Raw genomic sequence first — 57,671 nt, 5'->3', positions numbered from 1 at the left:
CGCCTGCACGTGCCGGTATTTGTCCTCGGGAAGAACGCCGGCCTTCACGCCATCGAGTGCAAGCGCCCTCGCAACCGCATTCGCAGTCACTTCGTTGTCGCCCGTCAGCATGACAATCGTCACACCCGACGCTTTTAGCTGACGCACCGCCTCGGGCGTTGTGTCCTTCATCGGGTCGGCAACGCCGATATAGCCTGCCAGTTCTCCATCTATCGCAACATACATGACTGTTTGCCCCGCATCCCGCAGCCTATTTGTCTCATGGTCCACCGACGCACAGTCGACGTTCAGGTCGCTCATCATCCGCGCATTGCCCAATGACACGGCATGTCCTTCGATTTTCCCAATCACGCCTTTGCCGGGTATCGAATCGAACTCATCCACCGCTGATGATGTCGCGCCCGATTCCTTCGCATAGGCGGTAATCGCCTGCGCGAGTGGATGCTCGCTTGCGCCCTCCAGACTCGATGCATAGCCAAGTACCGCCGACTCCTGTCCGGGCCGAAGTGCGACCACCTTCTGGACACGCGGCTTGCCCTCCGTCAGCGTACCGGTCTTGTCCACCACGGCCGTGTCGACTTCTTCCATCAGTTCGAGAGCTTCCGCATCCTTGATGAGCACGCCTTCACGGGCGCCGCGACCGACACCCACGATGATGGACACCGGGGTCGCGAGCCCAAGTGCGCACGGACAGGCAATGATAAGAACGCTGATGGCTACGACCAGCGCGTTCGCGAGGGCCGGGGCAGGACCCGCAACGGCCCAGATCAGGAACGATACGACCGCAATGCCAATGACCGCGAGTACGAACCAGCCGGAGACCTGGTCAGCCAGTTTCTGGATGGGCGCGCGTGAGCGACCGGCCTCGGCGACCATTTTCACAATACGCGCGAGGAGCGTGTCGGAGCCCACCTTCTCGGCACGCATCACGAACGTCCCCGTCTGGTTAACCGTGGCACCGGTCACCTTGCTTCCAGCCAGCTTTTCCGCGGGAATCGATTCTCCTGTAATCATTGATTCGTCGACGCTGGAGCGTCCATCGATAACGACACCGTCGACCGGTACCTTCGAACCAGGTTTTACTCGCAGCGAGTCGCCCACGACGACGGCCTCGAGGGGAACAGTCTCCTCGAGGCCATCCTGCCGGACGCGGACGGCCGAGTTTGGGGCAAGCCTGAGCAGGTCTCGTATCGCGCTCGACGTACGCGAGCGCGCGCGAAGCTCGAGCACCTGACCGAGGAGCACCAGCGTCACGATGACAGCCGCCGCCTCGAAATACAGTGGCAATTCATGCCCACTTCCGAACGCTTCTGGCAATGCGTCAGGAAAGAACAGCGCGAATGCGCTGAATGCGTACGCAGCAGCCACGCCCAGCCCGATAAGGCTAAACATGTTCAGCTGCCACGTCATGAACGACTTCCAGCCGCGAACCAGAAACGGCCAGCCACCCCACAGCACGACGGGCGTAGCCAGTACTGCCTGAACGCACTGGGACCATGAGGCCTTCATCCAGTGTGGCCATCCCGGGAACAGGCCGTCGAGCACCGCGCCAATGTCGAACGGCAGAATCATCCGGCCCATCGTCATCAGCAGCAGCGGAATCGACAATACGAGTCCAATCCAGAAGCGTCGGGTCATCGATTCCAGTTCGACGTTGCGTTCTTCTGTCGCGGCGGGCGTAAGAGGTTCAAGCGCCATCCCGCAAATCGGGCATGCGCCCGGCGCCGACGCCCGTATCTGAGGATGCATCGGGCACGTGTAAATGATGCCCGGGCCGCTCGGGGGAGCTACGTTCGAAGATGGCTGCGCGTATCGGTCAGGCATTGCCTGAAACGCGGTCAGACATTTGCTGCTGCAAAAATAGTACGGCTGTCCCCGATAGACGAGGTGATGCGCTGAGTCGCTGGTCACCCGCATACCGCAAACCGGGTCTACCGCGTCGGATACATGGTTCGTCAGGAGATAACCGTCTTTGCCCTGATGCACGTGTGACCCCGACATCGTCGCGTCCCCTCGCTCTCACTGAATGTGTACTGTATCGCCTCTTGAGAGCCGCGGTACAAACCGTGGTGTGTGTGTTGCGTAGTCTCGCCATGCCTGTCCGAACCGGGCGTCCGATTCCCGCTCTTCATGGATGGCAAGCCGCACGTACATGAAGACCAGCAGAGGAAACATCACGAGCGTGACAAGGGTCGGCCATTGCAGAAGGAAGCCGAACATGACGAGCACGAACCCGACATACTGCGGATGACGTATCTTCGCGTAAGGACCCGTGGTCGCGAGTCTGCGGTTGCGTTGCGCTTCATAAAGCACATGCCATGCTGTCGCCAGCAGATAGAATCCGCCGAATATGATTACGAGACTGAGAATGTGCGGCAGGGCAAGATGCGGGTTCCCTTGCCGACCTGTCAGCATCCACCAGATGTGACCCGAGTCGTGCGAGAACAGGTTGGTCTGGGGAAACCTTGTCTGTAGCCAGCCGGACATCAGATAGATGGTCAGCGGAAATCCGTACATCTCGGCAAACAGCGCAACGATGAATGCGGAAAATCCGCCAAGGGTGCGCCAGTCTCGCTTTGTCGTCGGCTTGAAGAAGCTGAAAGCGAAGATGATGAAGACCAGTGAATTGACGGCGACCAGGCTCCAGAGGCCATAGCCGTTACCGATGCTGCTCATGATTGCCTTCCGAATCAGCCGTGTCTTCGTTTGCTGTCGAACCGGTATGCCCGTGTCCATGGCCGTGGTGCATGAAAACGTGCATCAGAGGGCATGCGAGCAGCAACAGATAAGGCAGCGCGCCGAGGAAATGCGCTCGATGTTCGGAGAAAAGCAGGAACAGCGCGATGGCTGCAAATACGAGCGCCACCATCGCGGAGCGCGACTTCCAGAACGGGCGTGAGTCGTGTGGGGTGTCCATCATTGTCATCTCCATCGACGGTGGCGTCACATGCCGGTTCTCCACAGATTTGCGGTCTGCATTCCCATCGCTACGAGCATTGTTTATGGCCTGCTTCGAGGGATTACATCGGAGTCTGTGAGCACGCTGGCAACTGCGGATGAATCCGATGACCACTGTACGACCAGCGAACGAAACACTGTTTGATGTGGGTCAATGCCGTTGCCCCGTCCTCCGGTGGAGGCAGCAATTGAAGATTTTCCGCACACTGTTTCCGCTCGTTTGTCTGGTCCTGGCGTTTATCGCCATTAACGCACGCGCCGACGCATCGATACCGCCTTTGACGGCACGGGTCGTCGATGCAGGCATCCTGATCTATCTGCTCCTTGCTGATCGCGACGTGGAAATTATCGCCGACCGGGGCATCCACGCGAAGGTCGACATGGAAGAATGGGAACCCGTTTGCCGAGCCATGGAAGCCGACTTCAGAGAGACTATCAAAATGGCGCAGTCCGGGGTATTGAACAGGTCACGCAGCTACTAAAGGCCCGCTTCCCGGCAAGTCGCCCGCCGCGCGAGGAACTGCCCAGTTCACCGATCGTCATGTAGCACCCTGGAGTATGTGTCCTACGGTGTGACGTTTCAATTAATCGCAAGTACGCGAGTTCTTCATGTGCGAGGTGGCTGGGCGCGCCTTCGAGACTCCGCGCCGGCTCTGACGTTGACCCTTTGCGGCTCTTCAGCGTATGATTACTTCATAATCGAACTTCGATATCGAGATGCCATAACGTCATGGACGATCGGGATCTTTATGCAGGTCTGATTCGCCTTCATGTGCTTCACCATGCTTCTGAAGAAGCTGTGTATGGCCTCGCGATGATTGAAGAGCTCGCGCGGCACGGTTACAGGATGAGTCCCGGTACCCTCTACCCTGTTCTGCATGGCCTGGAGAAAAAGGGGTACCTGAAGTCGACGATGGAGCGTTCCGGACGGAGCGGCCGCCGGGTCTACCGCATCACCGCTTCAGGACGACGGGCGTTGACGGCAGCAAAGCTCAAGGTTCGCGAACTTTTCGGGGAATTGTTCGAAAAAGGATAGGCTGCACGCGACAAGCGCTGAAACAGGGATCTTATGGAATCAGGTATTACCTCCTCGCGTCATGCTCGAGCGGCTGCCGCGCCTGAAGTTCTCGCTGTATTTCTCAAGCTCGGGTTGACCTGCTTTGGCGGCCCTATCGCGCACATTGGCTATTTCCGCCGCGAGTTCGTCGAGCGACGTCGCTGGCTTGATGAGGAGACGTTCTCCGATCTGGTCGGCCTGTGTCAATTCCTCCCCGGCCCGGCCAGTAGCCAGGTCGGATTTTCAGTGGGTCTTATTAGGGCAGGTTGGTTAGGCGGACTCGCTGCCTGGTGTGGGTTCACACTTCCATCGGTCCTGCTCCTGCTCGCTTTTGCTGCAATTTCTCCAAGCCTGGGCGGGCCAGTCGGTCAAGGGCTCATCCACGGGCTCAAGCTCGTCGCAGTCGCCGTCGTTGCGCAAGCAGTGTGGGACATGGCGCGGCGCCTGTGCCCGGATCATCGACGTGCCGCGATTGCACTTATTGCGATTGCCGTGCTGAGTGTACTGACAACCCTATACGCGCAACTTATCGTAATCGTCCTTGGCGCCGTCCTTGGTCTTCGGTTGTGCAAGACGGACCGGCCAATCGCGACGACTGGCGCCACCCACGCTGGTGAATTTCGCGTTACACGCGCTGCAGGTGCTGTCGCGCTGGTACTGTTTTGTGCCCTGCTGTTTGCGCTGCCCGCGGTCTCCGGAATTGGCAGCCGCGCGATCAGTGTTTTTGACGCCTTTTACCGCTCCGGTGCACTGGTATTCGGCGGCGGTCACGTGGTGCTGCCGCTTTTGCAGCAGGAAACGGTGGCGACAGGCTGGGTGTCATCGAATAACTTTCTGGCGGGCTATGGTGCCGCACAGGCAGTCCCAGGCCCGCTGTTCACATTTGCGGCTTTTCTCGGCTGGTCGATGCACGCGGAGCCGAATCGCTGGTCCGGAGCACTCATTGCAACCGCAGGAATCTTTCTGCCGGGTCTGTTACTCGTCATTGCCGCCTTGCCTTACTGGCAAGCGCTGCGAGCGCGAGCATCGACGCTTGCAATGCTCTCCGGCGTCAATGCCGCTGTAGTCGGATTGCTCGCCACCGCGCTTTACTCCCCCGTGTGGACCGGGGGAGTCCGCTCCACGCCCGACTTTGCAATTGCGACAATTGCATTTTTCCTGCTGACGCGGTGGAAGGTTCCACCGCTCGCCATCGTCACGATCTGCGCACTTGCGGGTGTCGCTGAAGCTCTCGTGCGTTGAGCTGCACCGTCACATGTCAGACATCGCAGGCCCATCCGGTCTGGTCGGGCCGCGTCCGTCCACCACCTCGACAATCCCCATCATCCCCTTGTCCTCGTGATTGACCGAATGGCAGTGATACACGAAACGGCCGACGATCACCGGGTCGGTAAACGGTATTACCACCTTGAGTGAACCCGGCCCAAGATCGGTCGCGGGCGGAGTTGAATATGTATCGTGCAAACTGTCCCTGCTCTGCGCGACGCCATTGACCTCCGTTACGAGAAAGGCAGTCTGGTGGATATGAAAGCTGTGGAACTGCTCGTCCGTGTTGACGATGGTCCACTCTTCAGTGTCACCCAGCCGGACAGTCTGGTCGACGCGATTCTCGTCCATTGTGCGACCATCAATCATGAACATCTTCCGGTCCGGCGTGCGCGAATAGTCGAGCGTCCGGCGGCGCGCGATCGCCGCACCGCGCACATCGTCAATCCACCTGGGCCCACGAACCTGCTGCCCGAGCAGGTGATCTTCGATGGATGAATCCTGCACCGGAGGGCCTGAAGACATGACCGTCATGAACTGCTGAGCGGGCTCGGGCGGCACCCATGCTTCGTTCTGGAACGAGATGGTGCGCATCGCGTACTCGCCCGCTGGTGGGCCGACGAAGATGATGTCGTATCGCTGTCACGGGCCCATGAAAAACTCGGTGATTCGCCGTGGTCTTGACAGAACGTGTCCGTCGGTGGCGACGACGTAAAAGGGCAGACCGTCAAGGGCAAACTTCATGAACAGCGTCGCACCAATGTGCGCGATGCGCCAGTATTGAAGCTCTCCGGCCCGGATCGAAACGACCGGATTGATCTGGCCATTGATCGAAACGACCTCGCGTCCTTCATGCTCGACATGCTTGATGAAAAGGAGACGCTCTGGCATCCCTTTCAGGACCGGGAAGCGCTCGTCCATCCCCTCCACAACAAGTCCGCCAGACATGCCGCCGAGTATCTGGGGTGTCACCACACCGTGCGCATGCGGGTGATACCAGAACATTCCCGGCCCCTGCCGGTCATTCGCGGGGATATTCACCTGATAGTCAAAGCTGCCGCCCGGTGGCACGTGAACGAAGACGTTGTCACTATTGCCCCGCGGCGACACGCTCATTCCATGAAAATGGAGGTTGCTTGGTTCGTCCGGAAGGCGATTATTGAATCTGATCTTCAACGTGTCGCCCAACCTTACGCGAAGTACGGGTGGGATGTATTCGCCGTTGTACATTCGCCCCGGAAATGAGAACGAGCCAAGTCGCAGTTCACCTTTCGCAGCGGTAAGGGTCGTCTCGAGCGTGCCGTTTTTACTACGTATTTGTGGCGGCTCGATCAGCGGGTCGCCAGGCCGCGTTTGCGCCTCGACGGACGAGCTGAATATCGCGCTACCTGCTACCACTTCGGCGGCGGCGATCTGTAAGACGCCGGGAAGCAATGCAGCTTTGCCCGTTCGCCCGAGGAGTGCAAGAAAGTTCCGGCGCTGCCGGTTCAGTAAATTCCTGTCCACAGATTTCCTCAACAATTGAAACCCAAGAGGGCCATGTCTGCGTCCCGCAGGTCGGTGACAACAGCGTGAGGGCTTTGTCGTTTGTTATAGGTTTAGGTTCGGTCCGGAGCAACGAAAGTGCGTAATTTGCGGCTTCAATGCGTGCCGGTTTCCGAAAAAACACTTGCGGTCTATGCCAATTCGGCATCGCTGGCGCCGCGCACCATGCTCAAGATGATCAGCGCGACCGCGGGCGGGTTGATGATTGGGAACAGCGTCGTGACAATAAGCAGCGCCGACTTGAAGAATTCGTTGAACATCGACATGGCGCAATCCCGTTCCGTTAGCTTTGGAGCGACGTCCAGCGAATCGCGCCGCCCATGTCCAAGCATTCGAAGTCGCTCATCCCGCAATCCCTGACGATAAAGATCGCGGCAATGTCGGACGCCTCGATGGCGACAAGGCGACGCGGCTGCGCGAAGGTCGTGCCGACGCTTTGCAGCAGCACGCGGCCCTTGCCCAAAGGACCGGCGACGATCGCTTTCATCCTCAACAGGCTGTCGCCGAGCGCGCCGGAGATGTTTTCCATCCAGTCGAGCGTCTGCTCCCAGGCCGGCGTGTCGCGAGAGCGCGCGCAGAAGATGCGCACACGCGGATGCAGCAGCGCACGACGCGATTCACGCTGAAACGACGGAGCCGTCCACTCATGCAACGGATCGGCTTGCGTATCGCCGAACGCTTCACGCGCGCGATCGCGGACTGAATCGGCATCGACGACTTGCGCCAGCGGATTGAATCCCGCGATGCTTTCGCGCGCGAGTCGCCGTTGTTCCGCGCTGGCGAGATCGAGCTTCGTCATCGCGATTGTGTGCGCTGCGCCGAGTTGCGCGGCAACGTTGTCGAACTCGTCCACGTCGAGCGGCGGCCGATCCGCTCGAACGCGCTCTCCGTTATCGACCCGCAACTACCCTGACCCAAACCCGCCGCACGCACCTCGCACGAGGCATTCACGCCCGCCCTATCGCTTCTCGTCGCGCACGAAATACCAGTGGTACAACATCCGCTGCCCGACGCGCCTGAACGGCGCAAACATATGCGGCGGCAATGGCGACGTGAAGATCGGCAAGGTCTGCTGCGCGCCCTTGCCCGCAATCCGCTCGGCAAGACGCCGCCCGGCCTGCGACGAATACGACACGCCGTTGCCGCCATAACCGAGCGCGTAATACACCGCCTGCCGCGGATCAGGCTGAAACACGCGCGGCATCATATCGTGGCTCACATCGACCCAGCCCCACCACGAATAGTCGATGCCGATGCCCTGCAGCGCCGGAAACTTGCGCTGCAGTCCGTGCACGAGCAGTTCGAAGTGCCGAGGATGCGGCGCGTCGCGACCCGTGATTGCGCTGCGGCTGCCGATCTGCACGCGGTTATCGGGCAGCTTGCGATAATAAAAGCGCAGCGTGCGCGTATCGGTCAGCACCTGGGTCGTGCGGAAATTGCATGCGTCCAGTTCCGATGCCGTGAGCGGCCGCGTGACCATCGAGTTCGACAGGATCGGCATCACCTTGCCGTGCAATGAAGGATGCAGACCCGGCGCCGTATAAGCGCCCGTCGCGATGCCGACCGCACGCGCGCGCACAATGCCGCCCGGCGTGCGTAAATGATGCACATTGCCCACCGTTTCCCAACCGGTCACAGGGCTCGCCGTATGCACCTTCGCGCCCGCCTCGCGCGCGAGCCGCAAGTAACCGTACGCAAGCTTGAGCGGATGAATGCCGATGCCCTCGGGCTCGTGCAGCGCGCCGGCCGCCTCCGCATCGTTCACATAGTCGCGGCGAAACGCCTCGGCGCCTAGCAACTCGGACGGGTAGCCAAACACGTTCTTCCAGACCTTCGCCTCGGCCGCGAGCTTTTCCATCATGCGCGGCCGGTGTGCGATCAGAAAATGGCCGCCCGGCTGCGGATCGCAATCGATCGATGCGACGAGCGACTTGAAGGTGTCGAAGCCCTCGCGAATCTCGTCGTGCAATTTCAGCGCGACGTCCTTGCCCCAGCGCTCGATCCATTGCGAACGCGACAGCCGCCCCGACGCATTCTGCCCTTGCCCGCCGTTGCGGCTGCTGCAACCCCAGCTGACGCGGTTGGCCTCGAGCACGACGGCGCGTATACCATGCTCGCGCGCAAGGAACAACGCCGTGCACAGGCCCGTATAACCGCCGCCGATAATCGCCACGTCGACATCCATATCGCGCGTCACCGGCCCGTCGTCGGGCGGCGCCGCACCGGCCGTCGCCGCCCAGTAGGTCGGCGCGTACTGCTTGCCTTGCCCCGGCCCGGGCGAGACGAGCGGATCGTAGGTCGGATCGTATTGCGCATAACCGTCACTGCCGCCGCCGTTGCCGTCGCCGCTGCCGCCGCCGCGAACCACGGGCGAGCCCCGCTCGCCGAGATGGATCACACCATGTTTCATGCGCGTTCTCCTCGTATGCGTCAGGCCGGCTGTTGCGGACGGTCTTTGCGGAAGGCCCGTTTCACCGCGATCAGTCCATCGCGAAACTCGAACAGGTCGCAGCCTTCGGCCTCGATGCCAAAACCTTGCGCATGCGTGCCGCTGAATATCCATTCGGAAACGCCGCGATGGCCCGCCACCCAATGCCTGCCGTGTCCCCAATGCGCATCCGGAAATGTTCTGAAGACCGCTTCGAAGGCGGCACGGACGGCGTCCTTGCCGACATGACGCGTGCCGTGCACCTCGTTTCCGCCCGCTGCGTCGAAGACGCAGTCGTCGGTCATGAAGTCCATCAGCGCAGCGGCGTCGTGGCGGTTGAAGGCGTCGGAAAAAGCGGCGAGCGTGTCGGCCGTGACGGCCGGCGCTCGATCGAGCGTGTCGGGCATACCGTGTCTCCAGTGGAATGGCTGCACCGCCGCACCGCGTCGCGAGGTGCGTGCGATGGCACTGTCGACACGTTAGGTAAGGCGCGCGCGCGGCGGTAGTTCCAGTTGGACGGATTCGCCTGGGCCAGCAACGAAAATCTGTTCAGTGCTCCTGCGATGCGCAGGTCTCGCGCATGACTTCCGCGAGCACCTGGACGCCCGCATCGATCTTCTCGGGCTTGATCGCCGAAAAGCCCATCCGGAAGCACCGTTGCTGCTCGATCCCCGCCATAAAGAACACATTGCCCGGTTCGATCAGCACGCTGCGCGCTTGCGCATCGGCGGCAAGGCGCGCCGCATCGAGCCCGGGCGGGCCTTCGACCCAGCACGACGCACCGCCCGTGACCGGCACGTAGCGCGCGTCGGGCATATGCGCATCGAGCGCCGCCATCAGCAGCTGCGCGCGTTCGCGGTACGCATGCGCCAGTTTGCGCAGCAACGTATCGTGATGCCCGAGCGCAAGAAAATTGGCGAACGCACGCTGGATCAGCGCCGCCGGATGACGCACCATGAGCCGCCGCAACGCGCGCAGTTCGCGGATCAGATCGCGCGGGCCCACCACGTAGCCGAGGCGCAGCCCCGGCGCAAAGGTCTTCGACAGACTGCCGATGTAAATCACGCGATCCGCCGTATCGAGGCTCTTTAGCGCCGGATGCGGCGCACCGGTGAAGTTGTTCTCGCTTTCGTAATCGTCCTCGATCACGACGAAGTCGTGCAGCTGCGCGAGCTTCAGCAGCGCACGGCGCCGCTCGATCGGCATCGTCACCGAAGTCGGGCATTGGTGGCTCGGCGTCACGTACACGTAGTCGCATTGCGCGAGCACGTCGCGGTCTTCGTCGGTGCGCACGCCGCCGTCCACCGCGAGCGGCAGGAGCCGCGCATTGCGCGTCAGAAAAATATTGCGCGCGTCGGGATAACCGGGGTTTTCGAAGCCTACCGTCGTGCCCTCGTTCGCTAGCAGGTCCGCCACGAGGTACAGCGCCTGCTGCGCGCCGATCGTCACGACAATCTCGTCGGGCTTCGCAAACACGCCGCGGCGCGGCAATACGCGCGTGCAGATCTGCTGGATCAAGCCTTCGTCGTCGCGCTCGATCAGATCGGGCGCCCAGTTGCGAATTTCCATGACCGACAGCGCCTTGATACAGCACTCGCGCCAGTCGTTGGTCGGAAACAGCGTCTGGTCGAACTGCCCGTAAATGAACGGGTACGTGTAGTTCTGCCAGTTGCGCGGTTTCACGATGTTGCGTTGCATCGAAGGCGGCCGCGGCACGCGCCGGCTCCAGTCCGGACGCGCGCCGGCGTCGGCATGGTCGGCCGGCTGCGCGGTGGCCGCATCGTCATCGGCTTGCCGCCACCGCGCGAAGTCGTGTTGCCCCTCGAGCATCGATGGATTCACGAAATGGCCGCTGCGCTCGCGCGAGATCAGATAGCCTTCTTCGACGAGCTGCTGATACGCAAGCACCACCGTGTTGCGCGCGACGCCAAGCTGGTCGGCCAGTTCGCGGCTCGACGGCAGCGCATGCCCGGGCATCAGCTGGCCGTCGAGGATGGAAGCGACCAGCATCTGCCGGATCTGCGCCTGCAGACTCAGGTTCGGCTCGGGCGAACGCTCGAAGCGCTGGGTCCAAAGAACCGACGAGGCCCGGCTAGGCATGTTTTCTCCTGATGGCGCACCATGCGAGTGCACGAAAACCGTGGGAAACCCGTGGGAGAGCCCATGGACGAAACCTGCGGCAGGCTCAATGTGGACTCAACGATCGTCGCCGTCTGGCACTAACTCGAGCCGATCACTAATGACGATACTCGAAACAATCCGTTTCGAACGATTGGGGCAACCCCGGTCGATGCGGGCGAAATCCGCTATCGCGCGAACATACCCATCAGGATACCTGCCCATGAATGCCCTACTTGCCCGGCTTTCCCGCAGTGGTTTCGAACGACCGCATCGAGGCCGACGGAATCTGTTCCATTTCGTGCGCTGGCTCGCGGTCGCGATGCTCGCGGGACTCGCCGCTCACGCATCGTACGCCGAAGACAAGGAAGTGACGATCGCGTACCAGCAGATCGTGGACCCATGGGTCGTCGCGATTGCCAACGGCTCGATCGAAAAAGCGACCGGCTACAAGATCAACTGGCGGCAGTTCGAATCGGGCGCCAAGGTGGCGACGGCGATGGCCTCCGGGGACGTCAAGGTCGGCGTGATCGGCTCGAGCCCGCTCGCCGCGGCCGTGAGCCAGGGCGTCGACCTGCAGCTCTTCTGGATTCTCGACGGCATCAACGAAGCCGAGGCGCTCGTCGTGCGCAACGGCGCGAATATCACGAAGCCGGCGGATCTGAAAGGCAAGACGGTCGGCGTGCCGTTCGTCTCGACGACGCACTATCACATGATGTTTGCCCTGCAGCACTTCGGCATCAACCCGTCGAGCCTGAAAATCCTCAATATGCAGCCGAATCAGATCGTCGCCGCCTGGGAACGCGGCGACATCGATGCCGCTTATGTGTGGAATCCCGCCCTGGCGGAGCTGAAGAAAAGCGGCAAGGTGCTGATTACGTCGGGCGAGCTGTCGAAGCTCGGCAAACCCACGTTCGACGGGATTGCGGTCGATCGCAAATGGGGCGAGGATCATAAGGACTTCATGGCGAAATTCGTGAAGGCGATCGCCGATGCGGACGAGCAGTACCGCAAGAATCCGTCGGCCTGGAACGCGCAATCGCCGCAGGCCGCGGCGATCGCGAAGACCGTCGGCGGGTCGCCCGCCGACGTGCCGGAGGCGCTGTCGCTCTACGTGTACCCGACGCTCGCCGAACAGGCTTCGCAGCAGTGGCTCGGCGGCGGCAACGCAAGCCGCGCGGCATTCGCGTTGAAAGACACGTCGACTTTTCTGAAGGACCAGCATCAGATCGGCACCGTGCAGCCCGATTACGCGAAATTCGTGACTCCGGCGTATGTCGAGGCCGCGATGAAGCTCAAGTGAACGCGGCACATCGCGTACCGACCGCTGCCGCACATCAGGAGGCAATATGGAAAGCATGAGAGTCAGGAACGTGAGCGTGGTCTTCCCGGGCCGCACGGCCGGGCAGACCGTGCAGGCGCTCGATGACATCAACCTGACGATCAACTCGGGAGACTTCGTCGTCGCGCTCGGCGCATCGGGCTGCGGCAAGACGACACTGCTCTCGCTGATGGCGGGCTTCATCTCGCCGACGCAAGGCGAGCTGCTGCTCGGCGGCGAAAAGATCTGCGGACCGGGTGCCGATCGCGGCGTCGTGTTCCAGAAGCACGCGCTGCTGCCGTGGCTCAACGTGATCGACAACGCCGAGTTCGGCCTCAAGCTGCAAGGCGTGCCGAAAGCGACGCGCCATGAAATCGCCGTGCGCAACCTCGCGCTGGTCGGCTTGCAGGACTTTCACAAGCACATGATCTATCAGCTCTCGGGCGGCATGCAGCAGCGCGTGGGCATCGCGCGTGCGCTCACCTGCGACCCCGCGATGCTGCTGATGGACGAGCCGATGGCCGCGCTCGACGCGCTGACGCGCGAAACAATTCAGGAATTGCTGCTCGACGTCTGGCGACAGACGAACAAGATGTTCTTCTTCATCACGCATAGCGTGGAAGAAGCGCTCTTTCTCGCGAGTCGCCTCGTCGTGATGTCGCCGCGGCCCGGCCGCATCACGCACACGTACGACCTCGATTTCAATCGACGCTTTCTCGAAACGCGCGACGCGCGGTCGATCAAATCGAGTCCCGACTTCATCGCGATGCGCGAGCGCGTGCTCAGCATCATCTACGGCGATGAGAAAACGCATGAGGCCGAAAACGAGGTGACGCATGTTTAGTTCGAAGTTGGGACAGACGCTGACGCACGATCACGCCGCACCGGACAGCCGCGACAGCGCGGTCCCGCCGCCGCGCAAACCGGTACGCCGCTCGCGCGTGCTCGCCAGGAAGCCCGTCAAGCCGGGCGAGTCGTTCGGCGTGCCGGGCCAAGGCAGCAGCTTCGCGATCAGCCTCCTCACCGTGATCGCGTTCGTCGGCTTGTGGTTTATCGCAACCAATCTCCACTGGATCAAGCCGCTCTTCTTACCGTCGCCGCAAGCTGTCTACCAGAAGTTTCTTTATGTCGCGACCGAGGGTTTCGCGAACTCGACGCTTGCGCAACACACGGGCATCAGCCTGCTGCGCGTGTTCGGCGCGTTTCTGCTCGCATGCGTCACGGCCATTCCGGTCGGCATTCTGATGGGCGTGACGCGTCTTGCGCGCGGCGTGTTCGATCCGCCGATCGAGTTCTACCGGCCGCTGCCGCCGCTCGCGTATTTGCCGCTCATCATCATCTGGTTCGGCATCGGCGAATTTTCGAAGATCCTGCTGATCTACCTCGCCATCTTCGCGCCGCTCGCGATCGCGGCGCGCGCGGGCGTGCGCTCGGTATCGATCGAGCAGATTCATGCGGCGTACTCGATGGGCGCGTCGCGCACGCAGATCGTGTACCACGTGATCCTCAAGGCCGCGTTGCCCGAGATCTTCACGGGCATGCGCATCGGCATCGGCGTCGGCTGGACGACGCTGGTGGCCGCCGAAATGGTCGCCTCGACAAGCGGTCTCGGCTTTATGGTGCTCAACGCCGCGGAGTTTCTGTCGAGCGACGTGGTGATCATGGGCATCATCGTGATCGGCTTCTTTGCGCTCTGTTTCGATCTGCTGATGCGCTACGTCGAGAAGGTGCTCGTGCCATGGAAAGGAAAAGTCTGAAGGCGGCCTGAGCCGATGCACGCCTATCTGTTCAAGGACCGCAGCGCCCGTACGATCGCGATCGAGCTCGACGAGCGCACCGGCCGCGCCCTTGCCTGGCATCGCGATCAACTGGCCGGCTGGCTCGATTTCGAGTCCGTTGCCGGCGCGCACGGTGTCGAATTCCGCTCGCTGTGCAGCAACCTCGCGTGCGAAGGTCCGATCGTCTCGCGGTCGCGCTAGCCGGTCAGTTGGTCAGGTCGCCGTCTTCCGCCGCCGCTGCGCTCACAGGAACCGAAAACTCGAACACCGCGCCTTGCGGCACGTTCGCGCTAACGCCAAGCGTGCCGCCATGCGCTTCGATGATCGACCGGCAAATCGAAAGCCCCATGCCGAGCCCGCTCGCCTTGGTCGTATAGAACGGCGCAAACAGCCGGCCCGTATTCGCCGACGGCACGCCCGGCCCCGAATCGCTGACCGCGACCCTCACGGCGCGCGGCTCATCGTTGCACGTGCTGATCGTCAGTTCGCGCCGCCGGACGTCGACTGCGCTCATCGCCTCGATCGCGTTGACGATCAGGTTCATCATCACCTGCTGCAATTGCACGCGATCGGCGGTCACGAGCGGCAATCCCTCGGCAAGCCGCAGCACGACGCACACGCCGTCCTTCTCGGCCTCGCCGCGCGTCAGCGCGACGACTTCGCGAATCGTGTCGTTGATGCGCAGCGTTTCCCTGTAGGTCGGCGCGTTCCTGACGAGACCATGAATGCGGTTCATCACGTCGCTCGCGCGCATCGCATCCTGAATGATGCGCTCGAGCACCTCGCGCACTTCGCCGAGCTCGGGCGGCACGCGATCGAGCCAGCGCAGGCCGGCCGATGCGTTGGTGGCCGCCGACGCGATCGGCTGCTTGATTTCATGGCTGATCGACGCAGCAAGCTGCCCCATCGTCGTCACGCGATTCGCATGCTCGAGTTCGCGCTGCATTTCGCGTGCATTCTGCTCGGCTTGCCGCCGCTCGCTGAGGTCGAGCACGAACGCCACGCCGCGACTGCCGTCCTCTTCGAACATCGCGACGCCGATCAGCACCGGCACGCGGCTGCCGTCCTTGCGCAAGTACTCTTTTTCGATCGGCTGCAGCATGCCCGTTGCGCGCAACATGGGCACCCACAGGCGGCGGTCGCGCTCGAGCCAGTCGGGCGGCGTGAGATCCATCCAGCTCAGACGCCCCGAAACGAGATCGTCGCGGTCGTACCGGACGATACGCAGAAATGCATCGTTCGCTTCGAGAATGACGCCTTCGAGCGCGAAGATGACGATGCCCACGATATTCGCGTCGACCAGCCGGCGGATCTTGCCTTCACGTTCGGCCAGATCGGCGTACAGGCGTGCATTTTCGAGCGCGATCGCCGACTGCGACGCAAGCAGCTTGAGCACCGCGACGCGCGCGGGCGCGAAAACGCGCGGCGCGAGATGGTTCTCCAGATACAGCACGCCGATCAGCTTCGCTCGCGCAAGCAGCGGCAGACAAAGAATCGAGCGCGACTGCCGCTCGCGAATATAGGGGTCCGCCGAAAAGAAGTTCTCCGCGGACGCATCGTCGAGTATGACGCAATCGCGTGAATGCAGCGCGTAGTGAAGCACCGATTGCGGCAGGTCCGACGCATGCGCGACGCCATCGCCGATCTCGACCACCACCGCATGCTCGCCGACCGACGCCTCGGCGGCGATGCGCGCCTCGCTGCCATGCAACACCACGAGCAGCCCGCGCTCGGCGCCGGCCTGCTCGATCGCCGAACGCATCAGTACGTCGAGCATCTTTTCCAGCACGATCTCGCCCGACACCGCTTGCGACACCTTGATCACCGTGGCGAGATCCAGATAATCGACGGGCGCGCCGATCGTCGCCGCCGCCGCGACTCCATGCGCCGCTTCGCCGGCGAGTTCCGGGTACGACTCGTCGAGTTGCCGGACCTTGCCGTCGGCACCCCAGCGAAAGTAGCCGTATCGCGCATCGCGCAGATAGGCGCGGCCGATCCTGTCGAAGCCGCGTGCGAGATAAAAGCGCGCGGCCAACTCGTTGGCGAGCGCTTCGTTCTGCACAAAGCCATACTCGCGCGACGAGCGGATCGCACGTTCGTACAAGTGCATCGCGTCGCTTTCGCGGCCTTCTATCCGCGCGATTTCCGCCGCGATCAAGGCGGCGCGATTCTCGAGATTGGCCGGACATTTCTCGGCCCATCGCGCGATCAGACCATAGTGGCCGGCGATCGCTTCCATTTCGCCGCGACGCTCGCGCGCGCTCGAGAAATCGCATGAGGCGGCATGCGCGAGCGCCGCATAGAAGTGGTATTCGGCCTGCTCGAAAGAAGCAGGCGACGTCCATAGCAGCGGCGCCGCTTTCGACGCAGCCGCAACGGCTGCGGCATCGTCGCCGGCGAAAAAGCGCGCTTGCAGCTTGCGAATCCAGTAAATGCAACTCGGGTTCGCCAGCCCCGGAGTCGCTTCCAGATGCTGCTCGAACCGGGCTTCGTCGAACTGCGCGTCATCGAACGTTCCAAAGCGCGGCGTGAGGCCGCGCATCGTACGGATAAACAGCAGATGGCCCGTCATCACGTCGACGATCAGCCCGAACCGCGTCTTCGACGCATAATCGAAGCCCCGCTTGCCCTCTTCGTGCACCTGATCGAGCGGATCGCCCGACGCGATGAGGTCGGTCATCAACGAAAAGTGGATATAGGCCGCGAAGCTCAGGTCGCCCGCCTCCTCCGCTGCATTGAGCGCTTGCTGCAGCAGCTCGCGCCCGCTGCGAATATGGTTCGTCCACGGATTGATGCTGTAGGCAAAATTATTGAAGCAGCGCGCCTTGAAGCGGCTTAAACCGGGTCTCGTGGCAAGCTCGAGCGCGAGCTTGCCGAAACCGAACGCAACGTCGTGATCGCCGAACAATGTGCGCAGGAAAAACCCGAGCAACGAATACGCGTAGACCGAACCGTTGCTGTTGCCGTGCTGGAAGCTGAGGTTCGCGATACGGCACACCACGAGGCAGCACAGGTTCATATCGGTGAAGTACGCGGCCGGCACGATCTCGGTCAGCACCTCGACAATCGCCTTCGCCGCAGGGTCGGACATCGGCGGCAGCGCGGCCAGCCGATCGAACGGCTGCGCGTCGAGGCGCTTGCGCATCGCGTCGTATTCCGCGAGAACGTCTTGCCATGTCACCGCGGATGGCCACGGTGCACCGACGCTGCGCATATAGTCCGACGCCACCTGCACGCTCTCGTCGAACTGGTTGCGCATCGTGTAGAGAATCTCGCGCAGGCTCGCTACCGCGGCGAGATCGGTCAGATTGTTCGCGCGAGTCGCAAGCAGCGACAGGCTGGCTTCGGCCGCGGCGTCGCCCGTGATCAGTTCGCATTCGGCGCGCTGAAGGTCGAGCGCGAACACGAGTTCGTAGTGCGTCTCGCCGCTTTGCGCGGGCAACAGCGCGCGGCCCGCCGCGAAATAACTGAGCGCCGATACATAAGCCGACGACGCCTTCGCGCGCTTGCCCGCCATCAGATCGAGGCTGGCCACGCGCTCGCGCTCTTCGTCGGTCGTGATCAGCGGCGCACCCTGGTTCAGCTGATTGACGATTTCGAAGATCGCATCGTCGCGCCGCGCCGGCGGCGTATGCGCGGCGAGCATCCTGCCGATCTGCAGATGCGCCGCGGCACGCGAAGCTTCGGGAATCAGCAGATAGGCCGCTTCCTGCACGCGATCGTGCGCAAAGCGGTAAACGCCCGATAGCCGCTCGACGAGTTCAAGGCGCAGCGCATCGGACAGATCGGCATGCACACGTTCCTCCGTGCTGCCGAGCGCAACGGCAAGCAAGCGGATATCGGCGGCATTGCCGATACAGGCAAGCTGCTGCATCGCGGTGCGCGTGCGCAACGGCAAACGCACGAGCTTGCCGACCATCAGATCGACGACGTTATCGGTATAGCCCTTCGCATCGATCGAATCGAGATCCCAGCGCCAGCGCGACACATCGTGCGCAAAGCGGAGCAGGCCTTCGTCGGCGAGTTCCGCGATGAACTGCCGCGCAAAAAAAGGATTGCCGGCTGTCTTCGTATGCACGAGATGCGCGAGCGGATCGGCGCATTGCGGCTCACAGCGCAAAGCATCGGCGACCAGTTGCGACAGGTGTTCGCGCGCGAGCGGCGCGAGCTTCAGTTCGTCGATCTTCGCGCCTGCGTGTCGGATCGCGTCGAGTTTCCTGCGCAGAGGATGACCCGCGTCGACTTCGTTGTCGCGATACGCACCGATCAGCAGCAGATGGCGCAGGTCGGAGCGCGTGAGCAGATCGTCGAGCCAGTCGAGCGTGGCCGCATCGAGCCATTGCAGGTCGTCGAGGAACAGCGCGAGCGGGTGCTCGGGCCGCGCGAATACGCCGACGAAGCGCCTGAACGCGAGCTGAAAGCGGCGTTGCGCGTCTTGAGGCGCGATTTCCGGCACCGGCGGCTGCTCGCCGATAATGAGTTCGAGCTCGGGCACGACGTCGATCATCAATTGCGCGTTCGGCCCTAACGCGTCGCACAGCGCCTCGCGCCATTCGGCCAGCTCCGCGTCGGATTTCACGAGCAGCGGCCGCACGAGTCCCTGAAACGCCTGCGCGAGCGTCGAGTATGGAATGTCGCGCCGGTACTGGTCGAACTTGCCCGATGCGAACAGGCCGCGCGGCGGCACGAGCACTTTGTGCAGCTCGTTGACGACCGACGATTTGCCGATGCCGGAATATCCGGTAACCAGCACGAGTTCGGGCGCGCCGCCGTCGACGACGCGATGAAATGCGCCGAGCAGCACGTCGATTTCATGCGCGCGTCCATAGAGCTTTTCGGGAATCACGAGCCTGTCCGGCGTATCGAATTCGCCGGGCGCGAAAGGTTCGATCGAATGCCGCACTTCCCATTGCGCGAGACAGCGCCGCAAGTCGCGCTCGACGCCGCCCGCCGTCTGATAGCGCTCCTCGACGGTCTTCGCCAGCAGCTTCATGACGATGGACGAGAGCGCGCGCGGCATGCCCGCGATTCTTTCGTGCGGCGGCACCGGCTTGCGCGCGATATGGCAATGCACCCACTCGATCGGATCGTCCGCGGCAAACGGCAAGGAGCCCGTCAGCATCTGATAGAACACGACGCCGAGCGCATAGAGATCGCTGCGCGCATCGATCGAGCGGTTCATGCGGCCCGTCTGTTCCGGGGCCATATAGGCAAGCGTACCGGCGATCGTCTCGGGCGGCTCGGGCGCCTGGCGCTCGCGCGGCAGGCGCGACGCGATGCCGAAGCCCGTGAGCCGCGCTTCGCCATTCGCGCTAACGAGCACGTTGGACGGCTTCAGGTCCTTATGGACGAGACCCCGTTGATGAACCTTGCCGAGCGCCGCGACGATCGCGATCGCCAGACGCAGAAAGCGCTCCACCGGAAGCGGCGCCGCGAGCAGCCGCACGAGCGGCTCCCCGCCTGTGTCTTCGAGCAGCAGGAGCGTTCTGCCTCGTTCCCGAACGAGTTCGAGCGGACGCGCGGCCCACGCGCAATCGAGCTCGTCCCTGAGGCTATGTTCGTGCGCGAGCCGCTCGAGGCTCGCCGGCGTCGGGTGTTCGGCCGTGGGCCCGACCGCCAGCAACGCGACGCGCGCGCCGCTGTGCTGCCGGCACCACATCCGGCACAGAGCCAATTCGCCGTCGCCCCACAACAGCTGGGACTCGCCATCTTCGAGCATGCCGAACCGGAAGGACATCTGAACTGTTCGCTATCAGATCGGATTGCCTTTGTCGGCGCCGATGTGCGATGTAGCGCACGTATTGAGTCGGCGGGGACACGATCGCGATCGCGCGGACCGTGGTGAAAGCTAGTCTGCCACAGCTGCAAGCCCCATGACATGCTGGCTTTCCAGAGCACGAAAGCTGCTTTCTCAAGCGGTCGGGGCCGCGACCAAACGGCAATTGAACCGGCATTAAACTTCTGATCATTGCGCGCCATGCGTTCGCTGTTTCGTTTTTGGAAAGCCCGGTTCCCTTTTTGAGGATGATCGTCATGTATCAGGCCGTAGCATGCTGCTTTGCTTGACGAAAAACCCAACGCAGCGCGAAAGCCGATGACCTTCCCAGCTACCGAAGTCGACCGGACCTTGAGGCGAATGCTGGCTCGCGCGTTCGAGCGCGACCCGATCGCCGCCTATGTGCTGCCCGACGAAAGCACGCGCCTCGCGCGCCTCGAACGCGTGTACCGGATCTATCTGAACGTCTTCACGACGCTCGGCATGGTCGTGACGGCCGATACGCTCAATGCCGCGGCGCTATGGCTTCCGCCGAGGCGTTATCCGTTGTCGGCGCTGCAGAATCTGCGTCTGTTGCCTGCCATCGTGTGCACCTTCGGCCGGCAGTCCGCACGGGCGCTGACCGTGATGTCCGCGCTCGAAAGCGCGGCGCCGCCGCGCGGCAATTACTGGTACCTGGGCGTGCTCGGCGTCGACCCGCCGCGTCAAGGGCGCGGCATCGGCACGAAGCTGCTCGAGCGGGAACTTGCGGTCTGCGACGAAACAGGCGCGGGCGCATATCTCGAAGCGGCATCGGACGCGAATCTCGCGTTCTACGAGCGCCATGGCTTTGGCATCCGAACCGAACTGAGCCTGCGCGATGGTCCTCGTGTCTGGACCATGTGGCGCGACCCGCGCAAACATGCATCCGCCTGAGGCCGTCGTTCGTCATCGTGCGCGCGCATTCGACGAACGTTGCGCGCTCAGTTGCCCGCTCAGTTGCCCGCGCGGTTGCCCGCTCAGTTGCGCGCTTACGGCACGCGCACGCCGATCACAGCCGGCTTGTCGGCCCCTGCCGAAAGGCCGGCGTCGGCGGCGCCCGCACCGCCCGCGGGCGCTGACGCGACCGCTTCGTTGAAGAACGCGCGCTCGGCCGCCTTGTTCATCACAAGGATGCTGATACGTCGATTGATCGGCGCATCGGCGACGCCGCGTTCGAGCGGCAGCACGTCGGCGAGGCCGCGTACCTGCAACAAACGTTTTTCGTCGAGATGGCCGGCGCCGAGCGCGCGCCGCGCGGCGTTCGCGCGTTCGCTCGACAGCTCCCAGTTCGAATACCCGGCAGGGCCGCCCGAATACGGCACCGCATCGGTGTGGCCGGCGATCGACAGCCGGTTGTCGACCTCGTTGAGCGCGCTGCCGATCTGCAGCAGGATCTCGGCCGCGTAGTCTTCGAGCTTCGCGCTGCCGGTAGCGAACATCGGACGCTTGAGCGAATCGACCACTTCGATGCGCAAACCCTCGTTCGTGATCGACATGCGGATCTGATCCTTGAACGCTTTCAGTTCCGGCTTCTGTTCGATCAGCGCGGAAAGCCGCTGCTTCAGTTGCGACAGCCGGTTGGCCTCGGCCGCTTCGGCACTGATCGAGGCCGGCGCCGCGGTTTGCCGCATCGGCGTGCCGCTGCCGGCACGCGTGCTCGACAGATCGCGACCGCCGCCTTCGACCACGCTCGAGGCCGCGCTGCCGTTGCCCGATTTGCCGCCCAGCATGCTCGACAGCGGCGTGTTGAAGTAATCCTGAATGCCCTCGCGGTCGAACTTCGAGGTCGAGCCGAGCAGCCACATCAGCAGGAAGAAGGCCATCATCGCCGTGACGAAGTCCGCATACGCGATCTTCCACGCCCCGCCGTGATGCGCATCATGCGCGCCTCTCTTCGTGCGCCGCACGATGATCGATGTCGCCGCGCCCGCCGACGAGCGCTCCGGTTTCTGGTTTTGAGCCATTGCGGTTGCCTCCGTCCTGTTTGCACCGTATGACGGCAGCACCGGGCGCGGAATGAATAGTGCCCCTTAAAAATTCAATCAGGTCGCGCGCTGCCTGCTCTGATGAAAGCGCTTCGCGTCCTTCTGGTGCGCGATTAAAGGGACAGGAATGATGCGAAAAAAGTGAATCAAATACCCTTCAGTCGCGAAGTCACATTCCGTTAACAAAGTTAGTGATGCAGATATCACCGGATAGTCGGCCTGGAGAAAACAGATGTTCGTCGCAATTGGCTGGATCGTCGTAGTCGGCTCCGTGATCGGGAGCTTCGTCGGAGTGGGCGGGCATCTACCGGCGCTGATACAACCGTTCGAGCTGCTCTGTATATTCGGCGCGGCGATCGGCGCGTTCGTGGTCGGCAACCCGGCGACAACACTCGTGAAAACCCTGAAGAGCCTGCCGTCGTGCTTCAAGGGCGGCCGCTATACGAAGGCGCAGTATCTCGAACTGATCGCACTGCTCTACGAACTGCTGCAGAAAGCGCGCAAGGAAGGAATGATGGCGCTCGAGGCGGACGTCGACGCGCCCGGGCAAAGCCCGCTTTTCCAGAAGTATTCGCACGTGCTGGAAGACCATCACCTGCTCGTCTTTATCGTCGACTATCTGCGCATGATGTCGGGCGGCAATGTCAACGTGCTCGAAATGCAGGATCTGATGGACGAAGAGCTCGACACAAGTCGGAGGCCAAGCGGTCTTAGGAAGACAAAACATTCTACCAACTCCTTGGCTCACAGAACGACATGGCTACGATCCGACTTACACACGATGGGCTCGGTCGGCGCACCGCCGGCCGTGCTCGGTGAAATGATCGCGGCCGCGCTCGTCGGAACGTTTCTTGGCATCCTGCTCGCGTACGGCTTCATCGGTCCGCTTGCCGATCTGCTCCACGCGAAGGCGCGCGCGCAGGCCAAGCCGTTCCAGTGCGTCAAAGCAGTGCTGCTCGCGTCGCTGAACGGCTACGCGCCGCCGATTGCCGTGGAGTTCGGTAGAAAGGTGCTGTTCACGACGGACCGGCCGAGCTTCCAGGAACTCGACGACGCGGTGCGCGCAACGAAAATGCCGAAGTCGGCCTGAGCCGACGCTGCCCCGTTTTCAGCTGCTGCACCGGGGTGATGCTTTCCAGCGCTGACCTGCGGTAGAAACCGCATGCCGACATCTGCCATGAAGCTGTTCAGAAATTCGATCCGCGCGCGGCTCACGCTCCTCGTTTGCGCGCTATGCGGTCTTCTGATCTTTCTCGCCGTCGTTTCGGCGCTGATCCTGACGGTCGTCGACGGGATCACCGAGGAGATCGACAACAAATGGCTGGCGGCCACGCAAACGATCGACGAGCTCGGCGACAGCCTCGAGGAATTCAGAGTAGCCGAGGGATATCGCGCGCTCGCGCGTAGCGCCGATATGCGCCTGCGCGCCGAAGCGCTCGCGGCCGGGCACCGGCGTGCGATTCTCGCTCAGCTGTCGCATTACGCCGCACTGATGCGCAACGACGGCGAAACGAACATCGTGCCGCTGCGCCACGCGCTCGCGCGCTATTTCGCCGCGCACGATGCGTGGATCGCAGCCGATGTCGACGGCGACATCGACGCGCCCGCCGGCATGAACGGCGCGCTGCAGGCGCGCTATCAGGATGCCGAAGCGCTCTCGGATCGCCTGATCGAAGCGAACCGCGTGACGTCGCACGCGCGGGCGGCCTCGGTGGACCGGCTCGTCGACCATGCGATCGGCGTGCTCGTGATCACCGTTGTCGCGGCAATCCTGCTTGCGATCTGGCTCGTCGCGCGCGTGCATATCGACATCGCATTCCCGCTCGGCACGATCACCCGTTCGCTTTCGAGGCTCGCCGCGGGCGATCGAAACGTGCCCATGCCGGCACTCGAGCGCAACGACGAGATCGGCGAAATGGCCAACGCGTTCGATGTGTTCCGCGCCAATGCCCAAGCCCTCGAAGCGGCACACCGCGCACTGACGGCAGCCGAGACGCACGCCCGGCAGCTCGCGCGGCACGACCCGCTGACCGGGTTGCCGAACCGGCGTGTGCTCGCCGCGGAGTTGCAAAAGGCGGTCGACCATGTCGCGCATGCGCCGGAGGCTTATCTTGTACTCGTGATCGACCTCGACCGCTTCAAGCCGGTCAACGACCTGCAAGGCCACGCCGCCGGCGACTTCGTACTGTGCGAGATCGCGCGCCGGCTCGAGGACGTGGTCCGCAAAGGCGATACGATCGCGCGCCTCGGCGGCGACGAATTCGCGATCGTCGCGCAAACCGACCCACTTGCCTACGCGGACGCGGCGATGCAGCTCGCCAACCGCCTGCTGGCGGCGATCCGCAAGCCGGTGTTCATTGCGGACAGCCAACTGTATGTGGAAGTCGGCGCGAGCATCGGCATTGCCGCATTACCGAACGACGGCCGCGACCCGGAGACGCTGCTGCGTGCCGCCGATATCGCGATGTATCGCGCGAAGCGCGAGGGCAAGGGCACAAGCCGCTTCTTCGAAGAGAGCATGGATCGCGAACTTCGTGAACAGGCGCGGCTCGAGATCGACCTCAGGCGCGCGCTCTGCGACGGCCAGATCCACCCGCATTACCAGCCCCTCGTCGATATGCAGACGGGCGCGCTGTACGGCTTCGAGATTCTCGCTCGCTGGCATCATCCCGTGCGCGGCGATGTCGTGCCCGATGTGTTCGTGCCGATCGCCGAAAATCTCGGCCTGATTTCCGAGCTCACCGCAGCGATGTTGCGGCGCGCGTGCCGCGATGCAAGCGCGTGGCCGGACACCGCGATCAGGCTATCGCTGAACATCTCGCCGACGCAGCTGAACGACCGGTGCCTGCCCGCACAGCTGCTGCCCATTCTGGCCGAAGAACGATTTGTGCCGTCGCGGCTCGAGCTCGAAATTACCGAGACCGCGCTGGCCGGCGACATCGGGATCGCCAAAACGATACTGGCGGACTTCCAGCATGCCGGCATCAAGGTTTCGCTCGACGATTTCGGTACCGGCTACTCGAGCCTTTACCACCTGCGCGAACTGAAGTTCGACAAGGTAAAGATCGACAAATCGTTCGTGCTGTCGATGCAGCGCGATAACGAGAGCGAGAAGATCGTCGATGCGATTCTGAGCCTCGCGCACAGCCTCGGCATGCCGGCCGTTGCCGAAGGCATCGAGACGCGCGAGGCGTTGCACAGGTTGCGCGCCAAAGGCTGCGAATACGGGCAGGGATACCATTTCGGCAAGGCGATGAGCGCGCGCGACGTGGCCGCGCTGCTGTGCGAAGCGTAGTACCAACGGCCAGAGCGGCGTGATAGGCGATCGCTACGCGTTGCCAGGCCGCGCTATCGACCCGCCATGCGCCGCACCGTCTTCGCGATCCATCCGATCAGCCCATTGCGCACGACCACGGTCGCGATGCGCCGCGGCCCGAGCACGAGCGCGCCGGCAAGAATCGCCGCAACGAGTGTCACATGCGGCGCGCTGACCGCAAGCGCGCGCGCATTCGAGACGGTGAAAACGGGCTGGCGACGCGCCTCGGCAAGCTTCGCCGCATCGCGTGCGGCGAGCAGTTCGGCGCGCGATTCCGCCATGCGCGCGCGCAACGCGATTCGCGACGCATCGTCGTGGATCGTCGTCATTTGAGTGCCTCCTTGACGGTGTTCAGATCGCTGCGAATCTCTTCCTGCAACGAGTCGAGCGACCACACGGGCCGCTGCAGGCGAAACATGACGAGCGCGCAGATAGACAGCAAAAGCCATGAGCCGGCGACCGCCCACACGACATGAATGAAATAAGGCGTCGCCCAGAACGTGGCGATAATCGCAATGCAGACGAACGACAGCGTGAACAGCCCGGCCACCGCGAGCGCGACCAGCGCGATCACTTCGCGCATGAGCCGCGTACGCATTCGCGACGCCTCGATCGACAGCAGCTCGCTGTAATCGCCAAGACGCTCGACGCAAAAGCGGCTCACATTACCCCACTGCGTCACTCTGGAATGGATCGACATGGCCGTGCTCCATCACTGCGTGAACTGCTGCCGCACCGCGCGATCGCAGACGCCCGTGGGCGTGCGATCGACGCGGTGCGCCGCGCCGTTAGCGATCCGGGTCGCCGCGGTTCCATGACCACAGCACGCCAAGCGCGAAACCCGCTGCGGCTGCGATTGCCAGTGTCGCCATCGGCTTTTCGACCATCGAATCGCGCGCGACCTCCACCGCGTCCGCATACAGCTGCTGTGACTTTCCGCACAATGCTTTAGCCTTGCCCGACAGTTGCTCGCCCGCGTCGCCGATCACGTTGCCGACCGTCTCCTGCACGTTGCCGACCGCTTCGCGGACGGCGCCTTCAGCCTTCGTCGTTTCCATCAGTGCTCTCCTCGTCGTGGGTGGGCCGGTATTCGACCGCGCGAAAAAGCGCGCGGAAAACGGGGTTTGCTTCACCGGCATGCATGCCCGCGCAAGTTCTGCGCCACGGCGTAAACGCACGATTTCATCGGCGCAACACGCGTACTTTGTAAGGCTTACGTGTGCCGCATGCACAAGCAACCGGTGCGCGGCTTCGCGAACAGGCCAACAATCCGACGGAAGAATTCAGGGCACTCAAGCGCAGGCGAGTGCCCGCTCCGTGCACGGCCGCATGGCCACGCGACGGTCATGGGCGATAAGGAGCCGCCGGTGCGGCGCCGCCGGCCGGCGAACCGCCGCCGTCGTGCGGCGTTGCCGCGCCCTGCTGCGCGGCAATGCGAGCAAGGGCCGCCTGGATGTTGTCGGGGTAGTTCGTGTTGTCGCCCCAGCCGGGGCGATAGCCGGCCTGTTCGACCTGAATCAGTTCATGCAAGACCTCGGCGCGCGTCAGACCGTGGTCCGATTGCGCCGGCGCCGCCAATGGCCACGCGAGCAGTATGGCAATGGCGCCTGATAAAACAATCGACGATTTCATCGCACACCTCCGGCGGATCGATACCGTTTTCGACGTTCAGAAGATCGCGCAAATTCCGCGGTTGCGCAAACAGCGGGGGTTGGTCTTCCGGCCCGACGCTGGTGCGCCCGCCCGCTGCAGCGCCTTCAGTTGGACTTCGACTTGCGCCTGAGCGCCGGCTTCGCGCCTTTCGCGTGCCTGCTGCGCGGCTCGCTTTCCGCGCCCGGCTCCTCGGCGGCGCTTGCGCTGCCGCCGCCGATGAGGTCGCCGAGCGCCGACAGCGTTTGCGCATACGACAGAAACTGTCGGAGGTATTCAGGCGACAACTCGTTCATCAGCGACAGCGCACGATACATGAGGCGGTTCGAATTGAGCGGCCCGGCGTTACCGGGCACCTGCGCGAGCGACTGGCGCAACTGCCGGCCCGCACTGAGCTTCGACCACATCGTTTGAAAATACAGCAGCGAGTCGGAAAGCGCATCGGCGCGACCCGGGCGTCCGTTCAGGAAAGCGGTCAAAGCTGCAAGCGAGGTGTCGTGATGCGGGTTGGCGTGGCCCGATCGCGCTGTTGGTTCCGCTTGCGCCTTTCGTTTCGAATCTGGTTCTGATTGCGCCGCTTGCGCCGCTTGTTTCGATGCCTCGCGTTGCGCTTCGACGACTTCGCGCCGGCTCCCAACCTCCTCCGCGTACGCCGCGACCAGCGCCGCAAGCCGTGCGTCGAGCAATCGCCGCCATTCACCGTCTGCCGACGGCGACAGCTTCGCGATGCGCCGCGCAAGCGCATCGATCGCCGCAAAGCGCAGCGGATCGACGCGATCGTCGCCCGCTGCGCGCCATCCGTCGAGCATCGCCCGCGCATCGACACAGGCTGCGTCGTTCGACACAGTACGAGGCAGCGGCGCGGTGTCGCGAACGTCACTCATGGCACTCACCCATTTGCAGGTCACGCATCGGCATCATTGCGGCTTGCCGTTGCTCGCCGCCTGGCGCGGCACCGGCGCGATCTCGACGCGGCGGTTCTTCGCGCGGCCCTCGGCATCCGCATTCGAACCGACCGGCTGCTCGGAGCCGAACGCCGCCGCGAATACCGACTTCGCCGGCACGCCGTCGTCGATCAGTGCCCGCGTCACCGTCAATGCGCGCTGCGCCGACAGTTCCCAGTTGTCGGCGAAACGGCGGTTGCCCGCACGCACGTGCTGGTCGTCTGCAAAGCCGCTCACCATCAGGATCTCGTCGTTCAGATGCAGATACGCGGCGAGCGGCACCGCGAGCGACTTCAGCAACTCGCGCCCCTGCGGCTGCAACTGGTCCGAGTTCAGCGCGAACAGCAGATTGCCGCTGATGCCGATACGCCCGTTGACGAGCGTCACGCGTCCCGCCGCGAGCGGCGCCGAAAGCGCCTGTTCGAGCGCCTGACGCCGTTGCGCGTCGGCCTTGTGCTGCTGCACCTCCTTTTCGAGCCGGCTCGCCAGTTCGAACTGCACGCCGATCACGCTGACGAGAATCAGCACGAACGCGCCGACGAGCACCGACATCAGATCGCCGAACGCGGCCCAGATCGGCGCGCCCGGCTCGACGCCGACATCGATCTCCTCGCTCATGACGCGCGCGCTCCGGCCAGATGCTGCAGGTCTTCCATGATCTGCTTCTGCGACATCACGCTCAGATCGATCACTTCGCGCGCCTGCGCGACGTAGTACGCGAGCTGTTCGTCGCTACGCGCGCGCGACTGGTCGAGCGCACGCTCGATGCGCTCGAGATGCGTCATGAGCTTGCCGTTCGCTTCGCCGAACGACGCAACGGCCGTGCCGAACGCATCGCCCATGCTCGCCATTTCGATCGCGCTGGTCGCGACCTGCGCGGCGGCGATATCGAGCTTGTGCGCCTCGGTTTCCACCGTGCCCGAGAACTGCTCGCCGACACGCTCGAGCAGCGCCGCCGAGCTCGACACGAGCCCGTCGATGGCCGCGCGCTGTTCCGTCGACGCGTGATTGACGGCGTCGAGCAGCGTCTCGAGCGTTTGCAGCAGACGCGTGCGTTCCTCGAGCATCGCCGTGTCGCGGACCATGCTTTCCGACAGGCTTTTGCGCAACTCCCCGATCACATCGGCGGCGGCCTTCGGTGCTTCCGACGCCGCGCTCACGAGCCGCGCGATCTCGTCGAGCGTGCCGCGCGCTTGCGCCTGCGCGCGCTCGGCAATCTCGTGCGCGGTGGCGGCAAGCGTGTCGCAGATCTGCTTCTGGCGCGCCGCATGCTGCGTGCCGGCCTCGGCCCATTCGCGCGACAGCGCCGAGGCCGTCGTCTCGAGCGAGGCCGCCCACGCGGCAAGGCGTTTTTCGTCGGCGGCGGCGAACTGCGCCTGCAATGCGGCATGCGAGGCATCGACACGTTCGACGAGCGACGCCGCATGCGACTCGATTCGCTCTGCAGCGGCAACGGTTGCCGTCTCGAAGGTCGCGGTGGCCGCGTTCATGGCCGTTTCGTGACGCGTGGCGAGCGCATCGTGCATTCGCGCGTGTTCCGCGAGCGCGTCGTTCCATGTCTGCAAAGCCGCCGTCGTCGCCGCTTCATGACGTCTCGCCAGCGCGTCGTGCGTCTGCACGTGCTGCGCGAGCGCGTCGCTCCAGCTCTGCGAAACCGCCTTCATCGCGGCTTCGTGACGTACGGCGAGAGTGTCGTGCGTTTGCGCGTGCTGCGCGAGTGCGCCGCTCCAGCTCTGCGAAAGCCTTGCCGCCGACGCGGCGAGTTGCGAGGCGACATCGTCGAGCAGTTTCGCAGCGCGCGTATCGGCGTTCGCGGCGAAGCGTTCGAGCGTCGCGCTCATGCGCTCGGCAAGCGCCTCGTTCGAGGCGCGTTGCGCGTCGAGCGCGCCGGTCCATGTGCCGGCAACCTGTTCGGCGGTCGACGCAAAGCCGCGCGACAGGCCTTCCATCTGCTGCTGCGTGGCTTGCGCCGCACGTTCGTGCAGCGCCGTCGTGTCGCGCGCGAGGCTCGCGAGCGTCGTCTCGACGACGGGCTGGATCGCCGCGCCGACTGCGCGCGCATGCTCGCCGACACTCTGCCGCAGCGACTGCTCGACCGAATTAGCGAGCCGCGCGTACACCAGTTCGGTCTTCGCATGGAACTGCTGCTGGCTCGCCAGTTGCCGCTCGCTGGTCGTAGCGCTGTGCTGTTCGAGCGCGCCCATCAGCGTGTGCAGATCGTCGAGCAGCGCGGGCATCGCCTCGGCCTGGCGCTGCATGAGCCGGAACGTTTCCTCGCGTTGATGCGCGGGCGAAAAGACGTGCAGCACGGTCGCGGTCTTCGCGTCGAGTTGCTGCGCGACCTTGATGCGCTCGCGGCGGCATAGCGCCGACAGCAGGCCGAGCATGGCCGAAGTGGCCACGCCCGCGATCGACGTGCCGAACGCGAAACCGAGGCCGCGCACCGGTGCCGCCAGCGACGCGCGCACCGCTTGCAGATCGGTCGCGGAATCGAGCGCGGCGCCGGTGCCGCGCAAGGTCGCGGCCATGCCGAGCAACGTGCCGAGCATGCCGAGCAGCACGAGCAGGCCGACCAGATACGGCGTCAGCGCCGGGCCCGGCAGGCCCGCGCGCTCGCCTTCGACGCGCAGCCGCACCGCGCCGCGCAGGCTCGGATGCAGACGCTCGAGCCACGCGCCGAGATGCGGCGGCGTCGCATCGAGTTCAGCGACGGCTGCGATCAAGGTGTCCGTGGCCTGCTGATAGCGATATAGCTCGAGCGCGCCCGTGACGTAGCACGCGCCGATCAGCAGCGCGACGACGAGCGCGAGCGGATTCGTGGCCGCATAGCCGATGGCGACCCACAGCACGGCGGCAAGGCCGACCACGAAGACGGCGAGATGGATTCGGTATCTGAACATGGTGCTCCGAAGGTGTCCGTCGAAGGTGTCTGCGAAGGTATCTGCATCAACTGGCGCGAAGCGCGGCGAGCAGCCCTTCGACCGGTTGGAAACGAACGTCGAGTTCCGCGAGCAGCAGTGCGCGCATGTCCGCGCGGAACGTGTCGAGCCAGAACGCGCTGGCCGCCTGTGTTGCGGCCTGTGTTGCGGCCTGTGTTGCAGCCTGAGTTGCGGCCGCCTGCTCCGCATGCGCCGTGTCGCGCAGCCGCTTGAAATACGTTTCGAGCAGCGCCGGCACGGCGGCGAGCACGCCGCGCTCGCGCGCGGCGAGCGCGCGCTCCATCGTCGCATCGACGAGCGCGAGGCGCGCGTGGCGCTCGCTGCGCGTGGCCAGCATCGTGCGCAGCCGGCCGCGCAATTCGCCGATGGCGTGTTCCATCGACTGCTGCTGCGTGTGATAAACCTGACGAAACCAGGCGAAGTCGACGGCCTCGGCATCGGCCCGAGCGTGTGATTCGAGGTTTGCCCGAGGCTGCGCGCGCGTGGGCAACCGCTCCCGCGGGTGCGTCGTAACGCCGCGTCCGGACGTCGCGGGACCACCGCGCCATGCATCCGAACCGCCGCGCCCAGCGTCGTGCGCATCGATCGTCGATTCGATCGATTCGATCGCGTCGGTCAACGTGGCGCGCGTGCGCGCGCACCACGCCGCCTCGAGCGTGGCCGCCGTCGCGTCGCCGCCCGGGACCGGCGCGGCCGCGACGGATGCCGATGCGGATGCGGGCGCGGCGGCGTCGAGCGCGCTGGACAGCGCAATGGCGTCCGTCCAGCCAAGCCATTGGCTGAGCCGGTCGAGCAACGAGACATCGGAAGCGGGGACGCCGGTCTGCGTCATACGTGCCAGCACGCGGACGAGCGGCGCGCCGCCGTAGGGCATGCGCTGCGGAAGCTGCACGATTTCCTCGCGCAAAAAACCGCATAGTTTACACGGCGGCGGCGGCAAGCCGGTCGATTCGTGGCCAACGACGCGCAGAACGCGAACGAACTTCGCATTCGCGCATCGTTGCCTCCTGCTACCATCGACCTCACGCCGCGCAAACGCGTGCGTTCCTTTCTTTTCTTTCTGTGCCTTCCGCCATGTCCTTGCTGAGCCTGTTCGATCCCTGGGAGCCTTCGCTCAGCCTTGTCGTCGTGTTCGCGGCGGCCGCGATCCTGTTCGCACGCGGCGCGCGCCGCATCCGTGTGAGCGTCGTGCGCCAGGCGGCGTTCTGGCTTGGCCTCGCGCTGTTCTATGTCGCGCTGCACACGCGGCTCGATTACTACGCCGAGCATCAGTTCTTCGTGCATCGTCTGCAGCACCTCGTGCTGCATCACCTCGCGCCGCTGATCATGATGGCCGCTTATCCGTGCGGCGCGCTGCGCGCCGGATTGCCGCTGCGCTGGCGCGCCGCGCTGCGACGCTGGCAGCGCACGCGGCCGGCGCGCATCGCCGCGGCGGTCGTCTTGAACCCCACCTTCATTTCAGTCGCATTCGTCGTGTCGGTCGTGTTCTGGCTGATTCCGTCGGTCCAGTTCGTGGCCATGCTCGACTGGCGCCTCTACCGCTTGATGAACTGGTCGGTGGCGGTCAGCGGTCTGCTTTACTGGTGGATGCTGCTCGATCATCGGCCGTCTCCGCCGAGCCGTACGCGCCCGGGCTTGCGCGTGCTGTCGCCCGTGATCACGATGACGCCGCAAATTCTGGTCGGCGCGATCATTACGTTCTCGTCGCAGGATCTCTATCCGATCTTCACGTTGTGCGGCCGCGCCTTCACGTCGCTGCCGGCTTCGCTCGACCAGAGTCTCGGCGGTCTCATCATGTGGGTGCCCGCGGGCGTACTCGAAGCGATCGGCGCGATGATGGCGCTGCGCAATCTGATGCGTCTGTCGGCATCGCCGCGCGCCGCCGCGGCCAGATCCGCGAGGCCGCGCGGCGGGCGCCGTGCCGCGCCGCCTGCCGCGCCGGCGGCGGCCCAACCAGGCGCTTCCTCTTCGGGACAGCATCATGCTTAAGCACATCGCCACGAACCTGCTCGACATCGCCTACGAGGAACAGGGCCACGCCGATGGATGGCCGGCCATCCTGCTGCATGGCTTTCCATACGACATTCACGCGTACGATGAAGTGACGCCGCGCCTCGTCGCGCGGGGCGCGCGCGTGATCGTGCCGTATCTGCGCGGCTACGGGCCGACGCGTTTTCTTTCGCCGGCCACCGTGCGCTCGGGCGAGCAGGCCGCGCTCGGCGCGGATCTGCTGGCGCTGCTCGACGCGCTGCGCATCGACAAGGCCGTGCTCGGCGGATACGATTGGGGCGGCCGCGCCGCCTGCGTCGTGGCTGCGCTGTATCCGTCCCGCGTGCGCGGGCTCGTTTCGGTCAACGGCTACAACATCCAGAATATCGCGACGGCGATGCAGCCGGACACACCCGACAAGGAACATCGGCTGTGGTACCAGTATTATTTCCACAGCGAGCGCGGCCGCGCCGGACTCACGAAACACCGGGCCGATTTCTGCCGGCTTCTATGGTCGTTGTGGTCGCCGACCTGGCGCTTCGACGACGCCACCTACATGCGCAGCGCAGTCGCCTTCGACAATCCCGATTTCGTCGAGGTCGTCATCCATTCTTATCGGCATCGTTACGGACTCGTCGACGGCGATCCGCAATTCTCGGAAATCGAACGCCGCCTTGCGGCCTCGCCGGCGATTACGGTGCCTTCGGTCACGCTCGACGGAGACGCCGATGGCGTGAGGCCGTTAGGCGGCAGGGAAGCGGGCCTCAAACGCTTCACCGGGCGCCATGAGAACCGCATCGTGCCGGGCGTGGGACATAACCTGCCGCAGGAAGCGCCCGAACCGTTCGCGGCTGCGGTGCTCGACGTCAATGCCTGGGCAGGCTGAGATTCGGTTCAGATCCAGGCGAACCGTCATGGGCTCCTCGCGGGCTCACCTCGCGGGCTCACCTTCCTGAGCTAACCTCGCCGTGCTAGCCAGTTAGCACGATCTGAAACGATTTGGGCGTGACGCCCGTGTATTGCTTGAATACACGCGTGAAATGCGCCTGATCCGCGTAGCCGGCCTCCCGTGCAACCAGTGCGATCGCGGCGCCCTGCTTCAGCCTTTTCTGCGCGTAGCGTATGCGTGCCTGCTGCTGGTACGCGTGCGGGCTCAAACCCACGCTGCGAATAAAGGCGCGCAGCAGCACGAAGGGCGTCAATGCATGATCGGCGGCGAGCGACGCGAGCGTGAATCTGCCGGCAAGATCCGACTGCAGTTGCTCTTTCACCGAACGGATGACGCGCGGTTCGACGCGCGGCGACGGCAGTGCCGTACGATGCGCCGCATGAACCGAAAGCATATGGCCGATCGCGAACGCAAGCGTTTCGCTGCGCTTGAACGGATCGTCGTTGACTTCCGAGCACCAGTTCACGCCATAGACCGATTGCGCGAGCGGCGCGTCGCGAATCACCGCCGCGCGCACGTCGAGTCTCGAACGCACGGGCAAGCCGATCGATCCCGTATAGGCCGCGAGATCGTCGGGCAAAAAATAGGCGGCGCGCATTTTCCAGCTTCCCGATTCGCCCGCATGCGCCGCATGCATCGTGTCCGCATCGAGCGCGACGATATCGCCGCGCCGCAGCGTATCGACGTGCCCGGCGATATCGACGACCACGCTGCCGCTCGTGATCAGCACGAGACAGTGCGTATCGTGCGCATGCGGCGGGTAGCGGTGCCCGACGAACTCGCCTTTGAGCATCATCGCGTCGAGCACGTCGGGCGCGCGCCATAACTTGACGGCCGTCGCCCTGCTGGGCGCGGCGGCGGGCCGCTTCGCTCGCGCGTGCGGCGCCGATCGGGAATCCGACATCGAACGTTCCGGTTTCAAAGCATGACTGTCGTTCAATGATAGGCAAAAGCCCGCTTCGAGGGTTCGGCGGCGCTTTTTCCGTGCTGGAGAAAGCGAAGCGCGACTATTGCATCAGTTCAAGGTCGCTGACGAGCTTTCTGACTGCCTTGTTGTCGCCGACGATGCCGACGCCCAGATAGGCAAGCTCGCGCGTATCCACGGCTCTAACCGCATCCCTGAACGCCGCGTAGTCCTTCGTCTGCTGGCCCTGGACCGGGAAGCCGACGATGTCGAAGTCTTGCTCGAGTGCGTCGGCCCTGAGCTTCGACAATTGTCCGACCGATGTTTTCAGCACCGATATCCCCACGGGAATCAGCCCGGGATGATGTACGTCCTGCGCATCGACGAGCGGCGCGCCCACCAGATACGGATGCCGCTCGCCGATCGTCAGCGCGATGACGGCCGCGGCGTTGCATGCTTTACCGGCCGGCAGCGCATCGTCGATAACGATTACGCAGCGCGGCGCCGCGATCTTCTGAATGGTTGTGTGAGGATGATCTGCTGGCAATTTCAATCGATGCTCCGCGTTTGTGGCGCAACCTCAGTTGCACTCCCGATCGCAATGTCTGCAGAGCAGATGATACAAACGTCAATCGAGCCTGTATTGAACGATTTTGCAGCCGCTCGCCGGGCAGCCGCGCGGCCTGGGCGCGATGGCGCACGCGCAATCGCAAGCACGCCTATGATTTCGCTTGCGCATCCATCGCGTCGCAGCGCGTCGATTTGCGCTCGTGCCGGTGCGATTCGAGCAGCTTGCCGGCATTCTTTACACTTATGTCAAGAGAAAACATGCCTAAGTGGAAAACACTCGTCGCGGCGGCCGCCGCAATCGTCGCGCTCAGCCATGCGTCATTCGCTGCAGCCAAAGGAGATGTCATGACCTACACGAACGATGCACAGGTTCATTACCGCACCGTCGATATCGATGGCGTATCGGTGTTCTACCGCGAGGCGGGTCCGAAGAATGCGCCCACCTTGCTGCTGCTGCATGGCTTCCCGTCGTCGTCGCGGATGTTCAACCCGCTCTTCGAAAAGCTCGCGAGCCGCTACCATCTGATCGCGCCCGACTACCCGGGCTTCGGCAACAGCGCCGTGCCGCCGCCGTCGCAGTTTGCATACACGTTCGATCACATCGCTGAAGTAATCGATGCGTTCACGGTCAAAATGGGCCTCATGCACTACGTCATGTATGTGCAGGACTATGGCGGCCCGGTCGGCTTCCGGCTTGCGCTCGCGCATCCGGAGCGTGTCGATGCGCTGATCATCCAGAATGCGGTCGCGCACGAAGACGGCCTGGGGCCGCTCTGGAACAAGCGCCGCGAATTCTGGGCGAATCGCGCGCCAAACGAAGCTGCGCTGCGCGAAAATCTGATTTCGTTCAACGCGACGCGGCAGCGCCACCTCGGTTCGAGCCCGAACGTCGATCTTTACGATCCGGACTTATGGATGGACGAGTTCGCGTTTCTGAGCCGGCCTGGCGAAGTCGACATTCAGAGCGATCTCTTCTACGACTATCGGACCAATGTCGCGTCGTATCCGAAGTGGCAGAAATGGATGAAGAAGACGCAACCGCGCACGCTGGTATTGTGGGGTAAGTACGATCCGTCGTTCCAGGTTGCGGAGGCGGACGCCTATCGGCGCGATCTGCCCAACGCCGAGATTCATGTGCTCGATGCCGGACATTTCGCGCTCGACGAAAAGGCGGGACAATGCGCCGGGCTGATCGACCGGTTCGTGCAGAAGGTGACCGCGGACAAGCGTTCGTGACGAAACCGCTGCACGGGCTGTGCCACAAGGACCGTGTATAAGGTCGTGTAAGGGCCGTACCATACCGGCCGGCCCGTGCAGCCACGCTGTAACCGTTATTCGCGCATGATCAGAGCGCGACGTCGTTCGCCCCGTGCTTATGCGACGACGACGTATCCGACTGCATACCCGCCTGCAGCCCCTGCTGCTGCATCTGGATCAACTGCATCGACGGGTCCTGCTGCTGGTCCCGCTGCGCCTGCATTTCCTTCTTCATCAGTTCGCGGATTTTTTCTTCGATTTTCTCGCGCTCCGCCGGCGTCATCTGCGCGAATTGCTGGGGCGTGATGCCCAGTTGCGCGAGGATCGAATTGAACAGGCCTTGCCCGGGGTTGCTGCCCGCATAAGCGTTCAATTGTGACAGCAGGTCCTGAAACGACGACCGCTCGTTGCGGTCCGGCGCGCCGAGCGGCGCATCGATGCTGCCCGGCACGGCGGCGTTGTCGCTAATCTGCATGACGGTGACTCTCCTTCGAGCGCTTGCTCGCGTAGATATTCAGAGGAACAGGCAAACCGGAGCGCGTCGTTCAGGCACGCTCCATCGTCAAGCATACGGCCGGCAGCCCGACCCGAAAGCGTCGAGAAAGCGACAGAACCGGCCATATTTTTACCGATTGCCTGAATCTTGCGCAGAGACGTCGCGCGATGCGTAACCGGTATAACGGGCGTAACCGGTATTCGCAACATGGCCCGGTGAGTTCGAACCGGACCGGCTACCTATTTCCCGCGCTCCATCGAATATTCGGCCGGCGACAAGCGTTCATGTGACAAAGCCCTCGTTCGATTCGTGCCGAGGCCGAACGCATTGCACTGTTTAAAAGGTCCACACATGAACGCCATCTCGCCGGCCGCGACTACGCGCGAAGCGGCCGCTGTACCCACGCTGATTGCTTCGCTGCTCGAGAACGCCGCGCAGCATCCCGACACGCCTGCCATCGTCGATGGCGATCTCACGCTTGCATACGAGCCGTTCGTCGACGCCGCACAAACACTGGCTGCGCGTTTCGCCGATCTCGGCGTGAACCGGGGGGACCGAGTCGTGTTGCACCTCGGCCATTCGCATCAGGCGACGGTCGCCTGCTATGCCGCGCTGATGCTCGGCGCGATCACCGTGCCGCTCAACGTCCATCTGAAGGCGCACGAACTCGCGAGGCTGATGCGCAGGCTACGCCCGGCGCTCTATATCGGCCATCTGGCCCGGCACGAGACGATGAGCGATGTGCCGCCCGATCTGCTGCCCATCGACCGGCGTTTCTACGTCGATCGTGCATACGTCGATATGCGGCGCGCGGCGGACACGGCATCGGGGGACGGGCACGAGCGTGCGGGCCGCAGCTGGGACGCGTTGATCGGAAACGCAGGCAGCACGCGACCCTTGCCGCAGCCCAATCCAGACGCCATTGCGATGCTGCTCTGCACGTCGGGCACGACGGGCGAGCCCAAGCTCGTCGCGCATACGCAGCGCTCGATCGCGCACGGCATCGAATTCCTCAGAGAGGCCGGTTTTGGCGGCAGCTCGCTGCCGCTCGCACCGACGCCGCTGTTTCATATGCCGGGTCTGTTCCGCCTTTGTGCGACCTTGACGCTCGCCCAGTGCATGGTGCTGCCGTCGTGCGTCGATTTCGACGGCGCGGCCTATCTCGATGCAATCGAGCGGCACCACTGCACGACGGTTGCAGTGAGCCCGTTTGGCGCCGCCGAGATGATCCGGGCACAATCGATCCGCGCTCGCGCGACCGCTTCGTTGCGTGGCTGCATGGTGACGGGCGATGCCTGTTCGATCGAGCTGCAGCAGCGTTTCGAGGCATGCTTCGGGGTCCCGCTCGCGGTCGGCTATGGCATGACCGAAGCGCCGCTGTGCGTCGTGGCCGGCCGCTCGCCGCGCACGGTGCGCGCGCGGCCGGGAACCGCGCGCATCGTCGATCGCAACGGCGACGATGTGCCGGTCGGCTCGCCCGGCGAACTGATCCTCGATGTGCCGATGCTATGCGACGGTTACTGGATCTCGCCGGGCGTTCTCGATGCCGTGCGCGACGTGCACGGCTGGTACCACACGGGCGACCTCATGCGCGCGGACGAGCACGGCGACCTCAGCTATGTGGCGCGAATCAAGGAGATCATCGTGCGCGACGGCGAAAACATCGCGCCCGCCGAGATCGAGCAGACGCTGCTCGCGCATCCGGATGCCGACGATGCCGCCGTGGTCGGCGTGCCGGACGGCGTACTCGGCGAACGCATCGTCGGTTTCGTCAAACTCGCCGCGCATGCCACCGGCACCTCGCCGCACGACGTTCGCGCATGGATGGCGACGCGGCTTGCCGAGCACAAACTGCCCGAAGTCGTGTTGCCGGTCGAGCGCATTCCGCGCACGCCGTTCGGCAAGGCCGACCGCCGCGTGCTGCGCGAACTCGCGCGCGACGAACTGGGACTGCACGGCGCACGCAACGCCTAGCCTTTCCGCACGGTGCGCCGCTACCATCGGCGCAGCGGCGCGTCAAAACCCGTGTTCGGCCGCGAGCATCTGCGCGGCCCGCTCGCCGATCACGACGCACGGCGCCATCGTATTGCCGGTCGTGATGCGCGGCAGGATCGACGCATCGGCGATGCGCAACCGGTCGATGCCATACACACGCATGCGCGTATCGACGACCGACATCGCGTCGTGGCCCATCTTCGCGGTACAGCTCTGATGCGAATGGCTGACCGTGCCGTTGCGCATGAACTGCTCGAGCGCCGCGTCGCCGACCGGCCCCGGCAGATACTCGCGCCGCGTGAAGGGCCGCAGCGGCGCCGAATTGCCGACGTCGCGGCAAAACTCGATGCAACGCCTGAGCGTGCGCAGATCGGCGGGGTCGGCGAGGAAATTCGCGTCGATCGCGACCGGGTCGAGCGGATGCGCGCCCGTCAGACGCACGCGGCCGCGGCTCTCGGTGCGCAACACCGCCGTCGTCAGCGACCAGCCGTGCACGGGCAGATCGCGGCCGGCCGCTTCGGGGCTCGCGTACGGCAGTTCAGTCAGAAACGTCTGGCAATCGGGCCGATCGCGCCGGCCGTCGCTTTTCCAGAGCGCGGTCATCTCACCGAGGTTGTTGCGGCCGACGATCGGGCCGGCCGCCTCCCACACGCACGGCGCCATGAAGTGGTCCTGGAAATTGCGGCCGACGCCGGGCAGCGACTGCTTGAGTTCGATGCCATGGCGGCGCAATTCCGCTTCGTCGCCGATGCCCGATTGCATGAGCAGCTTCGGCGTCTGGATCGCGCCGAGCGACAACACGACTTCACGCGTCGCACGCACGCGTTTCAGTTCGCCGTGGCGCAGATATTCGACGCCGGTCACTGCGGCGCCGTCGAACGTGAGCCGCATCACGAGCGCCTGCGGCAGCACGACGAGATTCGACCGTGAGCCCGGCGACTGCAGAAACGGGTGCACATACGCGCGATACACGGACTGCCGGCGCCCCTCGCGCACGCACACGTTCGTGAACGCGGCGCCGCCGTCGCCTTCCATCATCGCACCGTTATGATCGGCGACCGTCGGCACGCCGGCGCGCGCAAACGCTTCGAGGCCAGCGGCGGCGATCGGATGCGGATCGGGCGCCGGCTGCACGAACAGCGGACCGCCCTGCCCGCGCCGCCGCGGGTCCGGCTCGCCGTGCCAGTCTTCGATGCGGCGATAGATCGCGAGCACCGATTCATAGCTCCAGCCGTCGTCTTCGGTGGCTTTGGCGAGATCGTCCCAGTCCGCCTGATGCCCATGCGCCCAGGCCATCACGTTGATGCTCGCGCCGCCGCCGAGCACCTTGCCCATCGCCATCGGAATCATGCGGCCGTTCAGATTCGCGTTCGGCGTCGCGCGAAATAGCCAGTTCTGCTCGCTGCGCCTGAGCATGGGCCACGCCGTGCTGTCGATGACCGCGGGGACCTCGTCCGTGCCGCCCGCTTCGAGCAGCAGCACGCGCAACTCCGGGTGCTCGGCGAGACGCCGTGCGACAACGGCGCCCGAACTGCCCGAACCGCAGACGATAAAGTCGAAGGTCGTATCCGCGCTGTGCACTCGCGCAGCGCGAGCGGACCGCGGGTCCGGTGAGGAAAACGCGGTGGAACCGGTTGAATCGGTGGTATCGGTAGAGGCGCTCGTCATCGTCATCTCGCATGGAGGCGGCATGCGATGTCGAGCGTACGCGCGCGACGCAACGGCACGATGCGAATTGCGAAGCACCGCACCGCTTCACGAATGCAAGACGGTGCGGTTGAAACAGCGTGAAGGAGATTTGAAGGAGTCCGGCCGGGTCTGCCGTTACTTCGCGAACAGCGACGCCATATTGGCAAACGACTTGATCTCGACCGCATTGCCCGACGGATCGAGGAAGAACATCGTGGCCTGTTCGCCGACTTCGCCCTTGAAGCGGATATGCGGCTCGATGATGAACTTCGTGCCCGCCGCTTTCAGCTTGTCGGCCAGCGACTGCCATTGCTGCATCGACAGCACGACGCCGAAATGGCGCACCGGCACCGCATCGCCGTCGACCGCATTCGTCGCGCGGTGACCTGCTTCGTCGGGCGACAGATGCGCGACGATCTGGTGACCGTAGAAGTTGAAGTCGACCCACTCGGGCGAGCTGCGACCTTCCGGGCAGCCGAGCAATTCGCCGTAAAACTCACGCGCTGCCGCGAGGCTATGGACCGGAAATGCGAGATGGAAAGGCGGCATCGCGCCTTGTGTCGTATCTGTCATCGAAATCTCTGAACGCTATCGGATTGTGACTGGGGCTTGATTTGAGCCTGATTGAATGGAACGTAGTCTACTGATAAACGCAAACGCCTGAAAGCTCAATGATTTCGCGCTGAGCCTCAAAGTTTTCGATAACCGGGCCCCGCCCGCCCCTCGCGGCCTACCCCTTGCGCAGCGGCCCCGTCGTGCCGCGCACGATCAGATCGGTCGGCACGATGTTCTGCGAACTGACGGGGCGCCCTTCGATACGCGCCAGCAGATAGTCGGCGCTGCGCGTGCCGATTTCGTCGGCGGCAAGGCGCATGGTCGTGAGCGGCGGCGTCGTGAAGCTCGATACCTCGATATCGTTGATCCCCGCGATCGACAGTTCGCCGGGCACCTCGATACCCGCTTCATGCGCTTCGGCGAGCGCGCCGATCGCCAGCAGATCGGTGCCGCAAATCACGGCTGTCGGCCGCTCCGGACCTTGCATCAACGCTTTCATCGCCATCTGCCCTTCGATGATCTTGTGCGGCATTTCGATCAGATGCTCGTGGCGCAGCTGCAAGCCGCGCGCTTGCAGCGCGGCGCGCACGCCGATAATGCGGTCCGCCGCGCGGTCGCTGTGCTGGGTCATCTGCGTGATCATGCCGAAGCGCGTGTGACCGAGGTCGAGCAGATAGTCGGCGAGACGCCGGCCGACCGCGACATTGTCGAAACCGACATACGGGTGGTCGTGGTCGACAGTCCAGCCGTTGACGAGCGGAATCTGCTCCTTCGCGATCAGTTCGTAAAGTGCGGGCGAATGGCTGCGGCCAACCAGCATCAGGCCCGCGATGCCGTCCGCGATCAGCGCGCGCACCTGCTTGAGCTCGTCCTGCTGGTCGTAATACGAGCAGCCGAGCAGCAGCGTATAGCCGGCTTCGCCGATACGCTTTTGCAGCGCGAATACGCCAAGCGCGAAGTTCTGGTTTTCGAGCGACGGAATCACCGCGCCGATCGTCTTCGAACGCTGCGACGCCAGCGCACGCGCCGCCGCATGCGGCGTATAGCCGAGCTGATCGGCGATATCGCGCACGCGCTGCCGCAAGTCGGCCGCGACCGTCGCGTTGCCGTTCAGCACGCGCGAGACGGTCGCCGTGGAAACGCCCGCGGCGCGGGCGACATCCAGTACGGAAATCGCGTTCGATTTGCGGCGCGGCGCGCGCTTTTTTATTTCTGCAGTCAACGTTGCACCCAGCCCGGTCTTGTCCCGCGAGGCGCGCACCGCGCCCCTACGAGCGGCATTTTATAGCGCGAATTCTGCAGTGCCGGATTTTGTAGCACGTCAGTTCATGGGTCGAGGTCGGCGCATACGGTGCGATGCGCTTGAGCAGAACGACAACCGGATCTCAGTCGATGCGCTTCACGTCGCCGTCGAATTCGACGATGCAGCCGAAGCCGCCATGAAACAGCGCCTCGCGCGCATCTTCGCGCGCCCCGGCTGCGGCAATGCGTGCAGCGGCGCTCGCTTCGGCATCGTCTTCGGGCTCGTAACCGAGAAAACGCGCGTTCGCATTGCTCCAGCGGTTGCGCGCATTGTTCGATACGCCGTACACGATCACGAAGTGATAGTCGGGATAATCGATGCAGCGCTTCGTCAACTGCACCATGTCGCGATGGCTGATCCACGTGTACAAATGGCGCGGCATGGTCGGCGTGTCGTCGGCGCGAAACGAGCCGATACGCAGGCAGGCCACCGACATCGCGTGCTTGTCCGCATACAGCCTGCCGAGCGCTTCGCCGAACACCTTCGATACGCCATAGCGGCTGTCGGGGCGCGGCGCGACCGTATCGTCGATCATGCGGTCGCGCCGATGAAATCCGACCGCATGATTCGAGCTCGCGAAAATCACGCGTTTCACGCCCGCTTGCCGCGCCGCTTCGAACACGTTGTAGCAGCCGTCGATATTGATGTCGCGGATTTTCTCCCAGCTGTCTTCATCGGGAATGCCGGCCAGATGCACGACGACGTCGACGCCCTGCATCGCGGGCAGCAGATCGGCGAGGCGCGTGATGTCCGTCCTGACGATTTCCTCGCCGTCGCCGGCCGGCGCTTGCGGCGCGATGTCCGCGAGGCGCAGCCGATACTGGCCGCGCAAACCGGCACGCAGTGCGCGGCCGATATGGCCCGCCGCGCCCGTGATCAGAACCCGTGTCATTCGCTTGTCTCCCTATCCCTTGTTGCTGTGATGCCGCTGCGTCCATCGCGTCGTGCACGCGCCGCCGCCATTCGCCGCGGCGATGCCCTGTGCTATCAGGCCTTGTTGCCGCCGCCCGGCACCGTCGCGACCACTCTCGGCGCGCGCAGGAAATCGAAATCGCAGCCGTCGTCGGCCTGCATGATCGTCTCGAGGAACAGCTTCCGATAGCCGCGTGCTTCGGGATCCGCTGCGCGAGGCGGTAACGCGGCAAGGCGCGCGGCGATGTCGGCGTCGGACAGCAGCAGTTCGATCGAGCGCTGCTGCACCGAAAGCCGGATGCGGTCGCCGCTGCGCACGATCGCAAGCGGTCCGCCGATCGCCGCTTCGGGCGTGACGTGCAGCACGATCGTTCCGGCCGCCGTGCCGCTCATACGGCCATCGGAAATGCGCACCATGTCCTTCACGCCCTCGCGCGCGAGCTTGCGCGGAATCGGGATATAGCCGGCCTCGGGCATGCCCGGCGCGCCGACCGGCCCGATGCGCTTGAGCACGAGCACGTCGTGCGCGCTCACGTCGAGCGCGGGGTCGTCGATGCGGTTGGCGAGGTCTTGCGCGTCTTCGAATACGACGGCCCGCCCTTCGTGCTCCATCAATTGCGGATTCGCGGCGGACTGCTTGATGATCGCGCCGCCGGGCGCGAGGTTGCCGCGCAGCACGGCGATGCCGCCTTGCGGATAGACCGGCTGCGCGAGCGGCCGGACGACATCCTGTTTGAACGGCGCGGGCGCCGCGTCGAGCTCCTCGCCGAGCGTGCGGCCCGTGACCGTCAGCGCGTCGAGGTGCAACAGATGCTTCATTTCGCGCATCACGGTGACGAGCCCGCCCGCGCGATGCAGGTCTTCCATGTAATGCTGGCCCGACGGCTTCAGGTCGACGAGCACCGGCGTTTCGCGCGCCATCCGGTCGAGCGAATCGAGGTCGATGCGGATGCCGAGGCGCCCCGCGATCGCGGTCAGGTGAATGATGCCGTTGGTCGACCCGCCGATCGCAAGCAGCACGCGCAGCGCGTTTTCGATCGCCTTCGGCGTCAGGATTTTTGCCGGCGTCAGGCCGGCCTTGATCATCGCGACTGCCTGCGTGCCCGTGCGCTCGGCGATGCGGATGCGGTCCGCGCTGACGGCCGGCGGCGACGCGCCGCCCGGCAGCATGATGCCCATCGCCTCGGCGATGCAGGCCATCGTGCTTGCGGTGCCCATCACCGAACAGGTGCCGACCGTGGCGACGAGCTGCGTATTCACGGCGTCGATTTCGGCTTCGTCGATCTGGTCGGCGCGAAAGCTCGCCCAGAAGCGCCGGCAGTCGGTGCATGCGCCGACGCGCTCGCCGCGATGCGAACCCGTGAGCATCGCGCCCGTCACGAGCTGAATGGCGGGCACGCCGGCCGCGGCCGCGCCCATCAGCTGCGCGGGCACGGTCTTGTCGCAGCCGCCGATCAGCACCACCGCGTCCATCGGCTGTGCGCGGATCATTTCTTCCGTATCCATCGACATCAGATTGCGCAGATACATGCTGGTCGGGTGCGAAAAGCTTTCCGCAATCGAGATGGTCGGAAATTCGACCGGCAGGCCGCCCGCCAGCTGCACGCCGCGCTTGATCGCCTCGATCAGCTGCGGCGCATTGCCGTGACACGGGTTGTACGCGCTGCCCGTATTCGCGATTGCAACGATCGGACGCGACAGCGCGTCGTCCGTATAACCGGCGCCTTTGATGAAAGCGCGCCGCAAGAACAACGAAAAGCCTTCGTCGCCGTAGTTGGTCAGGCCTTTGCGCAGGCCCGTTTTCGCGTTGCCGTCTGAGTGGTCAGCCATGGGGGGAATGTCCTCGATCGGATGCCGCTGGTGCGGATGATTGACGTCGATTCTATCGGGGCTTATAGCCGACTTCAAGTAAGCGCTTTCTCAAACGATATTACCCGGCGCATCAAATGCCCGCCACGGCGCGCTGCATCGCCGCACTTGATGCGGGCGTGCCGCGCCCGTACCCTGCCTCCCCTGAACGCTCACCCTGGTCGTGTTCCGTATTCCGTCACCGCGGCTGGCTTTTGCCTTGGTGGATTCGGGACGCTCTGCTGCGGCGCGTCCCGCTATGGCTTCGTTTTTTGCGCCCGCCAGTTGCAGGGCGTTGTCGCGCACCTCGATCTTCACCGGGTCGGTCTGCTTCCACTGCTTCTTCGGTACCACGAGCTTCCAGGTCGAATCCTTGCCCGCATCGCGGAAAAACGCGACGACGCCAACATACTCCGTGCCGCTATTCATCGGTTCGGTGACGCTTGCGCTCGCATCGGGCCGTAGCACCACATCTCTCGTCGCCAGCAGATCGGGCCTTAGCGCCTCGAGATCGTTCGTCTGCAGTTGCATGTAGTCAAGCTGCTCGAACGCCTGCGGCGTCCTCAGCTGATAGATCCGCACCACGGTCGACAACGATTGCCCAGCGCCGTTCCGGTTCAATGACGACCGGCTGACGAGATCCAGGTTCATTGTCTTGATCTGCGTGGTGAACGCCCATTTCGCCGCGCCCACCGTGCTATCCGTCACCGCCTGTCCGAGTCCGCATGCTGCGACGGTGAGGGTGGTGGCCAACGTCACTGCGCCGGTTCGAAGTGCCCGCATCATCCTGTTGATTCTCCAGGTGTTCCGTGTTCGTGAATTTCCGAAGTCGATGACTGCGTCAGCGCGCTGAGCGGTGCTGACCCGCTTGCCGGTCGCTGTCCCCTGTCCAGACGCCCAGTTGGACTCGCGTCACCGGGTTCGCTCGACCCGGTGCGAGCGGCTGCGGCAGCTGCGTTGTGTAGCCGAGGCTGAGCTGATCGGAGTTTAGTACCTGCGCAGGCATCAGTTCCGGGCGCACGTGCATCTCCAGTTGCGCCTGCGCCTCGTAGCCGAGATAGAACCGCAGCAGCGCCATGACTTCGCGGTGATTGCCGTGCCCCGGCATCAGTCCAAGCACCGATTCGGGCGTCTGCGGAGTAATGACGACTCGAACCGAATTGCCTTGATCGTAAAAGCCACGTCCGAGCAGGCAGTGCTCGCCGAGAGCCGCAGGCTCGCCGTCTTCGACGTCGATCCATACCGGGTGGAATTCCTCGACGGCGATCCGCGCATCCGGCACCGCGTGTTGCAGTACCCCTGCGAGCCCTTCGGCCGTGCGCGTCTTCTGGCCGGCAAGCCCCAGCATCGACAACAGTTTTCGGGTGCCGACTGCGTCCCGGGTTTGCGGGCGGCCAATGCCCAGCCCCGCGAAGCTCAGCAGGTAACGCGAGACATCGTCCGTTCCCCCGCGGCGAAATCCCGCCGGGTAGCGGTACTTGCGCCAGACACGGTAGTACTGCGTGACGACGCGGTGATGGAACAGATCGAGGAAAGCCGACATCGGTTCGGCACCCTCGCGATTCTGCGCTACCTCGTCGACGAAATACGACGGCATGCGGGCATCGACGCCGTACAGTCCAAGAAACGTCGTGCGCACCGCGGGAGGCATCGCCCGGTTGTCCAGGTCGTATTCGACCGCATCGATCTCGCGGTTCGGAAAGCCCACGCGCGCCCGTGAGCGAAAACGCACCGGCTCGCTCGTGGGCGAATCGGTACTGCCGATCGACGGACGATCGGGCGCCGAAAGCTCGATCAGCTCACAGAAGCGGAAGAAATTCATCCGCGTTGCGCTGGCCAGCAGCGCGGGCAGTAGCGACCGGTCGGCGTAGTGGGCGAATTCCCGCCCGGCAAGGTTCACGCGCGGCCCGTTCAAAACGGCGCTCCTTCGCCTTTCGTGTCGGGCCACTCGATGCGCCGCCCGGTCGGTTGCGACACGATCACGAGCTTCGTGTAGAGGTTCAGCGTCGCATACAGCCCGAGGAAGCGGTTCAGCATGCCGCCGAACAGCTCCATATCGCCATCGCCCGCGAACTGGCCGCTGTCGAGCGTCACCTCGATCTCGACACCGCGCTGCAGCCCGCCTTTCACGAGCTTCTGCAGCAGCCGGTGCTGGACGTCGGTAATCGCATCGATCCGGCGTTTGTTCAGTTCACCGTCGGTCCAGTCGTACAGCGCCAGACTCCCGCGCAGAACTTCCGCATTGAGCAGCGACAGATAGTTCGGCGCCAGGTGCGACAGCACGCGCCACTGGAAGCGGTCGCCGGTCGGCGGGTAGACAGGAAGCGTCGGCGCGGTCAGATTCCGAACCGAGCCGATATTCGTGAAGCCGCCGCGCATGCGCGTGATACCGGCTTCGCGCAGCCCCTTGCGCGGCAGCATGCCATTGGTGCCGGTGACGGAGAGCGACAGCGTTTCCTTTGGCAGCGCGTTCTGCTGTTCCCATGCATGGCCGCCAAGGACAAGCCAGGTGTCAAACCGGCCGGACGGGCCGCGCCGCATGCGCGTATGGAAATACCGCTCCGGCATTTCGTGACGCAGCATGCCGCCGCGATGACGGAACGACGCGAACGGCGCGTATTCGAAACGCTGGCCCGATCCAGACTGGAAACCCTGCACGGTGTCGACTGCATACACCTCGACATGCTTGCCGCGCTGCTCGTGCGCATGCACGCGATATTCGGTCTCGAACTGAGTAGCGGTAATCGGATCCGCCTCCAGCGCAAACAGGTTGATGATCGGCGTGCAGAACAGCCGCAGGTTGCCGGCGGAAAAACGCATGTCGTCCGGATACGGCTTCGCGAGCACGATCTCGACGTCGAAATATTCAGCGCCATGAGGAATTGCGCGCATGTCGAGACCGACCAGGTCCACAAACATGAATTTTTCTGGAAAGGTGAAATACTCGAGCAGCAACTGGTAACCACCGAACGCGTTGTCGGCCTTCGGCCACAGACGCTCGTCGGCGGCAAATCCGGCCGGTTCGATATGCAGGCCTCGCATCGCCTGAGGCGCGCCGGGGCGGTCCTCCGGATGGCCCGGAACACGCACCTGCACGGCCAGCGGATCGGCCGTGAGCGCAGCGTACAGGGTCAGCGCCACCGGCCGGTCGGCATGCAGATACAGCCGCAAGCGCGGCACCTCGAGCTGTTCGCGCCGCGCTTGCGGCTGCAGTTCGAGACGCAAACGGATCACCGAGCGCCCGTCCTCGCGCGCGTACGCGTCCGCTTCGCTCAGGCGCAGCGGATAAAGATCGACTGCCTGGGTCGTCCGGTAGTCGCACTCGATGCCCTCGTCTCCGACCGGGTCCGAGATCACCTCGAGTCCCGGCGCGAGCGTTTCATGCCTCTGCAGCGCACCGGCCACCGGCTGCAATTCCAGAATCGAGAGCGACGGAATCATGCGCAGATAATGCGGCCAAAGCATGCTGACCAGTCCCTCGGTCAGCTCGGGCAGCTCATCGTCCAGTTTGTGGCGAAGCCTCCCCATGAGGAACGCGAACCCTTCAAACAGTCGCTCGACATGCGGATCGCGCTCGCCGATACGGTCGATATTGAGCATGCGGGCGCGATCCGGAAACGCTTGCGCGAACTCTTTGCCCGCTTCACGCAGGTAGCGCATCTCCGCATCGTAGTAGCGCAGGATCTCGTGGTCTTTCGTCGGGCTGCTCATCGGCCTGGCCTCAGGTGGTGCTCGTGGTCGTACAGGCGCGCATTCATGCAATCGCAACCGCGCGCGCCGGATCGATTGCGGTCAACTCGCCCGTCGGAACGTCGATGGGCCGCGCGAGCGCGGACTTGTCCGCGTCCTTGCGGTTTGCACGGATTGAGCGGGCGGCGTCGCCGATGGGCGCACGCCGGTCATCGCGGCGGCCCTGTGCCGAACGGGCAAGACCGGAGGGCGTGCGTGCGCCGGACAACACATCGAGGAGATTCATGTACATGCGGGTCAATGATTGCCCGAGGCCGATGCGCCAAGCTGGTCGGCACGGATCAGCGTCGGCGCAATGAAGATCAGCTTTCGCAACGAAAATTGCGGACCGTGCGCCTGCATCCGCAGGTGGCCGCGACGCCAGTGAGGTGCAACTTCGCCGGAACCATACTGGATCGCCTGGGTCGGGCCCACGATGATCCTGTTGTAGCGACTGGCCAGTCGCCGCTCCAGTTTCGAAACTTTTTTCCCGCCCGCGCGCGCGAGCCGCGCGGCCGTTTCGTCCCGGCGCAATTCATCGGTGCGGATCGCGCCTGGCGTCTGCAGGTAGAGCAGTACCTTGGTGCACATCTGCACCATGGCCACCGCCGTGGCGGCGTTACCGTCGCGAGGGGCGGCATCCAACGCGTGATCGACCAGTGAATCGCGCTCGTCGGTGAAACAGAGCTGTAGTGCGTAAGGCAGATCCTGAGGATTCCCTGGCGCACTGCCGACCGCGAGAAAAACGATATCGCGACGCTCGTCCACGCAAGTTTCGAAAATATAGATGCCGGTGGTCGTGCACGGACGATCGAGGGTGGACCACAGGGTTGGATCGACTGCCGCCGCCATCTGCGGACCAAAGCGCAGAAAAACGGCCGGCACCGGAAGTCGGAAGAGCGACGCGGGCACGTCCTCGCCGATATCGGTCTGCGCGAGCCAGGTCTGCAACGCGGCAGTGGGTTCGATCACCGCATGCGGCCTCACCTGGTAGAGCGCCGCTGCCGAGGCAAGCAGAACCGGTCGTTGCACTTCATCCTGCGTCATGGTTCGCAGGAACTGCGGATTGTTGATACGCATGGCCTCGACCAGCAGTTCCATTGCGGCACTCCCGGCGCCGGGAGGCCCATAGGCGCGGTCCGGTCGCAAATGCCATCGCTCGTACCGCTCGCCGTCACGGCGTGCAAGGACCTTTGCCCATGCCTCCCAGGCCTGCACCAGACCGACGCTGGCAGCCCGCACAGGCGGCAGTTCACGGCTGGTGGTGCGCGTCCTGGCTGTTGCCACGAGAAATTCCCTTGCGCGCAGATCCAGTTCGCGCGCAAGCAGGTCGGGGCTCGTCGTGTTCTGTCCGGATTTCATAGCGGTCTCTGCCCTCCAGGCAGCGGTGTTTCGGCGTGCCTCGCCGCATCGAGCATTGCCTTCGGAAGAGGCGGAGGCCCATCCATTTGCGCGGTCTTTTTCGTGCCCTGCACGACGCCCGGCCGTTTCACGATGAAAATTCGCGCTGGCAGCACAAAGCCCCTGAGCGCAAGCAGTTCCAGCGGACCCTTGCCCACATCGGTACGCATCATGTAGCTCAACGGATACGCAAGGTCGGTCGAGGCCGGTGTCAGCGCTGCGTGACTGGCCAGGCTATCTGCGTCTTCGGCGTCGGCGTCGGCGTCGGCTTCGTCTTCGCCGCCGCTGCCGCTGCCGTCCGCCCGGCGCGCGACACCCGACTCGCCCGTTGCCGAGGCACTCGCCGCCTGCGCAAGCGTCACGGCCGGGGTATCCGGGGCGGCCTGCCAGGTCAACTGGTACGTCGCGTCGTCGAGCGCCTCGACCCGAGCCCGCTCCAGCATCCGTACGAGCCCCCAGCGACCACTGAACTCGAAGCTCTTGTTCGTGCCGGCTTTCTCCGTCTGCCATTGCAACCGGGTGCCAAGGCTTTGCGGGTCATTCGATGGCCACGTCATCGCGCGCCATGTCTCCTGCTGGTTGAAGTAATGCAGCTTCTGGCCATCGAGCGTCAGCAACGTATCCGTTACGCCAGGCGTGGGCACCGGCTTGAACTCGAACCTGTATTGCGGCTCGCCCTGCGCGAGCAGATGCCCGGCGATGCGCTGGAGCGTATTCAACGCCTTGAGGAAGGCCGGATCGACGGCCAACTTCGCACCCGTCGACACCGGTACCCACCGATCGCCCTGCAGTTCGAGCACTCCCGCGAGCTGGGTGCTCAGGAACGCCGCGATCAACCCGCCCTGCGGCCGCAGAAAGCGCGCGAGCTCGGGCAGCGAAGCATCGTTGTCAGTATTGGCAAACGGATAGCGCCCGGCGAACGACCGGTTCCATGTTGCCGCGATGGCTTGTCGCCATGCGTCGTTCAGGCTTGCCTGCGCCGGCTGCAGAACGGTCTGCGTGGCCTGCACGACAGGCTGCACGAAAAGTGCGTCTCCCATACCCGCCCATTGCGCGCCGAGGCCGGCGGCGATCAGTTGCGCGTAGGCCTGCGTGTCGGCCAGCTCCGAGCCTTTGCCCTGAAACAGCGACTGCGCGATCTGCTTCGCCTGAGCATCGGCATCGGCGCTGTCGCTGATCCGCTGCAGCCTCAGGCGCAGGGTGGTCACACGCTCCATGAAGCGTTGCAGGCTCAAATCGCTGTTCGTCCCCGCGCCGGCCTCGCCGTTGCCATTGCCCTGGGCAACGAGCCGCATGACGGGACCGAACGATGCGCCAAGCGGACCGGCAGAATCGGGTTTGGCCGTTTGGGGCCCCTCGACCTTGCCGACGAACATGTTCTGCGCTTTCGTTACCAGCGTGTCGGACAAGGACTCCTTCAACGCTCCGGCGCCGCCCTGGTATTCGAGCGATTTCATCAGCGCGATCACGGGGGACTGCCGTGCGTCGGCCATCAGCTTCAGTTGTTCGATCGCGGTTGGAAGCGTCGGCGCGGGTTCCCACTGCAGGGTGTTCATGAAACCCTGCCAGTGGTCCGCGTAGTCGGCAAAATACCGGCTGGTCAGCTCCTGCTTCAGAGCGTCTGCCGACTGTGGCGATCGTGCCGATTGTGCCGATCGCTGCCGGCCACCCTGGCCGGTGTCGAGCACCCAATCGGCCGCCACTTCGCTGCGCGTTGCGGCATCGTCGATTGCCGCCGCGATGGTGCCCTCGTAGGCCTGCCGCGTGAAGGGGCCTGGGACCGTCGCCGCTGAACGAAAAAGCCCGCGGGTGTCGGTGCCCGCGGTCAGCGACGACAGCGTCTGGGCAGGATATCTGTTGCCGACCGAATCGAGGATGCCCTGATAGATCGTGTCTTCGGAGTTCCTGACACCGATCACGGCGAGCAGTGTCTGCCGCGAGGCGTTGACCATTTCCTCGCGCGGCTGGATGCGCCAGTCGTCGTGCACCGGCAGATGCCGGGCATAAAAATCGAGCAGACGCCCGGACAGGTCGAGTTTTTCGCCAGCAGGCAGATTCGCATTCGTGCTCCAGTAACGCATGAGCAGCGGCATCATGAACCCGGCGTCCGCGCGTTTTGGCTCCGCCATCATCAGGTAAGTCTTGAGCGCCTTGTGCCCTTCGAGTGCGAGCCGGTTGGTCTGGTCGTCGATCTGCGTGGCGTGCATCTGTCCGAGATCCACCAGTTCGGCCTCGATGTTTTGCTGGACCGGCGTGACGAGTGCGCGTCGACTCGCCCGCGCGTAAGGTGTCCAGAGCGCGGAGAGCATTTCGGCGTCGTGGTTCAGTCCGAAGCGGGTCAGCAGTGGCGCGTGGTGCTCCGTTCGGCCTTCGTGCAGATCGATTCGATGCTGAAGCTCGAGCAGTGCGCGCAATTGCACGGCCGGATCGGTGGCCGTATCCAGTGCCTGAATGGCCCGCTTCGTGACCTGCAGTTCGCGCGCATTCGACAACCCGGAGATCAGCATGCCGGTACTCCACAAGCCGATGACGGACAGGGCCACGATCGCGAACACACGCTCCGGATGCGAGCCGGTCCGTCGGCCCGGCCCTGATCGTGCGGCCTTGCCGATGTGCTGCCAGAGCGGCAAATCGGCGCTGGTCGTGCCGTCGTCAGCGCGGCTCGCGGCCGCGGGATACGGGGCAAAGAACACGCCGTCGATAGTTCGATGACGTTGCCGGTCGCCCATTGCGGCGATCCATCCGGCCAAGGGCGTACTGCGCGTATCGAGGCGCTCCGACAATTGCGCGGCATAGCGGTCGTGGCCATTGCGACCTAGTTGCGCGACGCTGCGATCGGCGAGCTGGTGACGCAACGTCAGCAGCGCGGCTTCGATCGAGACGACATCTGCCCTGCGCGAAAACTCGCAGCCGACCACCGCAGTCGTGCCGTTTGCTACCCGGTCGGTCTGCGCCGCGTCAAGCATGTAGACTGGCGCGGCCCAATGCAGTGCGCCGGCGATACTCGCAAGATTGACGTTGCATGCACCGGCACCACGACGTTGCGCGGGCAGCGCCGCAGTGCCGTCGAGCGTCAGCACGACGGCATCGACCGGTCGGCGGCGGCGCAGTTTATAGATCTGCTTCAGCCAGTGTTCGTCGGGCCGGCCATCCGGACCGGCTCTGCTCCATAGCAGCACGGCGTCGCCGGTGACGAGCCAGCGTCGTTCGGCCAGCTCGGGCAACAATCGGCCAATCACAGCGTCATCGCCGGTGAGAAGCAGCCACGGACGATCGTACGCCCAGCCCAATCGACGGGATTGCCGTAGCTCGAAGCGCAAATCGCGCGCATGGGCGATTGCCTGGGCCGCATGCGTTTTCGCTGCCTGAGCAGCGTTATCGACAGCTTCAGGCGGCTCAATCCCTTGCTCCTTTGAATCCCGCCGCATGCGAAGCTCGAGTTGCGCGCGCCTGGGCAACGCATACGCAAGCAGCCCCAGCACCACTGCGCCAACAGCGATGAGCGGCAGCCGATTGCGGTCGAGCCACGCGTACAGATCCTGCGACTCCACGGTCAGAAACACGAAAGCGGCCAGGATGGTCGCCACGGCAGTGAGCATCAGCCACCGCCCCAGAACATATTTCTTCAATTCAGTTGTCCTCGAATTCCCCAGGTGCGACCACGCACAGTCGTGCCGGCTCCGCACCGGCTTGACGACAGGCGATCAGCTGCGAGTCTCGAATCGATTCGCCCGCTTCCAGTGCGAGGGAAAGCGCAATCCACCCGCTGACCGGCCCTGGCAAGCCGATAAAACTATCTACCAGGCGTTCGACAATCCTGGTTTCGGGCGAACTGAGCGACGCCGTGGTCGCAACCTCGAAAGCGTCGCCACAGCCGGTGAACCAGACGTGCGTCAGCCTTTCTGTCGTCAACTGCATCTCCATGAGCTGCGCCAGATCGGCTTTCAGCGTCTCGTCGCCGGTCGTCATCGGGCGCAATACATAGCCTGCGGCAGGCGCGATCGGCGCGCCCTCTCTTCCGTCGCCGTTGGCGCGCGACCCGAACAGGATCGCCGCGGCGCCCTCGCTAAAGGCTTGACCGCCATCGCCCGACCAGACCTGGGCGGCCACGATCAGCCTGGCCGGCAGTTCGTCCACGTCGATGTACTGCTCGATCCATTCCGCGCAGTCCGTGGCCGTCGCCATGTCGACCTCGAATTCGACGCCCGGCACCGTCCTCTCGAACATTCGCCTGGCTTCTGCTTGCCACGCTGCTTCTTCGGCGAGCGATGCCTCGTCGAGGATCAGCGTCAACGTAAGTTCTCGACATCCCGACAGCCTGTCCTCGAATCTTGCGGCGATACGGGCGAGGAGCGCCGAGCGCCGTTCTGCCGCTGTCTTGCCCTTTGCCCAGTCGAAGCCCGTAGCCCGGTTGGTGTTGACCGGCAACATGGCATCGCGATCGCGCAGCGAGTCGGCATCGATAGATCGAGGCAGGAACGCCGCGGCGTGAACCACCGGAAGACAACGGCGGCACCAGTCACGCCAGAGCGATTCCAGCCGCTGCTTCTCGCGCTCGCTCTCTTCGGCGATCAGCTGTTGCTGCTCCCACGCGTTCAGCCTCCAGCCGAATAGCAGGCCGCACGCGCATACCGGCGCGCCGATCAGTAGCGCCCAGAACGCCGTTGTGTGGGTCGACCTGTCGTGCGGCCACATCGTCAGCACGGCCGCGGCTGTCGCAGCCGCCACGACAAGGAGAGCGGGTAGCCACACGCGCGCTGAAACCGGTGGCGGACGCTCGATCGTCGCGAGCGTCGGGATGGGCCAGGACATGGGCGGGTCACAGAAAGTCCGGATACAGGGCGGGTATTGTCATGACGCTACAGGGCCCTTCCACTGAATGCATCGCCGATCCCATATCCCTTGCTATCGATCAGATTCTGCATCTCGATGCGCTGCAATTGCGTATCGGCAATGACGACCTTGTAGGTGCGCGCCTTAGCGAAGCCCGTATAGAAGCGCCGGTAGCGCAGATAGCCTTCCGGCTCCCACGAACCGGGCAAGAGCTTGCGGCAACCCACGAGCCATAGCCGGAACTGATGATCGTATGGCCGGAAACCCGCGTATGAATCATGCGCGTACGTGGAGAACAGATCCGCTTCGGCCTCCGAGACCGTGGGATGACTTCTCAGGCGTCGCAGCACATCGTCCGCTTCCGGCGCGAGCTTCCGCAATTTCGACACGGTGGATTCGGGAAGCGCACGCCGATGCAGGTCAGCCAGCAGAGGATTACCACGCTCGAATGTTTGAACAATCGCCTTGCCGGCCTCATACGAAGCCGATCCGGCTCGCTCGAGCAGGCCCGTGTCGAGTGCGGCAATATCGCTTAGCAGCGTCTGGTTGGCCCCGGCCAGATCGTCCATATCGCGCTTGCTCAGGGAATGGACGCGGCTCGCCCATGGGAGTTGCGTGTAGGTGTCACGCACCTGGTATCGCCACGCAAGGTAGACGATCAGCCAGTCTGCCGGCTGGCGGGCACTGGGCGAACAGGCGGCGTGGAAGCGGGCGTAGGCCTGGCGCAGACCATCGTCGACCTGAAACGGCTTGTAGCCGACATCCACATCATCGGCCTGCCGTACCCGCTCGGGGTTCAAAGGCACTTTGGCCGCCTGCGCGGCCTTGAGCATGTATTCCAGCGGAAGCTGCGACAGCTTCTCGCTGCTGAGCAGGTTTTTCGATGACGAAATGGGCAGGCGACCCCGTCCCTGTTCGTTCACCTCGTAGCCGCCACCCACGTCCGAGTGCATACCGGGAAACGCGTATTCGTGGCAGTTATCGGGAAGGCCGTTGTTGACCAGCACCCGGTCCAGCGGAAATGAAGGGCGATTCTCGTGCATCGCCACGAAATGCACACAGTTTTTTATCCGCCCGGGGATGCGGAGGTATTGTTCGCTGCCCCAGCCCGCATGGCCGTTCGTGAGGTCATACGTCATGCTGGAGCTGTTCGCCAGCCCGACCGACGCAACGGTGTCGAACAGGCCGAGGAAGCGGATCGTCGCCCGCACGCCGCACAGCATGTCGCCCTCAAACAGTTCGTTCAGCCAGTTGCAAAACACCCTGGCCTCCGCCGCACCGCGCGAGAAGCCGAATGCATCGATGAAGATCTCGACCGGTCTGGACTTATCAGGGGAACTGATCATCGCGGCAATCCGTTGCGCCTCGCGCTTGTAGAACGCCTTCGCATGCTGACGGCTGCCGGTCAGAGCGTCCATCAGCAGCCCGCCGGTTGTACGCATGCTCACCGTCTCCAGCGCCGATTCGTCCGCTGCGCCGCCGACCAGGCTGCTCCGTGTGTCGGTCCTGGGATTGTAGGTGCGGATACCGTTGCGGCAGAGGGCCATTACAACGTCGGCGCCGTAAGCTAAAAGTGCATCGGACGACGCGGCGCGATGGATCGAGTTGAATACCGACAGCAGGCCGAAATTGATCCGCCCATCGCCACCGCCGCCGAATGCCATGCCGGTCATCGCGGGGACATCTTCGCCAATGGGTTTGAACGGCGTGCCCACGCCGCTAACGTAAACAGGAAAGTAGCCCCCGTCGGGGTCATCGGGATAGGCGAAGAACAGCCGCGCGACATTGCTTTCCTTCCGGCGTTGCAACTGCGTTTCGCTACCATCGTGGCAAGCGTCCCCATCGTCCCAGTCCTTGTTGTTGCCTGTGCCATCGAAGAACAGGCCGATGTGAACCGCGATTTCGCAATGCTCGGTGCGCGGGATCACCGAGGGCAGTACCGGCACGATACCCGGCGTAGGTCCAAGCGGATGGATCGCGACGGGAATTTCCTGTTCGGGCAGTGTTGTCATGGTGTCCTTCCTTTCCCGGCCTACTCAAAACTTTTCTTGCAGTGGACGAACGGGGGATAGTCGTCCCACGGATGCTTCTTCGGAATCGGATCTTTCACCGGGTGCCTCGAGCCTGGCGCGTTGGCTT

Annotated in this window: 50 protein-coding genes (1 of these 50 running past the window's edge); 14 read left to right on the top strand and 36 right to left on the bottom strand. The window is 64.0% G+C overall.

Going from position 1 to position 57,671, the window contains the following annotated elements; translation table 11 throughout:
• The 3 genes in view from QYH69_RS08565 to QYH69_RS08555 are tightly spaced (at most 18 nt apart) and all read right to left on the bottom strand, a layout consistent with a single transcriptional unit that may run on beyond the window.
• On the bottom strand, positions 1–2,001 hold the 5' portion of the coding sequence (locus QYH69_RS08565) for a heavy metal translocating P-type ATPase (protein WP_308831456.1). Its footprint begins 378 nt before the window's first position; 2,001 of the gene's 2,379 nt are visible here — the first part of the coding sequence; it begins with the start codon at positions 1,999–2,001; its stop codon lies off the left edge, out of view.
• An 18-nt stretch (positions 2,002–2,019) separates the two neighbouring features.
• Positions 2,020–2,676 (bottom strand): isoprenylcysteine carboxylmethyltransferase family protein, encoded by a 657-nt coding sequence (locus tag QYH69_RS08560; protein ID WP_308831455.1) that lies wholly within the window; start codon positions 2,674–2,676, stop codon positions 2,020–2,022.
• On the bottom strand, positions 2,660–2,920 hold the full coding sequence (locus QYH69_RS08555) for a DUF2933 domain-containing protein (protein WP_374992370.1): 261 nt from the start codon (positions 2,918–2,920) through the stop codon (positions 2,660–2,662). The genes QYH69_RS08560 and QYH69_RS08555 overlap by 17 nt, the downstream gene beginning before the upstream one ends.
• A 226-nt stretch (positions 2,921–3,146) precedes the next feature.
• Here QYH69_RS08555 and QYH69_RS36040 point away from each other — a divergent pair, with 226 nt between their 5' ends.
• From QYH69_RS36040 to chrA, 3 genes are all read left to right on the top strand, one after another.
• Complete coding sequence (locus QYH69_RS36040) at positions 3,147–3,440, top strand: hypothetical protein (protein ID WP_374992369.1); 294 nt, start codon at positions 3,147–3,149, stop codon at positions 3,438–3,440.
• A gap of 248 nt (positions 3,441–3,688) precedes the next feature.
• Positions 3,689–3,994, top strand: a complete 306-nt coding sequence (locus QYH69_RS08545; protein WP_308831454.1) for a PadR family transcriptional regulator — start codon at positions 3,689–3,691, stop codon at positions 3,992–3,994.
• A 33-nt stretch (positions 3,995–4,027) separates the two neighbouring features.
• Positions 4,028–5,257: a chromate efflux transporter gene (gene chrA / locus QYH69_RS08540; RefSeq protein WP_308831453.1), complete on the top strand. Its 1,230-nt coding sequence runs from the start codon at positions 4,028–4,030 to the stop codon at positions 5,255–5,257.
• A gap of 9 nt (positions 5,258–5,266) precedes the next feature.
• On the opposite strand, the gene QYH69_RS08535 is transcribed toward chrA, so the two are convergent.
• From QYH69_RS08535 to QYH69_RS08505, 7 genes are all read right to left on the bottom strand, one after another.
• On the bottom strand, positions 5,267–5,875 hold the full coding sequence (locus tag QYH69_RS08535) for a multicopper oxidase domain-containing protein (protein ID WP_308831452.1): 609 nt from the start codon (positions 5,873–5,875) through the stop codon (positions 5,267–5,269).
• Between the two features lie 48 nt (positions 5,876–5,923).
• Positions 5,924–6,787 carry a multicopper oxidase domain-containing protein gene (locus QYH69_RS08530; RefSeq protein WP_308831451.1) on the bottom strand — a complete coding sequence of 288 codons (864 nt, stop codon included), beginning with the start codon at positions 6,785–6,787 and terminating at the stop codon, positions 5,924–5,926.
• 170 nt (positions 6,788–6,957) lie between these two features.
• Positions 6,958–7,092, bottom strand: a complete 135-nt coding sequence (locus QYH69_RS08525; protein ID WP_308831450.1) for a hypothetical protein — start codon at positions 7,090–7,092, stop codon at positions 6,958–6,960.
• Positions 7,093–7,109: 17 nt separating this feature from the next.
• Positions 7,110–7,679, bottom strand: a complete 570-nt coding sequence (locus QYH69_RS08520) for a hypothetical protein (protein ID WP_308831449.1) — start codon at positions 7,677–7,679, stop codon at positions 7,110–7,112.
• A 105-nt stretch (positions 7,680–7,784) separates the two neighbouring features.
• Positions 7,785–9,236 (bottom strand): FAD-binding oxidoreductase, encoded by a 1,452-nt coding sequence (locus tag QYH69_RS08515; protein WP_308831448.1) that lies wholly within the window; start codon positions 9,234–9,236, stop codon positions 7,785–7,787.
• A 20-nt stretch (positions 9,237–9,256) separates the two neighbouring features.
• Complete coding sequence (locus QYH69_RS08510) at positions 9,257–9,661, bottom strand: nuclear transport factor 2 family protein (RefSeq protein WP_308831447.1); 405 nt, start codon at positions 9,659–9,661, stop codon at positions 9,257–9,259.
• Positions 9,662–9,803: 142 nt separating this feature from the next.
• Entirely contained in the window at positions 9,804–11,354 is a 1,551-nt protein-coding gene (locus tag QYH69_RS08505; RefSeq protein WP_308831446.1) for a PLP-dependent aminotransferase family protein, read from the bottom strand.
• Between the two features lie 340 nt (positions 11,355–11,694).
• On the opposite strand from QYH69_RS08505, the gene tauA reads away from it, so the two are divergent.
• From tauA to QYH69_RS08485, 4 genes are read left to right on the top strand one after another with little or no spacing between them, the layout of a single operon-like run.
• Complete coding sequence (tauA, locus tag QYH69_RS08500; protein ID WP_308831500.1) at positions 11,695–12,675, top strand: taurine ABC transporter substrate-binding protein; 981 nt, start codon at positions 11,695–11,697, stop codon at positions 12,673–12,675.
• Between the two features lie 46 nt (positions 12,676–12,721).
• On the top strand, positions 12,722–13,537 hold the full coding sequence (locus QYH69_RS08495) for a taurine ABC transporter ATP-binding protein (protein ID WP_308831445.1): 816 nt from the start codon (positions 12,722–12,724) through the stop codon (positions 13,535–13,537).
• Complete coding sequence (locus tag QYH69_RS08490; RefSeq protein WP_308831444.1) at positions 13,530–14,450, top strand: ABC transporter permease subunit; 921 nt, start codon at positions 13,530–13,532, stop codon at positions 14,448–14,450. Before QYH69_RS08495 ends, QYH69_RS08490 begins: the two co-directional genes overlap by 8 nt.
• A 15-nt stretch (positions 14,451–14,465) precedes the next feature.
• Complete coding sequence (locus QYH69_RS08485) at positions 14,466–14,672, top strand: hypothetical protein (RefSeq protein ID WP_308831443.1); 207 nt, start codon at positions 14,466–14,468, stop codon at positions 14,670–14,672.
• A gap of 4 nt (positions 14,673–14,676) precedes the next feature.
• On the opposite strand, the gene QYH69_RS08480 is transcribed toward QYH69_RS08485, so the two are convergent.
• Complete coding sequence (locus tag QYH69_RS08480) at positions 14,677–20,208, bottom strand: AAA family ATPase (RefSeq protein ID WP_308831442.1); 5,532 nt, start codon at positions 20,206–20,208, stop codon at positions 14,677–14,679.
• A gap of 357 nt (positions 20,209–20,565) precedes the next feature.
• Between QYH69_RS08480 and QYH69_RS08475 the strand changes: the two genes are divergently transcribed.
• Positions 20,566–21,162, top strand: coding sequence for a GNAT family N-acetyltransferase (locus tag QYH69_RS08475; RefSeq protein WP_308831441.1), 597 nt, complete (start codon positions 20,566–20,568; stop codon positions 21,160–21,162).
• A 95-nt stretch (positions 21,163–21,257) separates the two neighbouring features.
• On the opposite strand, the gene motB is transcribed toward QYH69_RS08475, so the two are convergent.
• Entirely contained in the window at positions 21,258–22,232 is a 975-nt protein-coding gene (gene motB, locus QYH69_RS08470) for a flagellar motor protein MotB (protein ID WP_308831440.1), read from the bottom strand.
• A 253-nt stretch (positions 22,233–22,485) separates the two neighbouring features.
• Here motB and motA point away from each other — a divergent pair, with 253 nt between their 5' ends.
• Both motA and QYH69_RS08460 read left to right on the top strand, forming a co-directional pair.
• Positions 22,486–23,343 carry a flagellar motor stator protein MotA gene (gene motA / locus QYH69_RS08465; protein WP_308831439.1) on the top strand — a complete coding sequence of 286 codons (858 nt, stop codon included), beginning with the start codon at positions 22,486–22,488 and terminating at the stop codon, positions 23,341–23,343.
• Between the two features lie 87 nt (positions 23,344–23,430).
• Positions 23,431–25,548: an EAL domain-containing protein gene (locus QYH69_RS08460; RefSeq protein ID WP_308831438.1), complete on the top strand. Its 2,118-nt coding sequence runs from the start codon at positions 23,431–23,433 to the stop codon at positions 25,546–25,548.
• A 53-nt stretch (positions 25,549–25,601) separates the two neighbouring features.
• Here QYH69_RS08460 and QYH69_RS08455 read toward each other — a convergent pair whose 3' ends face one another.
• The 8 genes from QYH69_RS08455 to QYH69_RS08420 form a co-directional block, all read right to left on the bottom strand.
• Positions 25,602–25,898 (bottom strand): hypothetical protein, encoded by a 297-nt coding sequence (locus QYH69_RS08455; protein WP_308831437.1) that lies wholly within the window; start codon positions 25,896–25,898, stop codon positions 25,602–25,604.
• Positions 25,895–26,269 (bottom strand): phage holin family protein, encoded by a 375-nt coding sequence (locus QYH69_RS08450; protein WP_308831436.1) that lies wholly within the window; start codon positions 26,267–26,269, stop codon positions 25,895–25,897. The genes QYH69_RS08455 and QYH69_RS08450 overlap by 4 nt, the downstream gene beginning before the upstream one ends.
• 88 nt (positions 26,270–26,357) lie before the next feature.
• Positions 26,358–26,627, bottom strand: coding sequence for a CsbD family protein (locus QYH69_RS08445; protein WP_308831435.1), 270 nt, complete (start codon positions 26,625–26,627; stop codon positions 26,358–26,360).
• A 286-nt stretch (positions 26,628–26,913) separates the two neighbouring features.
• Positions 26,914–27,201, bottom strand: a complete 288-nt coding sequence (locus QYH69_RS08440) for a DUF4148 domain-containing protein (protein ID WP_308831434.1) — start codon at positions 27,199–27,201, stop codon at positions 26,914–26,916.
• A 125-nt stretch (positions 27,202–27,326) separates the two neighbouring features.
• Positions 27,327–28,103 (bottom strand): DUF2894 domain-containing protein, encoded by a 777-nt coding sequence (locus QYH69_RS08435; RefSeq protein ID WP_308831433.1) that lies wholly within the window; start codon positions 28,101–28,103, stop codon positions 27,327–27,329.
• Between the two features lie 33 nt (positions 28,104–28,136).
• Positions 28,137–28,781: an OmpA family protein gene (locus QYH69_RS08430; RefSeq protein ID WP_308831432.1), complete on the bottom strand. Its 645-nt coding sequence runs from the start codon at positions 28,779–28,781 to the stop codon at positions 28,137–28,139.
• Positions 28,778–31,063 carry a DUF802 domain-containing protein gene (locus QYH69_RS08425; RefSeq protein WP_308831431.1) on the bottom strand — a complete coding sequence of 762 codons (2,286 nt, stop codon included), beginning with the start codon at positions 31,061–31,063 and terminating at the stop codon, positions 28,778–28,780. The genes QYH69_RS08430 and QYH69_RS08425 overlap by 4 nt, the downstream gene beginning before the upstream one ends.
• Positions 31,064–31,109: 46 nt before the next feature.
• Positions 31,110–31,994 carry a DUF3348 family protein gene (locus tag QYH69_RS08420; RefSeq protein ID WP_308831430.1) on the bottom strand — a complete coding sequence of 295 codons (885 nt, stop codon included), beginning with the start codon at positions 31,992–31,994 and terminating at the stop codon, positions 31,110–31,112.
• A gap of 182 nt (positions 31,995–32,176) precedes the next feature.
• Between QYH69_RS08420 and QYH69_RS08415 the strand changes: the two genes are divergently transcribed.
• Both QYH69_RS08415 and QYH69_RS08410 read left to right on the top strand, forming a co-directional pair.
• Positions 32,177–33,091: a cytochrome c oxidase assembly protein gene (locus QYH69_RS08415; protein WP_308831429.1), complete on the top strand. Its 915-nt coding sequence runs from the start codon at positions 32,177–32,179 to the stop codon at positions 33,089–33,091.
• Complete coding sequence (locus QYH69_RS08410; RefSeq protein ID WP_308831428.1) at positions 33,084–33,977, top strand: alpha/beta hydrolase; 894 nt, start codon at positions 33,084–33,086, stop codon at positions 33,975–33,977. Before QYH69_RS08415 ends, QYH69_RS08410 begins: the two co-directional genes overlap by 8 nt.
• An 85-nt stretch (positions 33,978–34,062) precedes the next feature.
• Here QYH69_RS08410 and QYH69_RS08405 read toward each other — a convergent pair whose 3' ends face one another.
• Entirely contained in the window at positions 34,063–34,944 is an 882-nt protein-coding gene (locus tag QYH69_RS08405) for an AraC family transcriptional regulator (RefSeq protein ID WP_308831427.1), read from the bottom strand.
• Positions 34,945–35,047: 103 nt separating this feature from the next.
• Positions 35,048–35,497 (bottom strand): DUF2000 domain-containing protein, encoded by a 450-nt coding sequence (locus QYH69_RS08400; protein ID WP_308831426.1) that lies wholly within the window; start codon positions 35,495–35,497, stop codon positions 35,048–35,050.
• A gap of 362 nt (positions 35,498–35,859) precedes the next feature.
• Here QYH69_RS08400 and QYH69_RS08395 point away from each other — a divergent pair, with 362 nt between their 5' ends.
• On the top strand, positions 35,860–36,750 hold the full coding sequence (locus QYH69_RS08395; RefSeq protein WP_308831425.1) for an alpha/beta hydrolase: 891 nt from the start codon (positions 35,860–35,862) through the stop codon (positions 36,748–36,750).
• A gap of 109 nt (positions 36,751–36,859) precedes the next feature.
• On the opposite strand, the gene QYH69_RS08390 is transcribed toward QYH69_RS08395, so the two are convergent.
• Positions 36,860–37,246 carry a hypothetical protein gene (locus tag QYH69_RS08390; RefSeq protein ID WP_308831424.1) on the bottom strand — a complete coding sequence of 129 codons (387 nt, stop codon included), beginning with the start codon at positions 37,244–37,246 and terminating at the stop codon, positions 36,860–36,862.
• A 372-nt stretch (positions 37,247–37,618) separates the two neighbouring features.
• On the opposite strand from QYH69_RS08390, the gene QYH69_RS08385 reads away from it, so the two are divergent.
• A complete protein-coding gene (locus QYH69_RS08385; protein WP_308831423.1) occupies positions 37,619–39,241 on the top strand; it encodes a class I adenylate-forming enzyme family protein in 1,623 nt (540 codons plus the stop codon).
• Positions 39,242–39,283: 42 nt separating this feature from the next.
• On the opposite strand, the gene QYH69_RS08380 is transcribed toward QYH69_RS08385, so the two are convergent.
• The 13 genes from QYH69_RS08380 to QYH69_RS08320 form a co-directional block, all read right to left on the bottom strand.
• On the bottom strand, positions 39,284–40,930 hold the full coding sequence (locus QYH69_RS08380) for a GMC family oxidoreductase N-terminal domain-containing protein (protein WP_308831422.1): 1,647 nt from the start codon (positions 40,928–40,930) through the stop codon (positions 39,284–39,286).
• Between the two features lie 156 nt (positions 40,931–41,086).
• Positions 41,087–41,524, bottom strand: coding sequence for a VOC family protein (locus tag QYH69_RS08375; protein ID WP_374992368.1), 438 nt, complete (start codon positions 41,522–41,524; stop codon positions 41,087–41,089).
• A gap of 157 nt (positions 41,525–41,681) precedes the next feature.
• Complete coding sequence (locus QYH69_RS08370) at positions 41,682–42,728, bottom strand: LacI family DNA-binding transcriptional regulator (protein ID WP_308831421.1); 1,047 nt, start codon at positions 42,726–42,728, stop codon at positions 41,682–41,684.
• 163 nt (positions 42,729–42,891) lie between these two features.
• Entirely contained in the window at positions 42,892–43,701 is an 810-nt protein-coding gene (locus QYH69_RS08365) for an NAD(P)-dependent oxidoreductase (protein ID WP_308831420.1), read from the bottom strand.
• A gap of 95 nt (positions 43,702–43,796) precedes the next feature.
• The gene (locus QYH69_RS08360; RefSeq protein WP_308831419.1) at positions 43,797–45,551 is read right to left on the bottom strand and encodes an IlvD/Edd family dehydratase; all 1,755 of its coding nucleotides are present in this window, start codon (positions 45,549–45,551) and stop codon (positions 43,797–43,799) included.
• 90 nt (positions 45,552–45,641) lie between these two features.
• Positions 45,642–46,322, bottom strand: a complete 681-nt coding sequence (tssJ, locus tag QYH69_RS08355) for a type VI secretion system lipoprotein TssJ (protein ID WP_374992367.1) — start codon at positions 46,320–46,322, stop codon at positions 45,642–45,644.
• Between the two features lie 88 nt (positions 46,323–46,410).
• Positions 46,411–47,391 (bottom strand): type VI secretion system baseplate subunit TssG, encoded by a 981-nt coding sequence (tssG, locus tag QYH69_RS08350; protein WP_308831498.1) that lies wholly within the window; start codon positions 47,389–47,391, stop codon positions 46,411–46,413.
• Positions 47,392–47,480: 89 nt separating this feature from the next.
• The gene (tssF, locus tag QYH69_RS08345; RefSeq protein ID WP_308831418.1) at positions 47,481–49,280 is read right to left on the bottom strand and encodes a type VI secretion system baseplate subunit TssF; all 1,800 of its coding nucleotides are present in this window, start codon (positions 49,278–49,280) and stop codon (positions 47,481–47,483) included.
• A 43-nt stretch (positions 49,281–49,323) separates the two neighbouring features.
• Positions 49,324–49,551 carry a hypothetical protein gene (locus QYH69_RS08340; RefSeq protein WP_308831417.1) on the bottom strand — a complete coding sequence of 76 codons (228 nt, stop codon included), beginning with the start codon at positions 49,549–49,551 and terminating at the stop codon, positions 49,324–49,326.
• 5 nt (positions 49,552–49,556) lie between these two features.
• Positions 49,557–50,660: a hypothetical protein gene (locus QYH69_RS08335; RefSeq protein ID WP_308831416.1), complete on the bottom strand. Its 1,104-nt coding sequence runs from the start codon at positions 50,658–50,660 to the stop codon at positions 49,557–49,559.
• On the bottom strand, positions 50,657–54,328 hold the full coding sequence (locus tag QYH69_RS08330; RefSeq protein ID WP_308831415.1) for an ImcF-related family protein: 3,672 nt from the start codon (positions 54,326–54,328) through the stop codon (positions 50,657–50,659). Before QYH69_RS08330 ends, QYH69_RS08335 begins: the two co-directional genes overlap by 4 nt.
• 1 nt (position 54,329) lies before the next feature.
• Positions 54,330–55,403: a hypothetical protein gene (locus QYH69_RS08325; protein ID WP_308831414.1), complete on the bottom strand. Its 1,074-nt coding sequence runs from the start codon at positions 55,401–55,403 to the stop codon at positions 54,330–54,332.
• A gap of 155 nt (positions 55,404–55,558) precedes the next feature.
• On the bottom strand, positions 55,559–57,544 hold the full coding sequence (locus QYH69_RS08320) for a DUF2235 domain-containing protein (RefSeq protein WP_308831413.1): 1,986 nt from the start codon (positions 57,542–57,544) through the stop codon (positions 55,559–55,561).
• Between the last annotated feature and the right edge of the window lie 127 nt (positions 57,545–57,671).

The organism is Paraburkholderia sp. SARCC-3016 (genome assembly GCF_031119615.1).
Taxonomy (GTDB): Bacteria; Pseudomonadota; Gammaproteobacteria; order Burkholderiales; family Burkholderiaceae; genus Paraburkholderia.
Note: the sequence above shows the minus strand (reverse complement) of the source record. Positions and strands in the feature narration are given on the sequence as shown.

What these genes read in the sequence shown, in the direction of transcription:
- QYH69_RS08560 (WP_308831455.1), bottom strand. Translation starts at nt 2,676, where the DNA reads ATGAGCAGCATCGGTAACGGCTATGGCCTCTGGAGCCTGGTCGCCGTC.
- QYH69_RS08555 (WP_374992370.1), bottom strand. Translation starts at nt 2,920, where the DNA reads ATGATGGACACCCCACACGACTCACGCCCGTTCTGGAAGTCGCGCTCC.
- QYH69_RS08545 (WP_308831454.1), top strand. Translation starts at nt 3,689, where the DNA reads ATGGACGATCGGGATCTTTATGCAGGTCTGATTCGCCTTCATGTGCTT.
- chrA (WP_308831453.1), top strand. Translation starts at nt 4,028, where the DNA reads ATGGAATCAGGTATTACCTCCTCGCGTCATGCTCGAGCGGCTGCCGCG.
- QYH69_RS08535 (WP_308831452.1), bottom strand. Translation starts at nt 5,875, where the DNA reads ATGCGCACCATCTCGTTCCAGAACGAAGCATGGGTGCCGCCCGAGCCC.
- QYH69_RS08525 (WP_308831450.1), bottom strand. Translation starts at nt 7,092, where the DNA reads ATGTCGATGTTCAACGAATTCTTCAAGTCGGCGCTGCTTATTGTCACG.
- QYH69_RS08515 (WP_308831448.1), bottom strand. Translation starts at nt 9,236, where the DNA reads ATGAAACATGGTGTGATCCATCTCGGCGAGCGGGGCTCGCCCGTGGTT.
- QYH69_RS08510 (WP_308831447.1), bottom strand. Translation starts at nt 9,661, where the DNA reads ATGCCCGACACGCTCGATCGAGCGCCGGCCGTCACGGCCGACACGCTC.
- QYH69_RS08505 (WP_308831446.1), bottom strand. Translation starts at nt 11,354, where the DNA reads ATGCCTAGCCGGGCCTCGTCGGTTCTTTGGACCCAGCGCTTCGAGCGT.
- tauA (WP_308831500.1), top strand. Translation starts at nt 11,695, where the DNA reads ATGCTCGCGGGACTCGCCGCTCACGCATCGTACGCCGAAGACAAGGAA.
- QYH69_RS08495 (WP_308831445.1), top strand. Translation starts at nt 12,722, where the DNA reads ATGGAAAGCATGAGAGTCAGGAACGTGAGCGTGGTCTTCCCGGGCCGC.
- QYH69_RS08490 (WP_308831444.1), top strand. Translation starts at nt 13,530, where the DNA reads ATGTTTAGTTCGAAGTTGGGACAGACGCTGACGCACGATCACGCCGCA.
- QYH69_RS08485 (WP_308831443.1), top strand. Translation starts at nt 14,466, where the DNA reads ATGCACGCCTATCTGTTCAAGGACCGCAGCGCCCGTACGATCGCGATC.
- QYH69_RS08480 (WP_308831442.1), bottom strand. Translation starts at nt 20,208, where the DNA reads ATGTCCTTCCGGTTCGGCATGCTCGAAGATGGCGAGTCCCAGCTGTTG.
- QYH69_RS08475 (WP_308831441.1), top strand. Translation starts at nt 20,566, where the DNA reads ATGACCTTCCCAGCTACCGAAGTCGACCGGACCTTGAGGCGAATGCTG.
- motB (WP_308831440.1), bottom strand. Translation starts at nt 22,232, where the DNA reads ATGGCTCAAAACCAGAAACCGGAGCGCTCGTCGGCGGGCGCGGCGACA.
- motA (WP_308831439.1), top strand. Translation starts at nt 22,486, where the DNA reads ATGTTCGTCGCAATTGGCTGGATCGTCGTAGTCGGCTCCGTGATCGGG.
- QYH69_RS08460 (WP_308831438.1), top strand. Translation starts at nt 23,431, where the DNA reads ATGAAGCTGTTCAGAAATTCGATCCGCGCGCGGCTCACGCTCCTCGTT.
- QYH69_RS08455 (WP_308831437.1), bottom strand. Translation starts at nt 25,898, where the DNA reads ATGACGACGATCCACGACGATGCGTCGCGAATCGCGTTGCGCGCGCGC.
- QYH69_RS08450 (WP_308831436.1), bottom strand. Translation starts at nt 26,269, where the DNA reads ATGTCGATCCATTCCAGAGTGACGCAGTGGGGTAATGTGAGCCGCTTT.
- QYH69_RS08445 (WP_308831435.1), bottom strand. Translation starts at nt 26,627, where the DNA reads ATGGAAACGACGAAGGCTGAAGGCGCCGTCCGCGAAGCGGTCGGCAAC.
- QYH69_RS08440 (WP_308831434.1), bottom strand. Translation starts at nt 27,201, where the DNA reads ATGAAATCGTCGATTGTTTTATCAGGCGCCATTGCCATACTGCTCGCG.
- QYH69_RS08435 (WP_308831433.1), bottom strand. Translation starts at nt 28,103, where the DNA reads ATGAGTGACGTTCGCGACACCGCGCCGCTGCCTCGTACTGTGTCGAAC.
- QYH69_RS08430 (WP_308831432.1), bottom strand. Translation starts at nt 28,781, where the DNA reads ATGAGCGAGGAGATCGATGTCGGCGTCGAGCCGGGCGCGCCGATCTGG.
- QYH69_RS08425 (WP_308831431.1), bottom strand. Translation starts at nt 31,063, where the DNA reads ATGTTCAGATACCGAATCCATCTCGCCGTCTTCGTGGTCGGCCTTGCC.
- QYH69_RS08415 (WP_308831429.1), top strand. Translation starts at nt 32,177, where the DNA reads ATGTCCTTGCTGAGCCTGTTCGATCCCTGGGAGCCTTCGCTCAGCCTT.
- QYH69_RS08410 (WP_308831428.1), top strand. Translation starts at nt 33,084, where the DNA reads ATGCTTAAGCACATCGCCACGAACCTGCTCGACATCGCCTACGAGGAA.
- QYH69_RS08405 (WP_308831427.1), bottom strand. Translation starts at nt 34,944, where the DNA reads ATGTCGGATTCCCGATCGGCGCCGCACGCGCGAGCGAAGCGGCCCGCC.
- QYH69_RS08395 (WP_308831425.1), top strand. Translation starts at nt 35,860, where the DNA reads ATGACCTACACGAACGATGCACAGGTTCATTACCGCACCGTCGATATC.
- QYH69_RS08390 (WP_308831424.1), bottom strand. Translation starts at nt 37,246, where the DNA reads ATGCAGATTAGCGACAACGCCGCCGTGCCGGGCAGCATCGATGCGCCG.
- QYH69_RS08385 (WP_308831423.1), top strand. Translation starts at nt 37,619, where the DNA reads ATGAACGCCATCTCGCCGGCCGCGACTACGCGCGAAGCGGCCGCTGTA.
- QYH69_RS08380 (WP_308831422.1), bottom strand. Translation starts at nt 40,930, where the DNA reads ATGACGAGCGCCTCTACCGATACCACCGATTCAACCGGTTCCACCGCG.
- QYH69_RS08375 (WP_374992368.1), bottom strand. Translation starts at nt 41,524, where the DNA reads ATGACAGATACGACACAAGGCGCGATGCCGCCTTTCCATCTCGCATTT.
- QYH69_RS08365 (WP_308831420.1), bottom strand. Translation starts at nt 43,701, where the DNA reads ATGACACGGGTTCTGATCACGGGCGCGGCGGGCCATATCGGCCGCGCA.
- QYH69_RS08360 (WP_308831419.1), bottom strand. Translation starts at nt 45,551, where the DNA reads ATGGCTGACCACTCAGACGGCAACGCGAAAACGGGCCTGCGCAAAGGC.
- tssG (WP_308831498.1), bottom strand. Translation starts at nt 47,391, where the DNA reads ATGAATTTCTTCCGCTTCTGTGAGCTGATCGAGCTTTCGGCGCCCGAT.
- tssF (WP_308831418.1), bottom strand. Translation starts at nt 49,280, where the DNA reads ATGAGCAGCCCGACGAAAGACCACGAGATCCTGCGCTACTACGATGCG.
- QYH69_RS08340 (WP_308831417.1), bottom strand. Translation starts at nt 49,551, where the DNA reads ATGTACATGAATCTCCTCGATGTGTTGTCCGGCGCACGCACGCCCTCC.
- QYH69_RS08335 (WP_308831416.1), bottom strand. Translation starts at nt 50,660, where the DNA reads ATGAAATCCGGACAGAACACGACGAGCCCCGACCTGCTTGCGCGCGAA.
- QYH69_RS08320 (WP_308831413.1), bottom strand. Translation starts at nt 57,544, where the DNA reads ATGACAACACTGCCCGAACAGGAAATTCCCGTCGCGATCCATCCGCTT.